This window comes from Gracilibacillus sp. YIM 98692 (assembly GCF_010993965.1).
Classification (GTDB): Bacteria; Bacillota; Bacilli; order Bacillales; family Amphibacillaceae; genus Gracilibacillus.
In genome coordinates this window covers 115,344-171,322 of sequence record NZ_WIXM01000007.1, presented here as the reverse complement: position 1 = coordinate 171,322, position 55,979 = coordinate 115,344, and the positions used below count along the sequence as shown (strand labels likewise).

Sequence of the window (55,979 nt, the reverse complement as noted above, 5' to 3'; positions counted from 1 at the left end):
CTGCACAACTAAACTAAACCATTTTTTCGTTATTTTGATGTCCACTTTCTTGACAGAGATCCATACGCTCCTTTATTTGTGGTAAAAAAGTTTTTTTAGATGGCTGACAGACATGTGTTCCTTTATTCAGCAAAAAGGGATTAGTTTTCACAAGGTTTTGAGTATATAACGTACCTGATGTCCGCAACCTCCTTCAAAATGCTCTTTTCTTAGAAATAAGGTGCTCAGTGTCCGTAATAATAAATCTATCCCCTACAATAGCCTGTTCATAGTGTTTTTGTAATGGTAAAATAGAACTACAAAATAAAAATAAGGAGATTTCTATGAAGTTATTGTTCAAGTTATTTCAGAAAAAGGATAAAGTCCAAAAAAGAAAAGCAAATACTATAACAAAGAAGAAAAATCTTTCTTCTAAAACGAATAACGAGAAGGTAGCGGTTCGAAAAGGGGAAATTGGTGAATATAAGATTAATATTCAGTTAGACCAGCTTCCAAAAGAGTATAAGCACCTCGAAGATATAATGATTAAAAATAACCAAGCAAAAACGGGTTACTCTCAAATAGATCATGTATTAATCTCCCCATATGGAATTTTTGTCATTGAAACAAAAAATTATCAAGGAACCGTTTATGGGGGAAAAGAGAGAAAAATATGGTCTGTTAACGGTAAATTTAATTTGATGAATCCTTTTCAGCAGAATTATGGTCATATACAAGCTTTGAAAAAATTAATGGATGAAGAGTATCATCCTTATTTTATTTCTATGGTGTCTTTTACAAAACGTTGCACATTTAAACTGGATGACACAGAGCTGAGGAAAATAGCATCAGACGAATTAATTGTTTATGACGTTGAATTGTCCGAGTTTATAAATAGAAAAGTGTATATGAATAAGCGTCAATACAAAGAACCATTATTAACAGAGATGGATATTGAGAACGTTTATAACGAAATAAAATCGACAAATATAACAGATCCATCCATCCGGAGGCAACATGTGCAATCATTAAAAGAGAGCAATAGAAAAAGTACTCAGAAAAGATCAGAAAAGAACGACAAGTGTAAAATTTGTCAAAAACCTGTTACTGAAAAAGTGAGGAAGTATTGTCTTTCTAATAAAAAGTTTAAAGGTGAAATCTACTGTTTTGAACATCAGAAAACTGTCGGTAAGTAGTGAAGCATTTGGAATTCATTAAACATTTTCTAATTAGCAAAGTTCGTTAGGCTATATCTAATATCAGTTCAGATTTTTTAATTTGACAAATTAATAGTGAACATTCACATATTTCGAATATAAAAAATGATTTTGCAGACTTAAAACAATATAGTGATATGTTTAAAGCTTTATCTAATACGCATCGTCTTGAAGTGTTTCTTTATTTAGCTAACAACTGCTTCCCAGGAGAAACAAGTACAGATAAAGAAATGCATTCTAGTGTAGGGGAATTAGGAGACAGGCTAGGCATTACTCCATCAACAGTATCCCATCACCTTAAAGAGTTGCGTCACTTTATATGGATTAAGCATCGCGTTTATGGATAAATATGTTAAAAAATGTAGGATAACGATCATCGTTGAAAGAGATGCTTACATGACATTTAATGTCATATTAGCTGTAGTAGGAGTTATATCGGGAAGTATGGTCATGATGTATAATAAACGAAATAAGAAAAATAGATAGAAATTTTTAATCTTTACCTTTAATCATATTCCTAGTGGTTTAACCTGTTTAGATCTCTATCAATAATAAGATTGAAGCCAGTTATTCATAAGTTAGAATAGCTGTTTTTTTGATGCCAATTAAAATAGGTGCTAAAAGCGTCGATTTTAGATATCATAATATGTAACAGAGAAATGGGGGATCACAGGAATGTTTGATGTCATTAATAATACAGATCAATTTATTCTTCTCGCAGCAATTGTTCTTACAGTTAGTGTTTTAGTGACAAAGTTTTCTAACCGACTCGGTGTACCATCACTTATTCTTTTTATCTTGCTTGGTATGTTAATAGGTAGTGATGGGCTTGGGTTTATTTATTTTGATAATGCTAGAATTGCCCATTTAATCGGTATGGTTGCATTAGTGATTATCTTATTTGAAGGTGGTATTCAAACGAAATGGAAAACGATTCGCCCTGTGATCGGTTCTTCTCTTACTTTGGCAACACTCGGGGTCCTTATTACTTCAGGATTAGTGGGAATCGTTGCAAAACAGGTTTTTGATATTTCATGGTTGGAAGCGATGCTTTTAGGTTCAATTGTTGGTTCGACGGATGCTGCTGCAGTTTTTGCAGTCCTAAAAGGAAAAAATATTAAGGATAAATTAGAGTCAACACTGGAGGCTGAGTCTGGTACGAATGACCCGATGGCAGTGTTTTTAACCATATCCTTTATTCAATTACTAACAATCGAAAACTTGTCTATAGCTGGTCTTGTTTTTAACTTTCTATGGCAAATGGGAATTGGTGCTGTATTAGGTTATGCATTTGGACAACTGGCCGTAGCATCCATTAATCGTATCAATTTAGACTCCAGTGGTTTATATCCACTCATTGCACTAGCATTTGCACTGATTACATATAGCTTTTCAGCAATTATTGGGGCAAGTGGGTTATTAGCAGTATATATTGCAGCACTTGTGATTGGTAATGCGGAATTAACATATCGTCATTCGATTCTTCAGTTTAATGAAGGATTTGGTTGGATGGCACAAATTACGATGTTCATTATATTAGGTTTATTTGTTTTCCCGTCTACTCTTTTTACAACATCCATCATATGGAAAGGTTTAGTCGTTTCTGGTGTGTTAATTTTCATCGCAAGGCCAGTAGCGGTGTTCCTTTCCCTGATTTTCTTCCGTTACCAAATAAAAGAAAAAATGTTCCTATCTTGGGCTGGGCTTCGTGGTGCAGTGCCAATCGTTCTTTCTTTATTTCCAGTTTTACTCAATTTAGATAATAGCCAGTTATACTTTAATGTGGTCTTTTTCGTTGTCATCTTATCTGCTTTGGTACAAGGTTCCACGATTACGGTTATAGCCAAATATTTAGGCTTACTAGGTCCAAAAAAAACAAAGCCAGCCCATTCGTTAGAGCTAGTCTCATTAGGAAAATCGAATGTAGAAATGTTGGAATATGAGGTGGTCGAATCAAGCTTCGTTATCGGGAAACAGCTTGTAGACATATCCTTTCCCCAGAAAGCTTTAGTAAGTGCAATCATACGGGATCAGAAAGTGGTAACCCCTACTGGAGACACAAAAATTCATAAGAATGATATACTATATATACTTGTAAATAAAAAAGCCAAAAATGAGCTAAAAGACATGTTAAAATAACTTTTAAGGATTTAATGGAAGAATAGGACAATAGATTTATTTTGAGTGAAAGGGGAAAGAACATCTTGCAAAAAAATATACCTATCGATACAATTGCTGATATTGAAAAAGAACTGCGCTATATAGCAGGAATTATTAAACAACAGGGAAGAGAAATTCTTCATCATTATCCGATCACAGCACCACAATTTATTGCATTACAGTATTTATTAGAGTATGGCGATTTAACATTAGGTGAATTGTCAAATAAAATACATATGGCATTTAGTACGACGACTGATTTAGTGGACCGTATGGAGAAAAATGGTATTGTGGAGCGTGTGAAGGATACGAAAGATCGCCGAGTTGTTCGGATTCATTTGCTCGATAAAGGAAAGCAAATTATTCGTGAAGTGATAGAAAAAAGACAAGAATATTTAGGAGAAGTATTGCAAAATGTTTCTGAAGAAGATATTACAACATTGTCACACCTTCTTCACTTCTTGCATTTTCAAATGAAGGAAAATGCTGATCGGATGAAAAAACAAAAAGAGAAGAGTTAAAGAGGAGATACGTATGGATAAGCCAATTGGTGTTATTGATTCTGGTGTCGGTGGCTTAACTGTTGCTAGTGAGTTGATGCGGCAGCTGCCAAAGGAATCTTTTATTTACGTGGGAGATACAGAACGTTGCCCATACGGCCCTAGGCCTAAGACAGAGGTTATGCAATATACTGGGGAGATGGTTCGTTTTTTGTTGGCAGAAGATATAAAAATGCTTGTAATTGCCTGTAATACAGCAACTGCTTATACGTTAAGAGAGTTGCGGCAAGAACTCGACATACCTGTAGTCGGAGTTATTCAACCGGGGGCACGAGCAGCGATAACCAATACAAGGACTTCTGAGGTCGGAGTGATTGGAACAGAAGGGACCATTACAAGTAAAGCATATACGAAAACACTAAAATTAATAAATGAAGAGATCATTGTTCATGACTTAGCTTGCCCTCGATTTGTCCCTTTAGTGGAAAAAGGAAGGGTAACAGGATCAGAAGCATATGATGCGATTTATGAAACATTAGAGCCATTAAAAAGGATTAGAGAGATGGACACTTTAATTCTTGGTTGTACGCATTATCCAATGATTATGGATTTGATTCAGGAAGTCATGGGATCATCTATCACCATTATTTCTTCAGGGGAAGAAACAGCAAGAGAGGTTAGCACCATATTATCATATAAGAAAAAGCTATATCGTGGTGATAAGCAGCCAAATTATCAATTTTATACGACAGGGGATGCGAATATTTTTAAACAGATTGCCTCCCGTTGGTTAGAGCAAAAGATTAATTCTGTTTATGAAATAACGTTGTAAGAAAAGCATGGGGAGACTTCTCCATGCTTTTTCTAATGATTTTTTCATTATTTGATTGGTCTATTTTATAAAAAGGCTAGTATATATAATAGTACAAACCATCGTAGGAGGTATCGGTTATGAGAATCGATTTTCGTAAATCATACGTTGTGCTATTTTCAGCATTGATTTTGGTCCTTTCTGGCTGCGGGGTGTTCCAAGGGGAACAAACGCTGCAAGAATTAGATGAAGTACCAGAAGAAGCAAATTATATTGATAACCCTGAAGATTTAGAAGAAGGGGAAGAACAGGGTCAAGAATCAGATGAAAGTAATGAAGGGGAGTCAGACGGTGAAGAAACAGAAGAAGGCGAGACAGAAGAAGAATCTTCCACAACATCTGCAAATCGTGTGCTTTATTTGTTAGATGAAAATGGTTTGGTTGTCCCACATGAGGTTAGTTTGCCAACACCTGAATCAAAAGAAGTCGCTAAACAAGTGCTGCAGTATCTAGTGCAGGGCGGTCCTGTGACAGATATGTTACCGAATGGTTTTCAAGCAGTGCTTCCAGCAGGAACAGAAATTCTTTCGCTAAACATTGAAGCAGGTGGCACCTTAGTAGTCGATGTTTCGGAAGAGTTTAAAACGTATCAAGCAGAAAATGAGAAAAAGATTTTGGAAGCGATGACCTATACATTAACACAATTTGAAAATGTTAATCGTGTGAAGTTGTGGATTAATGGACATGAACAAGATGTCATGCCAGTGAACGGTACTCCTATCAATGAAGGTTATTCACGTGCAAATGGCATTAATGTACATCAAAGCGAAGCCGTAGATTTAATGGAAAGTAAAGCAACTACGCTTTACTTTCCAATGCAAAATAATGAGGAAGTGTACTTTGTTCCGGTTACACAACACGTAGAAATGGATGCAGAAAATCCTTATCAATCGGTTGTACAAGCATTGTTGAATGGACCAGCATTTGATCTTCCATTACAACATTTTATGAATACAGGTTCACAATTAGCATCCGCTCCTGTTATGCAAGATGGTGTGCTTTCTATTACATTTAATGAAAATATATTGTCCAATAGTGAAAAAAGTATGATTGCAGATGAAGTAATGCAATCCATTGTGTTAACTCTTACAGAACAAGAAAATATTGAAGCGGTTGAAGTATCCATCGAAAACCATGATCAACTTGTTAATGAAAATGGACAACCATACGCAGAGCCAGTATCTAGAGATATGTTTATCCCAACTGAAAGTATTTAAATTTCCACACCCTATACTTGTGTATGGGGTGTTTTTTCCTTGTTAATAATATAAAAAATGATAATGTATGAAAGTTCAATTATATTGAGAAAATATGTTACGATATATAAGAATGTGAGGAGGAAGATTGATGCGAGAAACAGGGAGAGAAAATAATCAATTAAGACCAATTCAAATGGATACTAATTTTACCAAACATCCGGAAGGCTCGGTATTAATAACAGTAGGTGACACCAAAGTTATATGTAATGCAAGCATAGAAGACCGTGTCCCTCCGTTTATGAGAGGTTCAGGTAAAGGGTGGATTACAGCAGAATATGCGATGTTACCACGTGCGACAGAAACCCGAAATATCAGAGAATCCTCTAAAGGAAAAGTATCTGGAAGAACGATGGAGATTCAACGTTTAATTGGTAGATCTCTACGTGCAGTGGTTGACTTAGATGCCATTGGAGAGAGAACGATTTGGGTGGATTGTGACGTGATTCAAGCTGATGGTGGTACGAGAACAGCATCAATTACGGGTGCTTTTGTTGCTATGGTATTAGCATTAGGAAAGCTTGTGGATCGTGAAGTATTACATAGTATTCCGATAACAGACTACCTTGCAGCCATTTCAGTAGGGGTATTACCAGATGGTACAGAGGTTTTAGACCTTGAATATTCAGAAGACTCAGTTGCGAAAGTGGATATGAATGTTGTGATGACTGGTAAAGGGGAATTTGTGGAACTTCAAGGAACAGGAGAAGAAGCAACTTTTTCTCACAAACAATTATCGAAAATGCTTGAGCTTGCTGAAAGTGGCATGAATGAGATCTTTGCTATTCAAAAAGAAGCCATTAAATCGTATCATGAGAAGATAAATTTGTAGTAAGTGAAGCTGGAGGATATTATGAAATCTTTAATTATTGCAACGAAAAATCAAGGGAAGATGAAAGATTTTAAAAAACTATTTGAGCCTTATCAAGTAGAAGTTAAGTCTTTACTTGATTTAGATCAGCCGATTGGGGAAATTGAAGAAACTGGAACAACTTTCGAAGAAAATGCAGCCATAAAAGCAGAAACCATTTGTGATAAATTTCAAATACCTGTAATAGCTGACGATTCTGGAATTGAAGTAGATGCATTGGACGGCGCGCCAGGAGTATATTCTGCCAGGTATGCTGGAGAACAAAAGGATGATCAAGCCAATTTAGTGAAAGTTCTACATGAACTAAAAGAGGTACCAGAAAAGGAACGAACGGCAAGGTTTGTTTGTGTTTTAGCTATTGCTCAACCGAATAAAGAAACAATCTATAAGCGTGGAGAGTGCGAAGGCTATATAGGTTTTGAAGCAAAAGGCTCATACGGATTCGGTTATGATCCGATTTTTTATCCAGAAGGCTATGACAAAACAATGGCGGAACTATCTCCAATTCAAAAAAATCAAATTAGTCATCGAAAAAAAGCGTTAGATCAAATAGAGAATTGGGTAAAGCAATATTAGAAATATAAAAATCAAGGGGATGAAGGAATGCCTAAAGTACTTATCTTAAGTGATAGTCATGGTTGGGAACAGGAAGTGGAAGATATAAAACAAAGGCATCAAGAAGAAGTAGATGCGATGATTCATTGTGGTGACTCAGAATTAGCATATGACTCAGACATACTAGAAGGCTTCCACACCGTACAAGGGAATATGGACCTGGATAGTCGTTTTCCTGAAGAAATTGATGTGGAAGTAGGAAACTTACACTTTTTTGTGACACATGGCCATCTATTCCAAGTAAAATCCACCTTAATGCCTTTATCTTATCGCGCAGAGGAGCTTGGAGCGAATGTTATCTGTTTTGGTCATTCTCATGTTGCTGGAGTTGAAAAGCAAGGGGATCAGTTATTTATTAACCCTGGCAGTATTCGGTTGCCACGTTCAAGTTATCCGGGTTCTTACGCCATATTGACAGCTACAGATGATTTGAAGGAAGTTTCCTTGCGTTACTTTACGAAGGATGGACAAGCTATTGATAAGCTTTCTTATCTTACATCTTTAGCATTATAGAACAGGAAGGAATTCCTTCCTGTTCTATTTTTACCCTGATTTTCTTTAAGTAAATTTGAGGTACACGGTTGACAAAAATTGATCAAGTTAATATAATAGTAGTTGTCCGCTACAGAACATATCAATTTCTTCCAATTGATTTTTGTTAATCAATCAATATATTTATACATAATCATATGCGGGTGTAGTTTAGTGACGAGCAAAGCAACGTCGAATCAGCTACGTGTTGTCCCGAAGAATACAGCTTCTAAGATTAAGCTAGCAGATACAGGGACAGGAACCACGGCCATAATAATGAAATGATGCGTCAAACTAAATAATATATTTATACATAATCATATGCGGGTGTAGTTTAGTGGTAAAACCTCAGCCTTCCAAGCTGATGTCGAGGGTTCGATTCCCTTCACCCGCTCCATGTCCCAGTAGCTCAGCAGGATAGAGCAACAGCCTTCTAAGCTGTGGGTCGCAGGTTCGAATCCTGCCTGGGACGTTTCTTAGATAATATAGGTTGATTTCATCACCTATCTTAATAAGCTGAAATGTTGGAATATAAACATTTTAGCTTATTTTTTTGGGAGAAAATCACTAATATCATAAATCTGAGCTGTTTTCTCTTTTGTTCCTGGTATCTTAAGGAAGGGGGAGGAGAGGAGTTAATCACTCCTTCCTACTTGTTTTAATCAAAAATACTGTTTACCATCGTGATGTGCTTATAATCACCGTTTTGTTCAAAAAATTCATCAGTAATAACTGCAACTTTCTTTCCATCCACATAAATGACTTCTCGCTCATCATCTTTAACGTGATTTATTCGTGCTTGAGCTTCCTCTGGGGTTTTGATATTAAATATTTCTGATATATTTTGATAAAGCTCTTCAGTATACTGCACAACATTTTGAGCAAAAGGATCATGGTATGTTTGTGTTTCGCCTTCTAACTTATCAAGATCGTGACCGAAGTCGCCATTCATTTTCATTATATCACCTACTTAAATAATTTATTTTTAGCCTGCCCAGCTACTCGATGACCAATACCCTTTCGTATCACATCCGCATCATTCCAAATTCGTTATACCTGAAGATATTCCAACATACAGAAATTACAAGTTGAAAAAGAAACAGAGGGAGCGGGATATTCACAGGCAGGAAAAAGGAAGTATTTTAGAAAGTGCTATAATTAAGGGGCTCCATATTATTGAATTGGTATAAATTAAAATAAAACAGCTACTTTGATTGGGTAGCTGTTCTTTTAAATTCATAAATATTTTTATAAACTAACTTTAATGTTGATATTTCCTGTTTTTTCTATATATTGTCAATTTTCCAAATAGATGAGGCATATTCTTTTATAGTCCGATCACTCGAAAATTTTCCAGAATGTGCAATATTAATTAGGCTTTTAGACAGCCATTCATCTTTGTTACGATATACTTGATCAACACATTGCTGGGTCTCTACATAGTCAGCAAAATCCTTCATGACAAAGTAAGAATCATTTGTTGACAATAAGTGATAATATATATCTTTAAATTCATAATACCCGTATAGACCATCTCTTAATTGATTCATAATTTGAGTAATTCTTTCATCTGTTTGATACTCTTCATATGCTTGATATTCGCCGCTGTGATAATAATGATAGACTTCTTCAGCTCGTAGGCCAAATAAGAAAATATTGGATTCATTTACAAGGTTTTTAATTTCAATATTGGCCCCATCTAATGTTCCAATAGTTAAAGCACCATTCATCATCATTTTCATATTCCCTGTCCCAGATGCTTCTTTACTAGCAGTGGAGATCTGTTCACTAAGGTCTGTTGCTGGAATGATTTTCTCAGCTAAGCTGACATTATAGTTTTCTAAAAAGACAACTTTTAATTTATCATGGATGGTCGGGTCATGATTAATAATCTCTGCCATTGTATTAATTAATTTTATAACTTCCTTTGCAAAGTAGTAGCTAGGTGCAGCTTTAGCACCAAAAATAAATGTCCTTGGAGTAATATCCAATGTTGGATTATCTTTTAGCTCATTATATAAGTACATGATATGAAAAACGTTCAATAATTGACGTTTATATTCATGCAGCCGTTTGATCTGTACATCAAAAATAGATTGCTCATCTACTTTGATACCTGTCATTCGATAAATGACGTTAGCTAATTCCTGTTTGTTTTGCTGTTTTATTTTGCCTATTGATGTGAGTAATGGTTTATCATGAATGTGCCTTAATAAATGGGTCAGCTCCCGAGGGCGATAAATCCATCTATCATTGATCGTTTCAGAAATCACGTCAGATAATCGTGGGTTTACCATTAATAGCCAACGCCGATGCGTTATACCGTTGGTCTTATTTTGAAAACGACCAGGGTATAGTTGGTGAAACTCTTTCATTTCTTGCTGCTTTAAAATTTCGGTATGTAGTTTTGCAACACCATTAACACTAAAACTACCAACAATGGCTAGCCGAGCCATGTGTACTTGATTATCGGCAATAATAGCCATTTTAGGGATCTCTAAACGCAATTCTGGATGATCAAACCATATTCCTTGGCAAAAACGCTCATTGATTTCATTGATGATCATGTATAGTCTTGGCAGCAGATGTTGGATCATGTCAGTTGGCCATTTTTCTAGTGCTTCGCTCATGATGGTATGATTAGTATAAGCAAAGGTTTTGGTTGTTACCATCCAAGCATTATCCCAACTAAATCCTTCTTCGTCCATTAAAATCCGCATCAATTCTGGAATGGCAAGGCTGGGATGCGTATCGTTAATTTGGATGACTACTTTTTCATGCAGTTTTTGTAAATCATTGTTGCCATTGTTTTTAAACTCTCGAATAATTTGTTTAAGACTTGCAGCAACAAGAAAATATTGCTGTTTAATACGTAAATGTTTTCCCTCGTGACTAGAGTCATCAGGATATAAGAAGCCGGATATTTGTTCAATTGTATGTTGATGGTCTATCTCATGATAATAATCTTTAAATTCAAGTGGACTTTCTGCAGAAGTGTGTTCCGCACTCCATAATCTTAGTGTATTTACTATTTGATTTTGATATCCAACTATAGGAATATCATAGGGAACGGCAAGTACTTTATCTGTATTCTCATAATTGAATTCTAAGGAGCCATCATATTTTTTATGCATATGCACAGTGCCGCCAAATATGATCTCAATAGCTTCTTCTGGTTTCCTTCTTTCCCATGGATACTCATTATCAAGCCAGTAATCAGGTAATTCTGTTTGATAGCCATTAATAATTCGTTGCTCAAATAATCCATAACGGTAACGAATACCAAAACCATGACCAGGATAACGCATAGATGCCATGGAGTCTAGGAAGCATGCAGCTAATCTCCCTAATCCGCCATTTCCTAGTCCTGGATCATGTTCTTGTTTATAAATCTCTTCTGGTTCAAGCCCTAACTTCTCCAGTGCTGTATTACAAACATCCAGCATCTGATGGTGAAGTAAGTTGCTTTTTAATAAGCCGCCGATTAAAAATTCCATTGATAAATAATATACTTGCTTTGGTTTTTTGTTTTTGTACAATTTATTAGTTTTTTCCCAATCTTTATCAATCTGATGATTCACTATGGCACTAATTGCAAAATAAATTTCTTGATGACTGGCTTCTGATACCTCTTTTTGGAATTGGGTTTCCGTTTCTTTACGAATATCTTCCATAAACTCCTCTACGGTCCAATTAGTCATGTTTCATTTACTCCTCTCCAGTAAGATTTTCACCATAGCTTTCATCTTTTAAACATGCTTATATTAAGCATGTTGCATTTCCGATGTTAGAAGGGAGGAGTAAAGACTATCATATGCTTTGGCTGAATCTTTCCAGCTGAAATTTGATTTTTTTATGTTCTTGAATAAAGTCGTCCATTTGTTTTTGTCGTTATAGATGGATAGCGAATACCGCAGTACGTTTAACAAATCATGTGCATTATAATTTGTAAAACTAAAGCCATTCCCTGTATCGTTATATTCATCAAATGGTGTAACGGTATCTTTTAAACCTCCTGTTTCTCGTACAACCGGAACAGATTTGTATTGAAGAGCAATAAGTTGTGCTAATCCACATGGTTCAAATAATGATGGCATCAAAAAGAAATCACTTGCAGCATACAGTTGTCTAGCGAGTGCTTCATCGAAACTCAAGTAGGCTGCCATCTTTTCACTATGGCGCTCTGCTGCATGGTAAAAGAAATGTTCAAATTCATAATCACCTGTACCTAACAAAATGAACTGTACATTTTCCTGCAGAAATTCATCTAGAATTGCTTGAATAAGGTGAAGTCCTTTTTGCTCCACAAGTCTAGTAACGATGACATATAATGGTATGTCTTGGTCAATGGTTAGCCCGAATTGCTCTTGTAACTGTAACTTATTTTCCTGTTTCTTTTTTCTCGAATAAGAATAATTGGTGAAAAGATTAGGATCTGTTTTTGGGTTGTAGGCTTCCATATCTAAACCATTTAATATACCAACGAGATCATCGGATCTTTCGGATAGAAAAGGATGTAAACCTTCTCCGTAATATGGTGTTTTGATTTCATCGGCATAAGTGGGACTTACCGTTGTAATTTTATCTGCATGGAAAAGAGCTGCCTTTAGAGAATTTAGAAGTCCATGCCATTCTAAACCAGCTATATGATCCGGTGGAATATTAAATAAATCTTCAAATGCATCTTTTTGCATAATTCCTTGATATTTTAGGTTGTGGATGGTGAAAATAGTCTTCATATCTTGAACAGGTTGATAGATCTTTGCAAGAGCAACTGCTAAACCTGCTTGCCAATCATGTGCATGCAAAATGTCTGGCTTAAAATCAATCAAAAATAATGCTTCTATAACTGCTTGGCTAAAGAAGAGGAAACGTTCCCCATCATCTTCATAGCCATAAATGCCATTTCTTGAGAAATAATAATCATTAGCAACAAAGTAATAAGTCAATCCTTTATAGGATAATTGGTAGAATGTTGCTTGATGAGTACGCCATCCAACTTCAACATCAAGTGTCGTCACTACTTCCATTTGATTTCTCCACGTTTTCGGAATGTCTTGATAGAGAGGGAGACATACTCTGATATCTCCCTTTCCGTTTTTCTTCAGTGCTTGGGGCAATGAACCGACAACATCTGCTAATCCACCTGTTTTGATGAATGGTGAACATTCAGAGGCAACAAATAAAATATTTTTTTTCATTTGTTTGGTCACTCCTTATACTGTTTTTTGCTTAGCAACAATAAATGGCTGCTTTTCTGAACCTTTTAAGAATTGATTTTTGGAAACCGTTACCTCTTTATCAATGATGATATTCTCTACATGAGCATTTTCTTCGATGGTACAATCATCTAAAATAATGGCATTTTTTACTACAGCCCCTTTTTGTACTTTCACACCTCGGAATAATAAGCTGTTTTTCACTGCTCCGTCAATAACACCTCCTGTTGCGATAAATGACTTGGAAACATTGGAAGTTGTGTTATATTTTGCTGGAGCATGATTGCTGATTTTGGTGTAAATTTTTTCTCCAACCGGGAAAAGTTGTTTGTAGTTATTCATTTCTAGTAGTGCTAAACTATTTTTATAATAACTGTCCACAGAATGAATCATAAAGCTATAGCCATTATATTGATAAGATTGAATGTTTAATCTGTGTAGGTTCGCTATAATGCCATCTATGAAAAAATGCTCTTTATAAGTAGCAATACATTTTTCTACTAATTCAGCTAACAATGATTTTTTGATGATATAAATTCCCGAGAAAACATGAGGATTGTTTTTATCACTTGTTATCGCAGTTACAGTTCCGTTTGTTGCTGTGTCAACTTTTAAACAATGCTCATGTTCTGTTGATAAATTATATGTGGTGGTTAGCAGTGTGACATCGGCATTGGTGTCAAGGTGATGTTGGAAAAGCTCTTGGTAATTCATATTCGATATAAATGAAGTACCACTAATTAACACATGATCTGACTTATTTCTTTCGAAGTAATCCCAGTTGTTGCAGAAGTGTTTTAGGTCTCCTTTTGACATATCAGACTGATTGTTTTCTTGAGGGGGCAAAATATAGAGACCGCCATGTCTTTTATTTAATTCCCAATCTACTCCTGAACCGAGATGGTGCATTAAGGAACGATATTTATGTTTTGTAAAAACCGCTATTTCATTGATGTTGGATTTTGTCATGTTAGATAGGGTGAAATCTATCATTCGGTAACGACCAGCAAAAGGAACTGCTGCTGGACAACGTGTTTGTGTCAGTTCGTTTAAAAAATCATGCTCATGCTCTAAATTAATTAATCCCATTAATGATTCCATATAAGATTTGTCTCTCCTTTTTCATTTCTATTATGCGATAATAGGAAGTGTATGATTAAAAGTTAGATGTCATGCGTTTTAACAGTGGTGATTCTTCCATCGGTTGTAGTTTTTCTTTCACATATTCCTCAGACACAACAATTGGTTCTTCGTTAGGACTAGCTACAAGCACTGTATGATCAGGAATGGTGACGTTTTCTTTTACAATAACTCGATCCAGTACTACATTAGAGCCAACTCTAACACCAGGGAACAAGATAGATTGCTTAATTGATGATGCTTTATCAATATGCACATTTTCAAATAAAACAGAATGATCTATTTTTCCAGATACAATACAGCCATTATTTATCAAGGAGTCAGTAGCTTTTCCGTTTTCTGTGATAAGTTGTGGTCCGAAGTTTGAATCGTGAGAGTAAGTCAACCATTCATTATCGCTCATGGAGAGGGGAATGTTTTCTTCAAGTAAATCCATATGCGCTTCCCAGTAACTTCCTATTGTTCCAACATCTTTCCAATAACCTTCAAACTTATAAGCATAAAGATTCATACCATCTGCAAGCATTGCTGGAAGAACATCTTTTCCGAAATCATGATCAGAATCTAAGAGCATGGCGTCTTTTTCTAAGTAACGTTTTAATATAGACCAATTAAAGATATAAATGCCCATGGACGCCAAATTGTTTTTAGCATGTTTAGGTTTTTCCTCAAATTCGTAAATGCGCATGCTTTCGGTAGTGTTCAGTATCCCGAATCGAGAAGTTTCTTTCCACGGTACTTGAATGGCAGAAATGGTTGCATCAGCGTTTGTTTCTTTATGCTGTTGTAAAATTTTTTCGTAATTCATATGATAAATATGGTCGCCGGAGAGAACCATAACATATTTAGGATCGTAGCGTTCTATAAAATTTATATTTTTGGTGATGGCATCAGCTGTTCCTAAATACCAATTACCACCTTCACTATTCATATAAGGAGATAAAACAGTCAATCCATCTTCCATTCGGTCTAAATCCCAAGGTTTACCTATGCCTATATGTTTATGAAGCTCAAAAGGAGAATACTGTGTAAGCACTCCAACAGTGTGCATTCTAGAATTTATGCAATTACTAAGAGTAAAATCAATAATGCGGTATCTCCCTCCAAAAGGGACAGCGGGTTTTGCAAGATTTTTAGTTAATTGTCCTAATCGTTTTCCTACCCCTCCAGCAAGGAGCATTGTGACACATTCTTTTTTCATAGCAGTTCCTCCTTAAATGAATTTACCTATACCCTTTGAAAAATGCATATAGCTAAGGGTGGTACTTTTATTTTTATATGTTGCTTCTGACCATGCCATGTTTCTGAGATTGTTGTTAACTGTCCTTGATTACGCTGGTCAGAACCACCATAATTAGCAGCATCTGAATTAAATATTTCTTGGTATGTTCCAGGATGAGGAACTCCCATTTTAAAATCGTTGTAAACAACAGGTGTGAAATTACAAACAATGAATATTTCTTCATTTGATTTACCGCTTTTTCGTTGAAAAATAAGAATGCTTTGTTCATGATTGTCTGGGTCAATCCATTCAAATCCACTTGGATCGTGATCTAATTTATATAAGGAAGGTTGCTCTAGGTAGAACTTTTGCAGGTCACTTACATAAGTGTGCATAGATGCATGTAATGGGTAGTCAAATAATAGCCAATCAAGCTCGTATTGATCTCTCCATTCTATATATTGGCCAAATTCTCCTCCCATAAATAATAGTTTTTTTCCCGGATGAGTAATCATGTAGCCGTACAATAATCGTAAATTCGCAAATTGCTGCCACTGATCACCTGGCATTTTATCTAATAAAGATTTTTTACCATGAACCACTTCATCATGAGAAAGTGGTAGAACAAAGTTTTCAGTATATGCATACATCATGGAAAAGGTTAGGAGATTATGATGCCATTTTCGATAGACAGGGTCATAAGACATATATTCTAGTACATCATTCATCCATCCCATGTCCCATTTAAAATTAAAGCCGAGACCGCCTAACCAAGTTGGTTTGCTGATTAACGGAGAATCAGAACTATCCTCTGCCATCATGAGGGCGGAAGGAAAGTATTGAAATACCACCTCATTTAACTTTTTAAGAAAGGCAACAGCTTCTAGGTTTTCATAACCGCCTAATCCATTTTTCAACGGTTGTTTCTCAGCTTCTCTATCAAAATTTAAGTTTGTCATACTAGCAACAGCATCTACTCTGAGTCCATCGATATGGTACTCACTCAACCAAAAGATAGCATTGGAAATAAGAAAGCTTTGTACTTCTGGTCGTCCAAAATCGAATGTTAATGTTCCCCAAGAAGGCTTTTCTGCTTTCTCTAGGTCTTCGTATTCAAATAAGGGTTCCCCATCAAACAGGCGTAAACCATGAGCATCTTTGCAAAAATGCCCCGGAACCCAATCCATAATAACGCCAATCTGATGTTGATGACATTGATCGACAAAATATTTAAAATCATTCGGAGTGCCGTATCTACTAGTAGGTGCATAGTATCCCGTGATTTGATATCCCCAAGATCGATCAAGAGGATGTTCTGCCAGTGGCAAAAGCTCAATATGGGTATACCCCAATTCTTTTACATATGGAATAAGCAAATCCGCTAACTCTCTATAAGAGTAGTAACTACCATCTTTCTTCTGCTTCCAAGTCCCAGCGTGTAGCTCATAAATCAAAATAGGAGATTCATGAGGATTAACTTTTTTTTTCTTTGATTCCCAATCCTGGTCTTTCCACATATATATATCATTGGAAGGAGTTAGGGATGCCGTATTTGGTCGAAGTTCCGTTGCAAATGCATAGGGATCCGATTTTAGAATAGGTGTTCCATTACTAGGTGTAATTAGAAACTTATACGGTGTTTCCTCGTCTATCTCTGTAAAGGTACCTGCCCATAAACCAGATGTGCTTATCCGAGTTAAGGGATAATCATATCCAGTCCAATCGTTAAAATCACCTGCTAAAGATACAGCTGTGGCATTCGGTGCCCATACAACAAATTGCCAACCTGTTATATGATGTGATCGGTAAGGGTGGCATCCTAAAAATTGGTAACTAAAGTAATGTGTCCCTTGATGAAAAAGATAGTGATCATAATCAGTGATGAGTGATGTCATGATTACTCCTTTCAAATTAAAGTAATGATAGTTTTGATAAGATATTCATTTTTGAGTAAATAATGGTAGTGCAAAATTTGGTAATCATATAATGACATGTAATTCAAGATGTGTGAGGAAATTCGTGAAGGTAAAATAGATAATTATACATTTTGTATCATGATGAGTGTAAAAAAAGATTTTATGTAAATGCATATTTCCACATTAAAAAGTGATACCTATATAATTATATTCTAGAATTATTTATTTAGTATTGTCAATATAAATTCAGAAAATTTTGAAAAAAATTACAACGTAAATATTTTTTTACATTTGTTTTGAAAAATATAGTTTGTTTTTGGTTTTCAAAGTGAAAGTAATGGATATGAATAGAGAAGGGAAAATAATAAAGCTTCTGTGAAATGAGGATTTGTAAATGGAAAAATTACACGCATGGCTTGATAAACATAATGTCATTACGATTTCGTCCCATAAGGTGGATTTATGTCAAAAAACATCACCTTATGTAAAGGTTGATAAAAAAGTGATTTCTGTCGAATCTATCGAAATAGACTGTGAAGGGTTAGTGCATATTTCGTTAGAGCAAGGTGTCCCGCTAGGGAAAAAAATCGTACTGTGCTGGGGAGATGAATACTTTTTAGTTTATCCTAGAAAGATCGTCCATACTAATTGGTTTGATAATCAATTTGATGCAAGTGATAGTGAATTAGGAAGCTTTTATACAAAAGGAAAAACAGTGTTCTCGGTTTGGGCACCTACTGCTACAGATATGAAACTACGAATAGGTGATCAACTAAAGCAGATGAAAAGACAAAACAATGGGGTTTGGACAGTTAATGCATATGGCGATTGTCTGCATATGACATATCAATTTGTTGTAACGGTAAACGGAAAGGTGCAAGTGACAAACGATCCGTATGCCAAAGCCATGACTGCTAATAGTGAGAAGAGTGTAGTGGTAGATCTTTCAAAAACTAATCCAAATTCTTTTAGAGAGGTAGATTATCCAAAAATAAAAAAACAAGATGCTATTATTTATGAGCTGCATGTAAGAGATGCAACGAAGGCTCGAAACAGTGGTGTTAAGCATCGTGGACAGTTTATAGGATTAACGGAAGTAAATACAACAAATGAATCAGGCTATTCTACCGGTTTATCTTATATAAAAGAACTAGGTTGTACTCATGTACAGTTATTGCCTATTCAAGATTTTGCACGCGTTAATGAAAAAAAACCTGATCAAGATTATAATTGGGGTTATGACCCATTGTTCTTCTTTGTACCTGAAGGAAGCTATGCAACAGATGCAGACCAACCATCACTGCGAATTCGCGAGTGTAAAGAAATGATAAAAGCATTTCATCAACAAGGTATATCGGTCATCTTAGATGTAGTGTTTAACCATGTTTTTTCAATGAAGCAGTCTGCTTTTGAAAAATTAGTTCCTGGATATTACTTCCGATACCAGGATGATGGTCAACCTAGTAATGGAAGCGGGACTGGAAATGATCTTGCAACGGAAAGAAATATGGTGCGAAAATTTATAAATGATGCTATAGATTACTGGTTAAGCGAATACCAAGTCGATGGATTCCGCTTTGATTTAATGGGACTAATGGATATTGAAACGATGAAACAAATTGTTAAACGCTGTGAATCCGAACCGAGACCTATTCTTTTATTAGGTGAGGGATGGAATTTGGATACACCTCTAGCACAAGAAAAAAGAGCGGTTACGGAAGAAGCGAGGCAACTTCCAAGTATTAGTTTTTTTAATGATAAATTCAGAGATTCCCTGAAAGGGATGTTGTTTGATCAATATGATCAAGGATATGTTAATGGGCATGGAAGGTATATAGAGAAATTATCCGCATTATTTTCAGGAGCATGCGATAATAGGTTTTCTCCTAATATATTTCCTTCACCAATGCAATCTATTAATTATGTCGAGTGTCATGATAACCACACTTTGTTTGATCGCCTTCAAGTGACAAATGGAGAAGATAGTATAGATGTAAAAAAGAAGATGCATCAATTAGCAACAGGATTAACGATTTTGAGCCAAGGCATTCCTTTTCTGCATGCTGGGCAAGAATTTTTTCGAACAAAACATGGTGATGAAAATAGTTACCTTTCTGGAGATGCCATCAATCAATTAGATTGGGATCAAAGAGAATTAGAAGATGAGAATATTACATGGATACAACAACTCATCCAATTAAGAAAGTCTTATTCTGTATTTAGGCTTGAATCCCGTAAAGATATTCAAGAAAGGGTACACATGATCTCTACTCCTAATCCATTATTCGGTTGTGTTTTATTAGGAAAAAAAGAAGATATTGTGGTTTTGGCTAACCCAACTAGATCAAGTAAGAAAATTACCATGCCATCACAGGGCTGTTGGGAACAATTGCTCAGTAATCAAATGCACTCAAGCGTGTCTGAGGAATGTTCGACAAACTTAAAAACAACTATAGACCGGTTTGAATTAGCAGTTTGGAAAAAAAATCGTCTGTAAGGGTAAGAGTTGGAAATGTTTATTTCATTTTTACTTGAGTGTTCTTTGAATAATATTTACAATAGATATAATTATAGGTAGGAAAGGCAGGTGATAGGATGGAAGAAGAGCAGGATAAGGTAATCATATTTCCAAAATGGAAACAAGATTTAGAAAAGAAAGCAAAACAATCTATGCAAGATAACCGTTTTCAAGAAGCTTACACTTATTTTAATCAATTAACGGATAATGGCGTTATCTCACACGAAGTGATGACAGGTAAGCTTATTTGCATGATGGAATTAAACTATTATGAAGAAGCTGAAATTCTATGCGAACAGTTAATTGCAAAAGAAGATGAATACCTGTCATCTTATTTACATATATATGCCACATTACTGTTTCAATCAAGTAAATATAAAGAGTTAATGCAGTTAGTGGAGGACACGGAAGAAAAGCAGCAGTTGGTATCACCAATGCACGAACAACTGCAACATATGTATCAATTAAGTCAGGAGTTACAACAACAAGAAGATCAAAAGTCCTACATAGAAGTAATGGATAAGCTGAAGGAAGCGGTTCTGAACAGAAATGATCGTCAACAATGGTATATGATAAAACGTTTACTAGAATTGAATGTGAAAAAAGATATACCTTTATTGAAGGATATGTTAAAAGATTCGGGTATTCATCCAGTTGTTAAAACAGCTATTTTAGAATATTTTATAGAATCTGATCGAAGCGAGAAAGTGATCGTGGAAAAATTTAATCTTACATATGAATTTGTCATACATAATAAGGAAACAGTATTTTCTAGCACTTTTTTTTCAGGTGTATTTAAGTATTTAGAAGATGTTCAACAAAATGATCCCACAAGCTTTCAAATGATTCAGTTTATCCTCCAACGTTTTGCTTATGTTTATGCCCCTTTTTTACCTGAGGAAGAGAATTATGAAGTGTTAGCTTCAGCCTTGTTATATTATGTCAATCAAAGTTTGGGGATGGATCGTTCACATGATAGGGTAGATACTCATATGTTCGAGCATCATGTAAAAATGATAGATACTGCAGAAAAATTATATGGTACACTTCTAGATATTTAATGATAAGTAAAATCAATAAAGTTATCTATTATTTAAGTTGAATGGTTGTTAGAAGCACCATTTCAAAAAAACTAGCTTCCTATGTTATTATTATTGAAAGCCAGCACAATTATGTTATAATGAGATGGTTGCAATTTGCGTTCGGTCTATTATAGTATGGTAAATTGAATGAACGTCAAATATACAGATTTTTTATGTTGGAGGGAATTTAGAATGACTGCAAAATGGGAAAAACAAGAAGGCAATGTCGGTGTCTTAACTGTTGAAGTGGACGCTGATAAATTCAATAATGCATTGGACCAAGCCTTTAAAAAAGTAGTGAAGGATGTACAAGTGCCAGGTTTCCGTAAAGGGAAAATGCCACGAGGTTTATTCGAAAAACGTTTTGGTGTAGAAGCATTATACCAAGATGCAGTAGACATTCTTCTTCCAGGTGAATATACAAATGCAGTTGAAGAAGCTGGTATTGAGCCAGTTGATCAACCTGAAGTAGATATTGAGCAAATCGAAAAAGGGAAGAACCTTATCTTTACTGCAAAAGTAACAGTAAAGCCTGAAGTTACACTTGGTGAATACAAAGGTCTTGAAGTAGAAGAAGCAAGCACAGAAGTAACTGATGAAGATGTAGAAGAAGAGATTAAAAAACAACAAGAGCAACAAGCAGAACTTGTTGTGAAAGAAGAAGGAGAAATTGAAAACGGTGATACAGCTGTTATCGATTTTGAAGGTTTTGTTGATGGAGAAGCCTTTGAAGGCGGAAAAGCAGAAAACCATTCATTAGAGATCGGTTCTGGTTCTTTCATTCCTGGCTTTGAAGAACAACTTGTTGGTAAAAAAGCAGGAGAAGAAACAGAAGTGGAGGTTACTTTCCCTGAAGAATACCACGCAGAGAATTTAGCTGGTAAAGACGCTACATTTAAAGTGAAAATTCATGAAGCTAAAGCTAAAGAAATGCCAGAATTAGATGATGAATTTGCTAAAGATGTAGACGAAGAAGTAGAAACGCTAGACGAGTTAAAAGATAAAACGAAAAAGCGTCTAGAAGAACAAAAGCAAACAGAGGCAGAGAATAACAAGCGTGAAGAACTAGTTCAGCAAGCTTCTGAAAATGCAGATGTTGATATTCCTGAAGCGATGGTGCAATCAGAATTGGATCGCATGCTTCAAGAATTTGAGCAAAGACTTCAAATGCAAGGCATGACACTAGACATGTACTTCCAATTCTCTGGTCAAGATGAAGATGCGTTAAAAGAGCAAATGAAAGAAGATGCTGGTAAACGTGTAAAAACAAACTTGACATTAGAAGCTATTGCAAATGAAGAAAATGTTGAAGTAACAGATGAAGATGTGGAAAAAGAATTAAAATCTATGGCATCTATGTATAATATGGAAGTCGATCAAATTAAGCAAGCAATTGGTGGAAACACTGCTGCTTTACAAGATGATCTTAAATTCAAAAAAGCAATTGATGTCCTTGTAGATAACAGCAAAACGAAATAATGTACTTATGAAAACAAGGTGCGCTACATCGTACCTTGTTTTCTGTACTATTTTACATCACATACATCAACTTATTCAGAAAAAAGGCCAGTATAATGATACATTGATGATCTGTTACATATACATAAAATAATGCGAACTATTTGTAATCGTCATTAATTATTGATAAGCTTATAAAAATAATGACTGCAAATGATTAAAGGCGTTTGTTGAAAAGATTAGAAGTTCTGTAGATATGATATGCTTTTAGTGGAACACTACATGATATAGTAAAATAACATCTCTAACAAGTGTATTACTTTTTTAATTTTTAACAATTTGATATGATGGGCTAAAGAAACAGTTAGTCATGGAGACATATGACGTTGTTATTGGTATTTTTTGAATAAGGGGTGAATTCCATGTATAAATTTAATGAAGAAAAAGGACAACTGAAATGTTCATTTTGTGGAAAAAGTCAAGACCAGGTTCGGAAATTAGTTGCAGGACCAGGTGTTTATATATGTGATGAATGTATTGAGCTATGCACAGAAATTGTAGAGGAAGAGCTTGGTACTGAGGAAGAAGTGGAATATAAAGATATTCCAAAACCGCAAGAGATTTGCGAAATATTGAATGATTATGTGATCGGGCAGGAAAAAGCGAAGAAAAACTTATCTGTTGCTGTATACAATCATTATAAGCGAATTAATGCGCCATCGAAAAAAGACGATGTAGAGTTAGCTAAAAGTAATATTGCCATGATTGGTCCAACAGGTAGTGGTAAAACTCTACTAGCTCAAACATTGGCACGAATCTTGAATGTTCCATTTGCCATTGCAGATGCAACCTCGTTAACAGAAGCAGGATATGTAGGCGAAGATGTGGAAAACATTCTGTTAAAGTTGATTCAAGCAGCGGATTATGACGTAGAAAAAGCGGAAAAAGGTATTATTTATATTGATGAAATCGATAAGGTAGCAAGAAAATCTGAAAATCCTTCCATTACTCGTGATGTTTCAGGTGAAGGGGTACAACAGGCACTGCTGAAAATCTTAGAGGGTACTGTTGCAAGTGTTCCACCTCAAGGTGGTCGTAAGCACCCACATCAAGAATTTATTCAAATTGATACAACGAATATACTATTTATCTGTGGTGGTGCATTTGACGGCATTGAACAGATTGTGAAACGCCGTCTTGGGAAAAAAGTGATAGGCTTTGGCGCTGATGTTGAAAATCAAGAACATGACAAAGCGACATTATTATCTAAAGTTTTACCAGAAGACTTATTACGTTATGGATTAATTCCTGAATTCATTGGTCGTTTACCAGTTATCGGAAGCTTAGAACCTTTAGATGAAGACGCATTAGTTGAAATTCTAACAAAACCTAAAAATGCAATGGTCAAACAATATCATAAATTGTTTGAGATTGATGATGTTGAGCTGGAATTTGAGGAAGAAGCTTTACGTGCAGTTTCAAGAAAAGCAATTGAACGTAAAACAGGTGCACGTGGGTTGCGCTCTATATTGGAAGGTATTATGTTAGATGTGATGTTTGAATTGCCATCACGTGATGATATTCAAAAATGTGTGATTACTCCTGATGCAGTAGACAAAGAAGATGGTCGTCCGAAGCTAATCCATGAAGATGGTTCAGTCATTGATCAAGATAAGCAATCGCCTAAAGAAAGTGCTTAAAGATGATGATCAAAATCCCTTGTTTTTGGAACAAGGGATTTTGTATGTTTACTTCCTGATAGTTAGGTAAAACTAACAGTAGCTGTTATAATATATAAACATTTACAAAAATACAGATTTTCTTTAAACTAATGACATATTCATTCATAACAAGTAATGACGCTAGCATACATAGAATTAGATGTTTGACGGAGGTGCCAAATGACTGACACGAATTTTATACATATTCCATTACTCCCATTAAGAGGTTTAATTGTTTATCCTAAAATGGTTATCCATCTTGATGTTGGGAGAGAGAAATCCATTCAATCATTAGAAAAAGCAATGATGAACGATCAAAAAATATTTTTAGCAGCACAGAAGGAAAGCGCCATAGATGATCCAAAAACAGATGAGATCCATACGATTGGCACTGTTGCAAAAGTAAATCAAATGTTAAAACTTCCAAACGGAACGATGCGTGTCCTAGTAGAAGGTTTACATCGAGCTATGATTCAAGAATACATTAATGAAGAAAAACAATTTTATGTTGAAATAGAGAAATTAGATGAAATTCACAAAAGTAAAGCGGAAGAAGATGCCTTAATGAGGGCACTATTAGAACAATTTGAAAATTATACCAAAATTTCTAAAAAAATAAGCAAAGAAACATTAGCTACGGTAACAGATATAGAAGAACCGAGTCATTTTTCTGATATTGTCGCATCTCATATTACATTAAAAATGTCAGACAAGCAGGAAATTTTAGAAACCATTGAAGTAGCAGATAGGTTGCAAAAATTGCTTGATATCATTTCAAATGAACAGGAAGTATTGCAATTAGAGAAGAAAATTGGCCAGCGTGTCAAAAAATCAATGGAGGACACTCAGAAAGAGTATTATTTAAGAGAACAAATGAAAGCCATCCAAAAAGAATTAGGTGACAAGGACGGAAAAACGGGAGAAGTGGCAGAACTGAAGAAAAAGCTGGAGGGCAAAAAGCTTCCAGAGCGTGTAGAAAAAGCAGTGCAAAAAGAATTAGACCGCTACGAACGTGTCCCGCAGAGCTCTGCGGAAAGCTCTGTGATTCGGAATTACATAGATTGGATTCTGCAGCTTCCTTGGGAGGAAGAAACAGAAGATAATCTTGATATCCATCATGCAGAGAACATTTTAGATGATGACCATTACGGATTAGAAAAAGTGAAGGAAAGAGTATTGGAGTATTTAGCGGTACAACAGCTAACAAATTCCTTAAGAGGTCCAATTTTATGTCTAGTGGGACCGCCTGGAGTAGGGAAAACTTCTTTAGCAAGATCAGTGGCTCGTGCTGTAGATCGAAATTTTGTTCGCATTTCATTAGGCGGGGTTCGGGACGAAGCAGAGATACGAGGACACAGAAGAACTTATGTCGGTGCATTACCAGGAAGAATTATTCAAGGAATGAAAAAAGCAGAAACGACGAATCCAGTCTTTTTATTAGATGAAATTGATAAAATGGCTAGTGATTTTAGAGGAGATCCTTCTTCTGCTATGTTAGAAGTATTGGACCCGGAGCAAAACCATAATTTTAGTGACCATTACCTTGAGTTAACGTATGATTTATCTAATGTTATGTTTATCGCAACAGCCAATAATTTAGCAACCATACCACGACCATTACTTGATAGAATGGAAGTTATATCCATACCTGGATATACTGAATTGGAAAAAATGCATATTGCGAAAGACCATTTGTTACCAAAACAATTAAAAGAAAATGGATTAACAAAAGGTCAACTGCAATTACGAGAAGAGGCATTATTGAAATTAATTCGGGTGTATACTAGAGAAGCAGGAGTGCGTGGTTTAGAAAGACAACTGGCGGCCGTTTGTCGAAAGGCTGCGAAAATTGTGGTATCAAAAGAAAAGCAACGAGTAGTGGTAACCGAGAAACAATTGGAGGTTTTATTAGGTAAACCACAATTTCGATATGGCTTAATGGAAGATGAAAATCAGATTGGAGCAGCAACAGGACTAGCTTATACATCCGCTGGTGGAGATATATTATCGATAGAAGTTAGTTTATCAAAAGGAAAAGGAAAGCTTACCCTTACTGGTAAACTTGGTGATGTGATGAAGGAATCTGCACAAGCTGCGTTTAGTTATATTAGATCACGAGCAGATCAATTAAAAATTGAACCGGATTTTACTGATAAATATGATATTCATATTCATGTCCCAGAAGGAGCTACACCTAAAGATGGACCTTCAGCTGGGATAACGATGGCAACAGCACTCGTGTCCGCATTGACGAATAGACCTGTTAAACGTGAAGTGGGTATGACGGGAGAAATTACGTTGAGAGGTCGTGTCTTACCAATTGGCGGGTTAAAAGAAAAATCCTTAAGCGCCCACCGTGCTGGTATCACAACTGTCATTATACCTGAAGATAATGAAAAAGATTTAGAAGATATTCCAGAAAGTGTTCGGGAGCAACTAACGTTTATTCCGGTAAATCATTTAGATAAAGTGTTGGATTATGCGTTAATGGAGGGCAATTATGAAAGTAACTGATGCAGAAATTATTATAAGTGCCGTATCTGAAAAGCAATATCCCAATGATCGGTTACCTGAAATTGCTTTAGCGGGAAGATCCAATGTTGGTAAATCATCTTTTATTAATAAGTTAATCAATCGAAAAAATTTAGCTAGGACTTCTTCTAAACCAGGGAAAACACAAACATTAAATTTTTATAAAATCAACCAGCAGTTTTATTTCGTCGATGTTCCAGGATATGGCTATGCCAAGGTTTCTAAAAAGGAAAGGGAAAAATGGGGACAAATGATGGAAGAATATTTTTCCTTAAGGGATACGTTGAGAGCAACTGTTTTAGTTGTTGATCTTCGTCATAAACCAACTGAAGATGATGTCATGATGTATGATTTCTTAAAGTATTATGAACTGCCTGTCATCGTTATCGCTACAAAGTTAGATAAGATTCCAAAGAATAAAAAGGGAACTTATATAAAACGAGTCGTTGATACTTTAGAACTAGAGCCTGAAGATACAGTCATTCCATTTTCTGCTGAAACAGGAGTAGGAAAAGAGGATGCTTGGCATCATATTAGGTCCAAGATATCGTAAACCTAAACCGCTCCTTTCTATATAGAGAAAGAAGCGGTTATTTTCGTTTTACCAATAAGTAGATACCTAATCCAATTAACAGAGCAGGCCAAAATTGTTCTATCCAATAAATGATTCTATTTCCCCATTGAAACCATCCAGGCTTTTGGTTTGCAAAAATGGCAAATAATGAAATTCCAACTAATATAAGCCCTGGAAGCAATCCTCCTTTGATTTTAGTATTTCGGAGAAGGAATGCTATTCCAACGATGAGTGGGTACATAGCCCAGTGGTCTATCCAAAAGGAATAGTGATTCAATCCATGAAAATGAATACCTAAACCTAACAGAATAAAGCCAGGAAATATTTGTTTGTATTCCTTGGATGAATAGGCATAAAATAAGAAAGCCAATCCTAATAAGATAAGTAAAGTAGGCCATGAATAAAAGTCAGTAATAATGGGGAGGCGTAATTCTTGTAAAAGAAAATATACTCCAATTCCAATTAAAATATAGGCAAACAATTTATTTCCTTTCAATCATGTCACTCCTCTAGATTATAATGATTATTAATTTATATTGGTTTCTTGCTAAAATGTAAGGAGTATGATAAAGTACGTATGAAAATGAAATTATACTCACTTTGTTATCTTATCATATTTATAATCAAACTGTTCATAAATTCATCACTTATTCATAGAAAATACATGTTATAATAGGTGGTAGATGCTAGGCTTTTGTTTTTTTGGGGGTAGATATTGTGCACATATTAACAGCAGGGATAAACTATCAAACAGCCCCTGTCGAAGTTCGTGAAAAATTAGCTTTCCATGAAGATACTTTGACAGAGGCAATGAACGAATTAAAAGAGAGAAAAAGCATATTAGAAAATGTTATTGTATCGACATGTAATCGGACAGAAATATATGCAGTAGTTGACCAGCTTCATACAGGGAGATATTTTTTAAAGCAATTTTTAGCGGATTGGTTTGATGTTGATAAAGAAGTGTTTGCCCCACACTTGATCATATATGAAAACGAAGCAGCCGTAGAACATTTATTTCGTTTAATATGTGGATTAGAATCCATGATCATGGGTGAGACGCAAATCCTTGGCCAAGTCAAACAAAGCTTTTTACAGGCACAAGAAAATAAGGTTACTGGAACGGTATTTAATGAGTTGTTTAAGCAAGCCATTACAATTGGTAAACGCAGTCAGCGTGAAACAAATATTAATGAAAATGCTGTTTCTGTAAGTTATGCGGCAGTAGAACTAGCTAAGAAAATCTTTACGGAGCTTAAGAGTAAGCATATTGTCATTATTGGTGCTGGCAAGATGGGAGAATTAGCAGCTAAAAACTTATACGGTTCAGGTGCGGAAAAAATAACCGTGGTGAATCGTACAGTGGAAAAGGCAGAAGATCTTGCTGATAAATTTAATGGGGATGCTCGTTCAACAGAGGCTTTAGGTGAACTTTTAATTGATGCTGATATCGTGATTAGTTCAACTGGCGCGAACCAATATATGGTTCAAAAAGATTCTTATCAGTCCATTGAAAAACAGCGAAAAGGCAGACCTTTGTTCTTAGTTGATATTGCAGTACCAAGAGATTTTGATCCAAAGTTAGCTGAACTGGAAGATGTGTTCTTATATGATATAGATGATTTGCAAGATGTAGTTGTTGCCAATTTAGAAGCTAGAAAAGAAGCTGCCCAAACCATAGAGTTATGGATTGAGGAAGAGATTGTAGCATTTAATCATTGGATTCAAACGTTAGGTGTTGTACCTGTTATTACAGCATTACGTGAGCAAGCTTTAACCATTCAACAAGATACGATGAAAAGTATTGAAAGAAAGATGCCTAACTTAACAGAACGTGAACGAAAAGTCTTAAATAAACATACGAAAAGTATTGTGAATCAATTGTTAAAGCAACCGATTCTACAAGCAAAAGAATTAGCAGGTCAACAGGATGCGGAAGAAGCTCTTGGACTCTTTAAAAAGATCTTCGATATAGAGGATGAAATTGAAGGAGATAGTGTGAAAGTTTTTTCTGAAAACAGCAATAAAAAAACAAATCAAGCTAAATATCAGAAGTTGCATCAGGTGTCTACTTCGTAAAAAGGAAGGTATTCCTTTATGTTTGCAGAACGTTTTATTCAAGAAGGCATGTTAATTTTCTATGGACTTAGTGTTATTTTTTATTTTATAGATTTTCTTTACCATAATCAGAAAGCAAACCGTATTGCTTTCTGGTTTCTTTCAATGGTTTGGGTTATTCAAACCATTTTTTTATTAACAGAAATAGTCCTAACATCCTCTTTCCCAGTTCAAACATTTAATGATGGTTTGTATACGTATACTTGGATGGTTATTACCTTTTCATTATCTGTACACTATTTCTTTAAACTTGAGTTTTTTATGTTTTTTATGAGTATATTCGGCTTTATTGTCATGATTCTGCACACGATACGGTCGACACAAATTGTGGATGCAACACAAATACCGAATGTGCTGAATGAAATCTTAGCAGCCCATATTATGTTAGCTCTTCTTTCTTATGGCCTGTTTACGGTTTCTTTTATACTTGCATGTTTGTTCTTTATGCAGTATAAGCTCTTAAAGTCGAAGAAAGGGTATAATTGGCTTCGGCGTTTTCAAGATTTAGAAGGTTTAGAAAAACGTGCCTTTCAGATTATCGTTTTAGCTGTACCGTTACTTATTATCTCTATTATTCTAGGTGTTGTATGGGCGTATATGAGCGGCGCTGAATTTTACTGGGGAGATAGTAAAACAGTTGGCTCTATTTTTGTTTTTCTTATTTATAGCTGGTACTTATTTATGAGAGTACAAGGTAATTATCGTGGGAAAGCTATCTTAAGACTTAATGTATTATCTTTTTTTGTTTTATTGATTAACTTTTTTTTATTTAACACTTTATCGAATTTTCACTTTTAATAGATGTAGAGAGGAGCATGTCGCATGCGTAAAATTGTAATTGGGTCAAGGCGAAGTAACCTTGCTATGACACAGTCAGAATGGGTAATTGAACAACTGAAAAAACATGTTGGAGATCAATATGACTTTGAAATTAAGAAGATCGTGACAAAAGGGGATAAAATATTAGATGTTACACTCTCTAAAGTGGGCGGGAAAGGCCTTTTTGTCAAAGAAATTGAACAAGCAATGTATGATCATGAAATTGACTTTGCTGTTCATAGCATGAAAGATATGCCAGCGGTGATGCCAGAAGGATTAATCATAGGTTCTATACCTGAGCGAGAGGATCATCGAGATGCTTTTATTTCCAATGACCATGTTCCTTTAGAAGATTTAAAACCTGGTTCGGTAGTTGGAACAAGTAGTTTAAGACGAGGTTCCCAAATTTTAGCAGCAAGGCCAGACTTAAAAATTCATTGGATACGCGGTAACATTGAAACGAGATTACGCAAATTAAAAGAAGAGAATTTTGATGCGATTATTTTGGCTACAGCAGGTCTGAAGCGAATGGGCTGGAGTGAAGATATCGTAACAGAATATTTAGAGCCAGAAGTATGTGTTCCTGCTGTAGGGCAAGGGGCTTTAGCAATCGAATGCCGCGAAGATGATACGGAGTTACTAGAGATGCTTCAAAAAATTAATGATGACTATACAACGAAAACGGTAACCGCTGAACGTACTTTCTTACATTTATTAAACGGCGGCTGCCAAGTACCGATTGGCGGTTATGCTTATTTAGATGGTGATGAGATTGTATTAACTGCATTAGTAGCAAGTACAGATGGAAAGACAGTATTGAAAGAAGTCGTAACTGGTAAAGATCCAAAAGAAGTTGGGAAATTTGCAGCGGAGAAGTTAAAAGCGCAAGGTGCTCAGGAGTTAGTGGATGAAGCGATAGAAGAGAATGAACAAGGATGACTTTTCCTTTAACTGGGAAGAGGGTATTGATTACAAGAGATGAGCGAAAAGCAGCACCTCTTATGGATTTGTTAAAACAAACAGGGGCTATTCCCTATCATGTACCTCTTCTTCGGTTTGAGCCTATTCTCTCAAGTAGCTTGGACAATACCATGAGGCAACTAGATCAAACTACAGATTGGCTATTTTTCACTAGTGGGAACGCAGTGGATTTCTTTCAACAGTATATCGAGAGCTTGTCCATTCATCCTTCTTGTAAAATAGCTGCAGTAGGTGAAAAAACAGCCAATAAGCTGATGGAAATAGGGTTGCAAGTTGACTTTCAACCGAGTGTGTTTCAAGGTTCTTCCATGGTGAGTGAATTCTTAGATCGTTATGGCAGTAATCAACGAATCGCTTTGATTTGTGGAAATAGAGCACGTGAAGAGATACCAAATCTATTAACCAAAAAGCAAGTCGATTTTCAAAGGGTCGTCCTTTATCGTACAATAAAGAATATGGAAGGGAAAGAGACATTGCATCGATTATTTGCTGATCAAAATATAGATGCATGCTTTTTCACAAGTCCTTCTATTGTCGATCAATTTGATCATTTGATGGATGCGGCTTTATTACCAGTCGTTAAGCAAAAGCTTATATGTGTAGCGATTGGAAAAACAACTGCCAATCATCTTGAAGCTAACGGATATCAGCGTGTTGTTTATCCAAATCGTTTCACCACAGTAGATATGATTAAAGTATTAGTGGAATATGTTCAATACGAAGAAAGAAAAGGTGAGAATCGATGACTAATCTAGACTTTAGGCGACACCGTAAGCTGCGTCATTCACGTACGATGCGGTCTTTTGTAAGAGAAACTATATTACATAAAGAAGATTTGGTTTACCCATTATTTATTGTGGAAGGGGATCAAATTAAAAATGAAGTACCATCCATGCCAGGGGTATTTCAAATTTCATTAGACTATTTAGATCAAGAAATAGATGAGTTACTGGATTTAGGTATACCATCTGTTTTGCTGTTTGGTGTACCAAAAGAAAAAGATGAAGTAGGATCAGGGGCTTATGATCAAGAAGGGATTGTCCAACAAGCCATCCGCCAAATCAAAGAAAAAACGGATGAATTGCTGGTTATCGCAGATACATGTCTTTGTGAATATACATCACACGGCCACTGCGGCGTGATTCATCAGCAAGATGTAGATAATGATAAGTCACTCCCATTACATGTAAAAACTGCTGTGACTCAAGCACAAGCAGGTGCGGATATTATTGCACCATCTAATATGATGGATGGTTTTGTAGCAGCCATTCGTCAAGGATTAGATGAGGCTGGTTTTACGGATACTCCAATCATGTCCTATGCAGTTAAATATGCTTCAGCTTTTTATGGTCCGTTCCGTGACGCTGCAGACAGCACACCGCAATTTGGCGATAGAAAAACGTATCAAATGGACCCGGCTAATCGCTTAGAAGCATTGAGAGAAGCACAATCAGATATGGACGAAGGAGCTGACTTTTTAATAGTAAAGCCAGCATTATCTTATATGGATATTATTCGGGATGTTAAAAATCAACATCCAGTACCAGTTGTTGCTTATAATGTAAGTGGCGAATATTCGATGATAAAAGCGGCCAGCCTCAATGGTTGGATCGATGAACAAGCTGTTGTATTAGAAAAATTAACAGCAATGAAACGTGCTGGTGCAGATATTATTATTACTTATTTTGCAAAAGATGTAGCAAAATGGTTAAAAGAAGATCATTAATCAGGAAGGTGAGAAATCATGGTAGCAAATCAACAATCAATAGATGCTTATAAAGAAGCAGTCGATTTAATGCCTGGCGGAGTAAACTCCCCTGTTCGTGCTTTTAAATCAGTAGGCCTCGATCCGATTTTTATGGAAAATGGAAAAGGTTCTAAAATAATTGATATTGATGGCAATGAATATATTGATTATGTGTTGAGTTGGGGGCCATTAATACTTGGTCATGCCAATGAACATGTCGTGGAGAAACTAAAGAAAGTAACAGAGAAAGGGACAAGTTTTGGAGCACCAACTAGATTAGAGAACGAGCTAGCAAAGTTAGTGATTGATCGTGTTCCATCTATTGAAATGGTTCGGATGGTTAATTCAGGGACAGAAGCAACGATGAGTGCATTACGATTAGCAAGAGGATATACAGGGAAAAACAAAATTTTAAAATTTGAAGGAAATTATCATGGACATGGTGATTCTTTATTAATTAAAGCTGGATCTGGTGTAGCAACATTAGGATTACCAGATAGCCCTGGAGTTCCGAAAAGTGTAGCAGAACATACAATAACAGTTCCTTACAATGATATGGAAAGTGTGCGTTATGCTTTTGAACAGTTTGGAGATGACATTGCGGCTGTTATTGTAGAACCAGTATCAGGTAATATGGGAGTAGTTCCGCCTCAAGAAGCATTTTTACAGCAACTACGTGAGATTACTACCGATCATGATACTTTGCTCATTTTTGATGAAGTCATGACTGGGTTTCGTGTAGGCTATCATTGTGCGCAAGGACATTTTGATGTGACACCGGATTTAACTTGCCTGGGAAAAGTAATCGGTGGAGGATTGCCTGTTGGAGCATATGGTGGAAAAAGAGAGATTATGGAGAACGTTGCACCAACCGGTGATATTTATCAAGCTGGAACTCTATCCGGTAACCCTTTAGCAATGACTGCAGGTTTAGAGACTTTAAAACAAATGACGAAAGAAGCTTATCAAGAAATTAATGAAAAAGTAGATCGGTTAGTGGAAGGTTATCAAATGGCAGCGGAAAAACATCAAGTTTCCATTCAAATTAACAGAGCTGGTTCAATGGTTGGTATCTTTTTTGCAGATCAGCCAGTCATCAATTATGATTCTGCTAGCAGCTCCAACGTTGAAGCTTTTGCAGCCTACTACCGCAGTATGATTGAAGAAGGTATTTTCCTTCCGCCATCTCAATTTGAAGGATTGTTCTTATCTACTTCTCATACAGATGAAGACATTGAAAAAACTATTCAAGCAGCAGATAAAGCTTTTTCAAAATTGAAGCAATCTTAAAGAAAACTCAGGTTCAGCCAAGCCTTTAGGCGCAGCGCGATAGCCTAGATGCGCTTATCTATATTCCTAAAATTGCCCACTACGCCGTGATAACTTCCTTGCTGATAATTTATACATTCCTATACGGTAAGAAAAACTTGCTAAGGTCTAAAGCACCTTAGCAAGTTTTTTTATTCATAAATAACCAGCTTTGTACATATATTTTTATGGAAATGCTAGTACGTTTGAGCAAGGAGGAAGGAGGAAGTATTTTGCAATCACCATTTCATTTTGATGTAAACGAAGAGATTGCATTTCATCATGATCAAAAAATCAAAGAAATGCTAGGGATAGGTTTAGAGCCGGTTATGTCTGTTGAGGAATTAGATGATACGCTTTCCATTCGAGGGGTTATGGAATTAAAAGGGGAGTATGTAAAAGATGAGGATTTACAAGATAGATTAGGAGAAAATGATAATAGAAATCTCACCTATGTGGAAAGAGTAGATTCCGTCTCAGAGAGTGTCTGTGAGTTTTTTCATAAACTCTTAGTGGATATTACGATTCCGATGGATAGGGTAGCATCACCGAAGGATGTCTCGGTAGAAGTAGATTATTTTGATTATCAGTTACCATCTGACCAAGAAATGAAGATCGAAGCTACATTAGCTATTTATGGGCTTACAGAAGAACATGATGACGAGTCGTTGGAAGCTTTTACAAATGATAGAGAAGGAAGGCTTGAGGATGGAGAATTTGAATTTGTAGTAGAGGAACAAACTGAGGGTGATCCAAAGCAACAACAAGAAAACGAGGAGAATATTTTATCGGTTTCGGAAAATAGAGAAAGTGAAGAAGAGGAAGAGAAATGGAGTGAAGAGGTGTATGAGGAACAAACTGGTGAGAGTATATCAGATGGAAGAATAATGGATGAAGCAGGTGATGATATGGACTATTCGGATGAACAAAACCAAGAGGAATTAGAACTTGCAAAACAAGAAGGAGCAGAGCAAGATTTCCAAGATGAAATTACAAGAGAGGAAGAATATCTGAGTAACGATCCGGAAACACCAATTGTAGAAGAAGATGACGAACTGGAAGAAGAACCAGTAGAAGAAGTGATACAATTAAAAAGCAGATCCGAAGCCTCAGAAGAGGACTCCTCATATTTATTAAATATATTTACGGATGAAGAAGAATCTGCTTATAGCAGGCTAAAGCTATACATTGTTCAACCAAGTGATCATATGAATGAAATTGCTGAAAAGTACGGCGTTTCGGCTAGGCAGATTATGCGAACGAATCGTTTAGATGATGAAGACATTACACCTGGACAATTAATCTATATTCCTATCTCGATAGAAGAATAAAACATGACAATCCCTTGCATTAGCAACAAGGGATTTTTTCTTTAACATAACAACTGCGTTAGCATATAGGTTTTATTGTTGGCGTATATGTGAAATAGACGGTGTTGGATCAAGTTTTTCATTAAGTATCTTTTCGTATTCTTTGTGTTTTTACTACACAATAGAACCAAACTGCGCAATACTGTAGGGTGAGAGTTTAAATGACGCTTCGGAAATATACTTCGCTTTCCGCGGGCAACGCTTCAGCTTCCTCGGTGCAAGGGAGCAAAGGTGTTATTTCAAGTAGCCCCCTGGCTGAGGTGCTGCCCCCGGAAAGCGAGTGTTTTTCCGCAGCCGATTACGCACTCATCGAGACAAGCGGAGGAAAACTTCCCCAAAGTTACTGCACAGTTTATGGATATTGCGCAATTAGAAAAATAACAATCTTTTAGAAAACAGCGTTTCTTAATTGTAATAATGTATAAGCCAAGTGTTTTATATGAATAAAGAACTGATGGAGGGGTGTATATGGATTGGAAACAACTAGCAAAAGCTTATGAGATTGAACCGATAGAAATATATCAAGTGACAAATAGAGTATATAAAATTCAAACAAGATCACAAAATTATGCATTAAAGCATTCTCATTTGACCAAGGAATCGATTGGACGATGGCTAGCATTATACCAATATATCCAACAGCAACAAATATATGGCTTTGTACCAGTCTATTTAACCAATCAACAAATGCCATTTTATGCTGAGGATGAAAACATCTATTATTTGATGCCCTGGGTGGAAAACCATGCATTAGATAGACCTTCACATGAGTATGCATCCCTTTTTCACAGCTTAGGCAAATTACATGCTGCCACCATTCATAAACACGACCTTTCATCCATTAAAAACAGTCAAGAATCCTATCAAGAATATTACCGAAATCAAACCCAAATATTTCGTGAACAACTATTGCAGTATGTTCGTTATTTTGAGGCGAAAAGGTTTATGTCTCCATTTGAACTACAAGTGTGCATGACGTATCGTGATATAGATTTTCTTTTGTATCAGTTAGATCATTGGCAGGAGATTCACTTTGAAACATTAGGTGAAACTGCTGACATGAACTATAGCCTATGTCACGGTAATCTTAAGCTTACACACTTTGTTTCCACTTATGATCAAACCTATTTATTGAATTGGGAATATGCTCACTTTGCCCCTGCTATACATGATTTAGTTCTTTATTTCTCTCATATAGGATCCTTCCACGATATAGATTTACCTAAGGTCACGGAAGCGTTTGATGTTTATGGTAGATACCTTCCTATCTCTGATTTTGAGAAAAGTCTATTGGTTATGGAGCTATTATCTCCAGATTCATGGCTTCAATGTATACACTCTTATATGGATGTAGAGGTAACAACTCCTCAAATAGATAGTGTTATAATGTTAGAAAGAGAATATCGTAAATTAATGTTTCATTACCAATTACAAGAGCATATAGCGAGCACATTAACAAGAAAAAATGAAGAGGCAAATTAAATCCATTCCAGTTGAAAAGCAATTAAAATGCCGATTAGAATACCCAGTAATAACACATCAAAGCTAGTGGGAAAAAAGATTGTACGGATTCCTTGGAAGACAACAATCGGCAGAATACACCTTTCACAAATAAGAATCCATTCTCTAGCCCATGGTGGTAACCGATATCGATAATAACGTGACAATAGATCCACCTCTTTCTAAGACATAAACATCTATCATAGTACATTTTATGCGACAATTATTTATTTGTGTATTTATGAATAAATATGTTTAATTTTGGATCACTCGGGAATAACAATACAAGTAATACATGGTTCATCATGTAGGGAGTTAGACGCTTATATCATGATTTGTTATACTGATACTGTTGTAAGAATTACATAGATTTGTAAAAAAAATTGACGTTTAGCTACCGTATCATTTCTAGTTGATTACACAAACTACTATAGTTTGGATCTAAATAATAAATACAATAGGGAAGGAAGGATCGACTTTGTCTATGAATACGCCAAGAATTGTCGTCCTAGGTGCAGGGTATGCTGGTATGATGACAACCAAACGTTTAACTCAGCAATTTGCGCCTGGAGAAGTGGAAATTACGCTTGTAAACAAACATAACTATCATTATCAAACAACTTGGTTACATGAAGTGGCTGCTGGAACGATTGACGTCAATCGTTCACGTATTATGATAGAAGATGTGATTGACACGAAACGCGTTCATTTTGTACAAGATACGGTTGTGAAAATTAACAAAGATGAAAAGAAAGTCCAACTGGAAAATGGAGAGTTAGATTATGATTTTTTAGTTATCGGATTAGGATTCGAAAAAGCAACATTTGGTATTCCTGGTATGCAGGAGAATGCATTTTCTATTCAAAGTGTAGATACAAGCCGCATGATTCGTGATCATATTGAATATCAATTTGCTCGTTATAAATACGAGGAAGATGCTTCAGATGATTTACTAACGATTATTGTCGGCGGAGCAGGTTTTACAGGTATTGAGTTTGTAGGCGAGCTTGCTGAGCGTGTTCCAGTATTATGTAAGAAATATGATATACCGCGTCATAAAGTGAAAATTATTAACGTGGAAGCAATGGATACGGTACTTCCAGGTTTCGATGAAGAGCTAGTCGATTATGCGAAACGCTCCCTAACTGCTCGAGGAGTTCAATTTAAATTAGGTACTATGATTAAAGAAGTAAAAGAAGATGCTGTTATTCTTGGTGATGAAAAAGAGGAGATTAAAGCAGCTACCATTGTATGGACTGGTGGCGTCCAAGCGAACAGTATTGTTGGAGAGTCAGGTTTTGAATTAACAAAAGGCAAAGTAAATGTAGAACCAACTCTAAAAGCCCCAGGGCATGACGACGTGTTTATTCTTGGTGATTGTGCCTGGGTGATGAACAAAGAAACAGGTCGTCCTTATCCGCCAACAGCCCAAATTGCAATGCAAGAGGCAGACACATGTGCTCATAATATTAGAACGATGATGTATGGTGGTACTTTAGAGGAGTTTCAATTTGATGATAAAGGTACGGTGGCCTCATTAGGCGGTAAAGAAGCTATGGGTAAAATATTTGATGGCTATAAATTATATGGTGTCCAAGCGAAAGCGATGAAAAATGTGATTGATGATCGTTATTTATTCTTATTAGGCGGACCAAAACTTGTATTGAAAAAAGGGAAATTCCGACCTTTCTAAAAAAGTAAGAGAGGGATATGTGTGAGTTAAAGGAGGAATCAAGGATGAAAAATACGTTGCTTTATACACTTTTGACAGCAGTGGCTACCATTGCCTATATACTTATATCAAGAAAAGTTGAAGATACTCGAGATTTCCGATAATATGAAGAGCAGGTGCTTGTTACCAAGTATCTGCTTTTTTTATGTGAACTAAATACCTTATGTATAATTGGGAAACTATGGTCGATAATGACAGAAAGGGGGATCCTATGTTTACGGTTAACGGGCTAATTTATAAGAATATTTTACATATTGATAAGTTAGAAATACCTGATCACAAAATTATTTGCCTTTTCGGAGAGAGTGGTAGCGGAAAATCCACTTTATTAAAAATGTTTAATCAAATGTTATCGCCAGATGATGGTGAAATTACGTATAAGAGTCAACCGATTCAAGAATTCCCTTCAGTTGAGCTAAGACGAGAAGTGGTCATGCTCGGTCAAGACCCAATCGTTTTTGATGAAACAGTACGAGAAAATCTCCAAAAAGGCTTGGAATTCGCAGAAAGAGAATTAGAAGATGACCAAACGTTAATAAAAATGTTAGGAAAATTGAAATTAGATAAATCTTTAGACGAGGATGCCAGTAAACTTTCCGGTGGAGAAAAACAGCGAATTGCATTAGCAAGGGTTTTACTAATGAAAGCTGAAGTCTATTTAATGGATGAACCTACTTCTGCTTTAGATGAGAATACAGAGCATTTAGTAATGGATGTGTTTACAGAGTTTATTCGAACCCACCAGAAAACAGCTGTTATGGTGACCCACTCCAAGGAAGTAGCGGAGAAATATGCGGATCAAGTCGTATATATGAGCGATATATTAAATAGACGAGGTGCTGTGACATGAACGAAATGCTAGATATTACTTTTTGGCAATTATCTACAGCATATATATTTATTCTCATTTTATTAGCGATTGTTAAGTGGTGGAAAATTTCGAGAGAAAAGGAAATTTTAATTGCAACTTTTCGTATGACCATCCAACTAGTGTTAGTTGGATATGTGTTAACTTTCATATTTGAAAATGAAAATATGCTTTATTCCCTGATTGTATTAGTTATTATGCAAACTTTTGCGATATTTAATATTTTTAAGCGCACAAAGCATTCGATGAGTAACCATTTAAAAAAAATCATTGCGATTGCGATGGTGACGGGAACATTATTTTCTTTCCTTTACTTTGATTTTATCGTCGCACAATTTTCCCCGTGGTATGACCCTAGATACTTCATACCGATTGCAGGAATGCTAATTGGTAATTCAATGACCGGTATTACTTTAGGTGTAAGCAGTTTAGTGGAAGGGTTTCAGGCTCGCAGAAAGGAAGTGGAGGCGGCATTAATGTTAGGTGCTACTCCGAACAAAGCATCACAAGGCATTGTTAATCATGCCTTTGATTCAGCTATCCTACCAACCATAAACAGTATGGTTGGTATGGGAATTGTCTTTTTACCTGGTATGATGACAGGGGTTATTCTTTCTGGAGCAAGTCCAATGGATGCCATTAAATATCAAATTGCTATAATGCTAGGCATTACGGGAAGTGTTTCTTTAACCGTGATTATATTTTTATATTTTGGTTATAAAACTTTTTTTAATAAATATGCGCAGCTGCATGTATAATTATTCTTGACGAATTTGATCCATTTTGTATAAAATAACTTATAATGAACAACTAACGTTAAAATGCAATGAAGAGGAAGAGTACAACATACTATTCAAAAGAGAGGGAAGCTCTTAGGCTGGAAAGCTTCCTTGAATAAAAGGTGTTAGAAGGTAGCCTCCGAGCAGCTTTATTGAAATGGATAGTAGATAAAGTCGGTAACAAGCCGTTATCTTGTATGAAGTGTATAAGTATCTTACTTATAAATAAAGGTGGTACCGCGGAAAAAAATCCTTTTCGTCCTTTTTAGAAGGAGAAAAGGATTTTTTTATGTTCTTAGCCGTTTACTTAACGATAAAAAGGAGGAATGTTTCATGTCAGAGAAGCATGAAGTGAATTTACCACCCAAATATGATCCGACTGCAGTAGAGAAGGGTCGCTATCAAAAATGGGTAGATGGAAAATATTTTGAGGCAGCAAGGGATACGGAAAAAGATCCTTTTACCATTGTGATTCCGCCGCCAAATGTAACAGGTAAGTTGCATATTGGGCATGCGTGGGATACGACACTGCAAGACATTATTACGAGAATTAAAAGAATGCAAGGGTATGATGTACTGTATTTACCGGGTATGGATCATGCTGGTATTGCTACCCAATCCAAAGTAGAAGCAAAACTAAGAGAAGAAAACATTAGCCGTTATGACTTAGGGAGAGAAAAGTTTTTAGAAAAAGCTTGGGACTGGAAAGAAGAATATGCAGGTTTTATTCGCGAACAATGGGCGAAATTAGGTTTAGGCTTGGATTATTCTCGTGAACGTTTTACCTTAGATGAAGGTCTCTCTGATGCAGTTAGAGAAGTGTTCGTGAAGCTCTATGAAAAGAAGCTTATTTACCGCGGCGAATATATTATTAACTGGGACCCAGCAACGAAAACCGCATTATCTGATATTGAAGTAATTTACAAAGATGTACAGGGACATTTTTATCATATGAGATATCCACTCGCAGATGGCTCTGGCCATATCGAAGTGGCGACAACACGTCCTGAAACAATGTTAGGGGATACGGCAGTCGCTGTACACCCAGAGGATGAACGTTATAAACATTTAATTGGTAAAAAAGTAAAGTTACCGATTATTGGACGTGAAATCGAAATTGTAGCAGATGATTATGTGGATATGGAATTCGGTTCAGGTGCGGTGAAGATTACCCCTGCCCATGACCCGAATGACTTTGAAATTGGGGATAGACATCAACTTAAGCGTGTGCTTGTCATGAATGAAGATGGCACAATGAATGAAAATGCTGGAAAATATAAAGGTTTAGACCGATTCGAATGTCGTAAACAAATCGTCAAAGACCTTCAAGAAGATGGTATTTTATTTGATATTGAAGAGCATATGCATTCTGTAGGGCACTCTGAACGAAGCGGTGCGGTTGTAGAACCATATCTTTCTACACAGTGGTTTGTTGATATGCAGCCATTAGCGGATGAAGCAGTAAAAATGCAACAGCAATCTGACGAAGAAAAAGTTCATTTTGTACCTGATCGATTCGAAAAAACGTACCTTCACTGGATGGAAAACATTCGCGATTGGTGTATTTCCCGTCAATTGTGGTGGGGACACCGCATTCCGGCATGGTATCATAAAGAAACAGGTGAAATGTATGTTGGAAAAGAAGCACCGAAGGATATGGAAAATTGGGAACAAGATGAAGATGTATTAGATACATGGTTTTCGTCTGCGTTATGGCCATTTTCTACTTTAAATTGGCCAAATGAAGAGGATAAAGATTTTAAGCACTTCTTCCCAACTAACGTACTTGTGACAGGGTATGACATTATCTTTTTCTGGGTAGCTCGAATGATTTTCCAATCTAAAGAATTTAACGACGAGCGTCCATTTAAAGACGTGTTAATTCATGGTCTTGTACGTGATGCGGAAGGAAGAAAAATGAGTAAATCTCTTGGAAATGGTGTAGACCCAATGGAAGTAATCGATAAATATGGCGCAGACTCATTACGTTACTTCTTAGCAACCGGATCTAGTCCTGGTCAGGACCTGCGATTCCAATGGGAAAAGGTTGAATCCACTTGGAATTTTGTAAATAAAATTTGGAATGCATCTCGTTTTGCTTTGATGAACATGGATGGGTTTAAATACGAGGAAATCGACTTAACTGGGGAAAAATCTGTTGCAGACCAATGGATTTTAACTCGTTTAAATGAAACGATTGAACAAGTTACTAGAAATGTGGATAAATATGAGTTTGGTGAAGCGGGGCGTCATTTGTATAACTTTATCTGGGATGATTTCTGTGATTGGTATATTGAAATGGCGAAGCTCCCACTTTACGGAGAAGATGAGAAAGCGAAATTAACCACACGCTCGATTTTGGCTTATGTACTAGATCATACGATGCGTATGCTGCATCCATTTATGCCTTTTGTGACTGAAGAAATATGGCAGCAATTACCACATGAAGGGGAGTCCATCGTACGTGCAGCCTGGCCAGAAGTAAAAGATGACCTAAGTAATAAGGAAGCATCTGAAACGATGAAGCGTCTTGTTGCGATTATTCGCTCTGTTCGTAATATCCGTGCTGAGGTGGACACTCCGATTTCCAAAGAAATACCAATCTATATTCAGGCAAAAGATGCAGAAGTGGTGCAACAATTAGAACAAAACCGTATTTATTTGGATCGTTTCTGTAATCCTAGCGAGTTAACGATTGATACGGATGTTACAGCACCGGAAAAGGCAATGTCTGCTGTTGTAACAGGAGCCGATATATACTTGCCTTTAGAAGGTTTAATTGATATTGACAAAGAATTAAAACGACTAGAAGCAGAGTTAGAAAAGTTAGACAAAGAAGTCGAGAGAGTCGATAAGAAATTATCCAATGAAGGATTTGTCAATAAGGCTCCTGCCCATGTAGTGGATGCAGAAAAAGAAAAACAAAAAGATTATATCGAGAAACGAGCAAGCGTCAAAGCAAGAATCGAAGAATTACAAAACTAAGCAAAAGCACACCTCTGATTAGGTGTGCTTCTTTGTTGTTAAGTCATGGATGATATAATCGATAATATGATCAGCTACATTAACACCTGTATGGCGGTAAATTGTACCGATATGAGCGTTTGTGTTGACTTCACAAATAATTGGTTGATTATTTGGTCCAAATAACAGATCAACACCTGCATAAGTTGCTTGTACTGCACTTGTCGCATTTAATGCCAGCTCTTTTTCTGCTTCTGTAGGAATATACTCTTCGACTGCACTTCCCTGATGGACATTAGCTCGAAAGTCATTGACAGAGTATCTCTTTAAGGCAGCTACTACTCTGTGACCAACAACAAATATCCGAATATCTCTTCCATAACTAGATTCCACATATTCCTGAAATAGAAAGGGCCGATTTTCCATTTGTTGAATGATGGCTGTACAATCCTTTTGATCATGCACCAGGTGAACTTGTTCACCAAATGAACCGTATCCTTCTTTAATGACAAGCGGAAAACCTAATTTTTTTGCAATAGATAAGAAGTGCTCCATTCGATGTGTTTCTACTTTTGTAAAAACTTTGGGAGCTAATATTGTCTTCGGAATCGGCAAACGTTCTTTAGCTAACTGCTGATACATATACACTTTATTGTCACATAAGTCAATCGCTTCAGCATTGTTATATAATGGAATACCAAGCATTTCTAGCTGTCTTGCAAGTGCTATATCTTTATCATTAAAAATGACAAAATCCGGCAGCTTGCTATCTACGGAACTATCAAGTTGTATCCCTTGATCACTAACCATACTAGTACAAGTATCGTTAGTCATGAGAGACATTCCGACTTTCCTTTTAAGGCTTGCCTCTTGAATGGCTTTTGGGAATTGTAAAAAACGTGTTGAACTTAAATGACCATTATGTATAACCCATCCTTGCATTTTTATCTCTCCCATCCATATCTCATAACTGCTATAATACATGTAATAGTTCATATTTTAAAATAAGAAGGTGTTTTACATATGTTCCAAAATTTTAATGAAGCAACAACATTTTTGGATAGCCGCAAAAAACTAGGGATAAAGCCGGGGTTAGAAAGATTAGATTATCTTTTAGAAGCTTGCCGGCATCCTGAGAAAGCAATAAATACAATCCATATTGCAGGTACAAACGGAAAAGGTTCCACTTTAAAATACATTGAAAAAGTTTTAGTAAAAGGTGGATACAGAGTGGGGGCTTTTATGTCACCAGGCCTGCCTACCATTTTGGATCATATTTACATAAACGAACAATCGATGACAGAAGAGGACTTTGTCTCTATTCTTAATGAAATAATACCTATTATAAATGAAATGGATCAAATGGATATGGCACCATCGGAATACGAAATTTTAATGATAATCTCATTGCTTTATTTCCAGGGAAATGTTGATATAGCATTAATTGAAGCAGCCATGGGCGGGAAAGAAGATATTACAAATAGAGTCTCACCAACGGTTTCGGTGATTACAACGGTTGATTATGATCACATGCAATTTTTAGGAAATTCTTTGGCTTCGATCGCAGCACATAAAGCAGGTATTATTAAAGATCAGATCCCTGTTGTGATAGGAAATTTAAAAAAGGAAGCATTAGAGGTAGTTTTGCAAGAAGCTGAGCGCAAACATGCACCGACTTATCAATATCAGAAGGATTTTAAGATCCGAACTGATCAAATTTCCCATGATAAGCAATCCTTTCTTTGGTATGCAGAGGGTGAAGAAATACCTTTAATGATTAAGATGATCGGCAGTCATCAAATGGAAAATGCGGCTAATGCGATGATGGTGATCAACCTTTTGCAAGAAAAAGGGATAGAGTTATCTAATGATGCTATTCATGTTGGATTTGAGCAAACTAAATTGTCTAATAGGTTGGAGTTAATATCCGAAAATCCAAAAATTTATGTAGATGGAGCTCATAATCAGGCAAGCATGGATCAATTAGCTAAACTAATGAAAGTACATTTCGGGGATAGATCTATACATGTGTTATTTAGTGGTTTTCGTGATAAGGCCATTTCAGAAATGATTCACATCCTCCATGGTGTTACGGACTCTGTAGTGGTGACAAGTTTTGATCACCCTCGTTCTTTATCTAGCAAAGATGTGGATTATCTTGACGTTGATTATATTCCGGATCCTTACCAGGCATGGTATTATTTAAAAGAATTTGTTAGAACAGAAGACGTTGTCATGATAACAGGATCATTGCATTTTGTTGAAAAAATGAAAATGTATCTTAAGACCTAGATAATATGTATAATAGGGAAAGAGGGAGGGTTCGATTTGATTCAAAAAGCTAACTATTTTCATGATCAAAAAGGTTTTACATTAGTTGAGGTATTGGTATCTGTTACGATATTATCCATGATTACTGTTTCCTTTTTTGCTGTCTTTGCATTTGTGTCTAAGACCAATTTAAAATCCGAGCATTCTATAGAGGCACAATATATTGGACAAGATCAAATCGAATCTATCTATCAATATAGTCAAACGATGACTTACGAAGAAATGTGGAGTGAATTAGAAAAGCAAGGCTTTATATTAGTTGAACAACAAGAAAACGCCCGCATTTATCAAATACAAAAAGACTCATACAGGATTCAAGTAACGTTTTCCGATTCTATTATCGATAGTAAAATAAAGAAGATCTTACTAAAAGTATTTAGGATAGGCCAAAGCGAACATCTAGTAAGCCAATTAGAGACAGCTTATAAATGGAGATGAATCAGATGTTTCGAAATCAAAAAGGAGTTACATTAATAGAGCTGTTAGCTGTTATAGGATTGCTATCCGTTATTATGATGCTAGTTGGCTCTATTTATCTTTTCACCCAAAAACAGTTTCTGACACAGACAGCTAAAATAGAGCAGCAATCGAATGTAAGAGGTGCTTTAACGGAATTGACGAAAGATATTCGTTCTGTAAAACAAGAATCTATTAAGTATGAGGAAGCTGTCTTACATGTTGGACCAAATCAATATTATTGGGAAAAGGACAGTTTAATAAAAAATGAAGCGGTAATAGCAGATAGTATTACTAACTTTCAAGTAGTGTTTGATGCTGAGCAGATTGAAATCTCGATATCAAGTAAAACGAGTGAGTTTGCCCAAGAAGAGACCATTTCCACAGTAGTCATGTTTCGAAGGTAGGCGTTTAAAGTGAGGTATTTAACCTTTTGTCGAAAAGAAGAAGGTATTAGTTTGACCATTACTTTAATGGTATTACTTATAGTTTCGATTTTATCCATATCATTACTAACGGTCTCAACTGGACATTTTCACTTAAATACTGTTGATAGAAGTTATCATGCTAGTTATTATATTGCAGAATCTGGGATAACGACTGCCTCTGATCAATTGGAAAAAGCCGTGATTAATGTATATGACGGATCCAGTAATGAAGCAGATTTTTTTCAAAAAATAGAGGGAGAGATTATTTCGATTAAAGAACTAGTAGAAAATCAATCTTTTTCTGAACATTTTGGTGAAAATCCCGAACTCCAATTAAAGATTGAAGCCCAAACAAATCAAAATCCTAGGGAATATTTAATTACTTCTACTGGTGTCATAGGAGATCAAAAGCGACATATTTCTAAGCAAATAACGCTACGATGGAAAACTTCTGATATGATTGACATACCAGACAATTTATCATCTTATGTCGGAAGTGGCTCTGTTGGTTGTCAATCTACACAAATCATCATAGAAAAGAATAGCTCGATTACAGGGGATTTTGGAACCAGTTGTACGAATGAGGGAACGATAGAAATAACGGACAATGCTCAATTTTCAAATAGTACCATCTATGTGCCTGAAGGGGCTGAAGAAACAGTTATCAATAGTGATCAATATAATGGCGAATTGCCGCCTGTAGAAACAGTGACAAATCTAATTGACAATGGTTCCATTGATCAGATATTTGCCTCTTTCCCGTCAACTCCTGAATATGATACGCCAGAAGATGAAACAGTTGACGGTAATAATGTGTTAGAAGATGGTAAGTTAACAATCGATAAAAAAAGTACGGATGGTTACACTTTAGAAGTGGATCAAGATATGTCACTTGAAGAAATATCTATTTCAGGTAACCGAACCTTAAATGTAGATACTGGCGGTGAAGATAGAGAATTAACCGTTGGTTCATTGGATATTAATAATGGGCAAATTAATGTGGTAGGATCAGGATCTTTAAGCCTATATGTGGATAAAGAATTGTCCATGAATGGAAATGGGTCCATCAATGATGGTGGAGATCCAAAGCAATTAAATTTATATTTATCTGGTAACAATAGAGAATTCACGATAATTGGTTCTCAAAAAGTGACGGGGACAATTTTTGCAGAGGATGCGGATATTATGAGTACAGGCAGTGGAGGATTTAATGGCGTAATCATAACTGGTGGAAGTTATATAGAAATGAGCGGAAGCAGTGATAATGAAGCATTTATTTTAGCACCGTTTGCAGATTTTGTAGGAGACAGTAGTACGACCATTAGAGGAACGGTAATAGCAAAGACATTACGGTTATCTGGGGCATCTGATATTATTTATCACCCCTTTGATTTATTTAAATATGATTTACCATTTCATATAGGAGAAAGCTCTACTGACGGACTGATAGAAGAAGAGCGGCCTGTAGAAAATTAGATCAAGAGAAGGTGTTTGAGTATGGCCATTCGTTTTAAAAAGATAAAGCTAGGTGAATTGTTAAAATCTGCTGATATTATAACCGAAGAGCAAATTTTACAAGCCCTTGAACAAAAACAAGAGGGGCAAAAGCTAGGGGATGCTCTTTTGGCGCAAGGTTATATTACCGAGAAACAATTAACAGATGTATTGGAGCAACAACTTGGTATACAAAGTGTCACACTATACCATTATCCTGTTGATCCAAATGCAGCACGTCAAATTTCAATGGAATTTGCCAAGGAACATATTTTAATTCCAATAGCACAAAAAGATAATGACCTTACCGTAGCCATGAGCGACCCGATGGATTATTTTGCGATAGATGATTTGGAAATGGCCACAGGTTTTCAAGTGCAACCGGTGATTGCTTCCAAGGAAGAGATTTTACAATCTATTAATAAATATTATGATCATGACATGGTGGGATCTGGAGTCGAGGTGGAAGATGATGCCCCAGCCGTTCGTATTCTAGATCAAATTTTACAAACAGGTGTTGCGCTGAGAGCAAGTGATATTCACTTAGAACCACAAGAATCTCATATTCATGTTCGATATCGAGTGGATGGTTTGCTTAGAACGGAAAAGACATTAAAAAAACAAGTCCAAAGTGCATTAATTGCTCGAACAAAAATTCTTTCAGGCTTAGACATAACGGAGTCTAGGTTACCACAAGATGGGAGAGTTCGAATTGACGTAGATGGTCGACCAATCGATTTACGTGTCTCTACTTTGCCTACGCTTTTTGGAGAGAAGATTGTCCTTAGAATTTTAGATTTAAGTACAGCATTTAAACATTTATCAGAGCTGCATTTATCCAGCCATCACAAAAAATTATTCGAGAAAGTAATCCAGCAGCCTTCTGGTATTATTTTAATTACAGGACCTACTGGCTCTGGAAAAACGACCACTTTATATGGAGCGATAAATCAAATTAATCATGATTCCGTTAATGTGGTAACAGTAGAAGACCCTGTAGAATATCAGATAGAAGGTATTAATCAAGTACAAGTCAACAATTCGATTGGCCTTACTTTTGCAAAAGGACTTCGATCTATTTTACGACAAGACCCTAACGTTATTATGGTAGGGGAAATTCGTGATACAGAAACAGCTGAAATTGCCATTCGCTCTGCTTTAACAGGTCACTTAGTATTAAGCACTTTACATACGAATAGTGCTATTGATGCGATTCCACGCCTTTTTGATATGGAAGTAGAGCCATATTTAATAGTATCTTCTCTAACGGCAGTAATGGCACAACGTTTAGTAAAAATGGTTTGTCCCGATTGTAGAGAACCGAGAGCTGTGACAGAAATGGAAAGACATATTTTTGTAAAAAGGAATCATGAGGTTCCAACCGTCTATGAAGGAAAAGGATGCTCGGCATGTAAAGGAATTGGTTATCGAGGAAGAATGGCGATTCATGAGTTATTTGTGATTGATGATACAGTAAGAAATATGATGATGAATCAAAAAGGGATTACGGAAATCAAAACTTACGCCAAACAAAATGGAATGACATTTCTCATAGATGATGGGTTAGATAAAATAAAACAAGGATTGACAACATTAGAAGAAGTGCTTCGTGTTGTGGCGGAAACAGATGAAGTATTGTAGTTGTAGATGAATTGAGGGATTGTATGGCTTTTTATCATTATCGAGGTAAAAACTTGCAAGGGAAAATGAAAAAAGGAAAGCTGGAAGGAAGCTCAAAAGATGAAGTAATGGAGATATTAAAGTCTCGAAATATAACAGTATTGGAATTAAAAAAGCTTAACTCTATATGGCATAAGGAAATATATATAAAAAGCCCAATTTCAAGTAAAGATTTTGTTTTATTGCTTCGAGAGTTTTCTACTCTTATTGAGGCAGGAATTCCCATTATTGATGCTGTTCATATTTTAATCCAACAAACAACTAGTAAACCGTTGTCAAAAGTGTTAAATTCAATAAAGGAATTATTAAGCGAGGGAGTTAGTCTGTCTGAAGCTTTTAATAAATATCCAAAATTTTTCCCTCTACTTTTAGTTCAAATGACACGTGTAGGCGAAGTCAGCGGCAATCTTGATGTCATATTAGATCAAATGGCGACATATTATGAAAAACAATACGAGTTAAAACAAAAGGTAAAAACAGCTTTAGCTTATCCTCTATTAGTGAGTCTATTTTCCATTGTCGTCAGCTTCATCTTACTTGTTTTTATCGTTCCCGTTTTTGAAGATCTATTCCGATCATATGATCAAGAATTACCGCTTTATACAAAAATGGTATTACAGGCTAGTGAAATTGGTAAAAAATTGATCTGGTTTCTTCCTGTTATGATATTCATAGTCATTGGCTTTCTCATTTTCTTAGATCAAAATAGTAAACTAGCTTATCGGTTTGATTATCTTACTTTAAAAATTCCCATTATCGGTCCATTTTTAACGAAAATCCATTTGACAAGAATGTCCCAAACATTGGGCTCCTTATTACATCATGCTGTCCCGATTTTGCAAGCTATACAAACGACCGAAAATGTGGTGCAAAATCGTGTCATCAAAAAGATATTGCATGAAAGCTATCAAGCTGTTGAAAAAGGTGAGTCCATGACAACGGTGATGAGGCAAACTAGCTTCATCCCACCACTTATAATGGAAATGATTGCTGTCGGGGAAAGGACAAGATCATTGGATCAAATGCTTTATAAGCTTTCTACTTTCTATGAGAAAGAAATTGATGATGTGGCAAATAAATTAAAAGCATTGTTAGAACCATTTTTGATTTTATTTTTAGCAGGAATAGTTGGTGTTATCATGCTTGCTGTTGTGATTCCCATGTTTCAAATGTTTGAATTTATGTAACAAAAGCATTTACATTTATGGTTAATTTGGTAAAATAGTAGGAGGAATTTGTGCAAACATATAGAAATCTGACCAAAATAGAGAGATATAATAGGAGTTTAGTAGTGTATAAGGTAAGGTGAGTAGGACGAAATTCACAATATTATTTATTACAATGAGGAGAGGTATCAAATGTTAAAGCGGTTGAGAAGTGAAAAAGGTTTTACCTTAGTAGAAGTCTTAGCTGTTGTCGTGATTTTAGGTATTATTGTTGCCATTGCAGTACCAGCAATTGGAAATGTTGTCAGTCAAGCAGAAGAAGGCGCATCAGAAGCAGAAGCAGAATTAATTGAAAATGCTGCTAAACAAGCTTATATTGCAGCACAGTCAGATAAAGATAATCATGAATGGGTGTTTGCAGACGATGGTTCCATAGATTTCACGGTAGATGATTTGATAGAATATAATTACTTAGATGTAGATGAAAACCCTGGTGGAACCATTATGCATGAGCAAGGTAGCAATTTCACCTACACCCCTGCCAGCGAATAACGAGAATGATAGAAGATCCCTTTCATCAGGGATCTTTTCTTCTTAAAGGAGAATAGTTAATGGAAGCAATCATAGGGATAGTGATATTTATATATGGATTAATATTAGGCTCTTTTTTTAATGTAGTAGGAATACGAGTTCCTCAAAGAAAATTTCTTTCTTCCAAACGCTCCCAGTGCCCGCAATGTCACCATGTGTTATCATGGTATGAACTAATTCCAGTGATCTCTTATATGATACAAAATGGCAAATGCAGGAGCTGTCATACGTTCATTCCTGTGATTTATCCCGTAGTCGAGTTCGTGACAGCAATTTTATTTTTAATTAGTTACATATGGTTCGGATTTACCTTTGATTTATTGGTTGCGATCCTACTCATTAGTTTAACGATCATCATTTTTATTACTGATTTTCGATATATGCTTATACCGAATACTGTTTTACTAGTGTTTCTGCTGCTTTTTGTGATAGTTCGATTGATCGAACCATTAGAGCCATGGTGGATGAGTATTTTGGGAGCTTTGGTTGGTTTTGGCTTGATAGCGATGATTATTTGGATGAGTAGGGGTGGTATGGGAGCAGGAGATATGAAGCTATTTGCTTTACTTGGTTTGTTACTAGGGTTTCCAGAAATTTTACTTACCATGTTTATGGCTTCGTTATATGGATTAATGTTTACGCTTTGTCTTTTCCCATGGTATCGAATGAGCAAGCAACAACCAATCCCATTTGGACCTGCTATTATGCTAGCAGCAAACACTATTTATTTGTTCGGAGAAGATTGGATCCATTGGTATATTAGTTTGTTTTAATAGATTGGAGAGTAGGTTTGCTGATGTTGTTACGGAAAAAGAAGCATGTACATATTATTTGGTTTGATAACTACTTTAAATATATGGTGTCTCGAGGGCCGAATCTTGCTCAAATTATAGACACCGGTGTTGTTCCTTTAGATGATAAGGCAATTGAAGACGGGAAAATGGTAAATCAAGGATCTGTCCACCATAAATTGAAGAAGGTGAGCAGGCGGAAAAAATGGGGACGAGCAAAAGTGTCTTTTTCCGTACCCAATGCTTTTGTGACGATAAGAAAGCATTCGTTTCCAAGAGTATTAAGTGCAAAAGAGGTAAAGCAGCATATTCAAATAGATGATGAAATGTTACGTCTGCCATTTAAGAACCCTTTATTAGATGTGGCGTTTTCTAAGGATGAAGATGAGAAAAAGGAATGGTTAGTATATGCCTATCCATCCCATATTTTACATGACTATATGGAAATCTTAAAAAATGTAAAACTGAAACCAAGAATAGCGGATATTTCCTCTCTAGCTGTTATGCGAACCTATCAGCACTTTCAAGCAGAAGTAGAACAACAAAATTTATTAATCATACAGTGGAATCAAGAATCACTCTTTCTATCCGTCTTTGAAAACAGTCAGTTAATTTTTTCTCGGCATGTAAAGTCACCAGTGGACAGTCGTCAATCTTGGAGATGGGATATAGAAAAAGAAACACTAGATTGGGATTTATCAGATGAGGAGCAACAGCGTATCATTAACCAACATTTTCTAACTATTGAGCGCTTCATTGATTTTTATCTTTACTCTGTAAAAGATGGCAAAGAAGGGATTGAAAAAATGATTGTAACAGGGGATGTTCCATTTATTGATAAGATAGCAAACCAGATGAAAAGTCATCTGGATATGTCGATACATGCATTAGGTGAATCAATTTCGCCCCCATATAAGGATAAACACACAGATTTACTAGGCTTAGTTCTTAGAGGAGATTCGACATAATGCAAATCAATTTTATTGAAATTAAACCATTTCGATTAACCCCCTATATCATCACTTTATTTACTTTTTTGGCGTTCGTAATCATAATTATATGGATCGCCTTTCCATATGTGCAAGGAATGCAGCATAAGGATAAGCTACAACAATCAATTCAAGAGGAACGAGAAGCGATGGAGAACATCAAGGAGTTACAAGAGGCTGTGGAACAGGTGAACGAGTTTAATCGAATGGTTCGGCTTATAGAATCTAGTCATTTTGACAGTGTAATGCTCCTGGAACGTATGAATGAAATATTATTACCGGATCATGTCATTGGAAACTATCATTTTTCTGTGGATGGTAAATTGAATTTATACCTTTATACAGAAAGCATGTCAGCCGTTTCTCGCTTATATAATCAATTCTTAGGTGAGGAATATGTGCAAGAAGTTTATATCGATAACATTACCAAAAATGAAGCAGATAGCTATCAAGTTACTTTACGTTTAGATATTGATGTGCAAGCCGGTATAGAGGGGAGCTAGTCATGATAGTAAGTATATTAAAAAACTCTTATACGAGATGGGGGATACTTATTGTTATTGGTACGATTGTAATCTGTTTTCTCGCTCAAATGATGATGATTAAGCCACTAGAGCAAGACCTCCAAGAATTAGAAAGAGAAAAGCAGCAATTGACCGAATACACTAATCCATCTGATCACTTATCTGATTTAATGGAAGAAACAACTGTATGGGCGAAGATACCAGGGGACCAAAAATTGAATAACATGATGGATGAGTTCCAGTTATTACAGAATCAGTATCAGGTTTCAATCGAAAATATTACAGTCGAAGATGAAGGGCTTGAGCATCAAGAGTATAATGCTATTCAAATTATTAGATTCAATATAGAGGGTACCGCTTCAAATTATCAAGAATTTCAACAATTCTTGGCAAGTTTAGATGTAAGTGAGAGAATCCTTCATTTATCGGAAATAGATTTTGAAAGTGATCCTAATCAAGCAAGCATTTCCTTCTCTATTCAGTTTGATGCTTATTTTGCCCCTGCTTATGCTAGACCAATTGACTACATAAGAAAGCAGTAACACAGAAATAGCACGTGCATAAATAGTGTCATTTTAGTATTATTTGTCAAAATCTTTTTTGATTTATTTGACAAAAGTCCTCTTACATCTCATCCAACCTATGATAGCTTGATAGAAAAGGTTGGAAAAGAGGGATTTACTTGAAGAACAAAAAAGGTATCTCTATTAGAATAAATAAAAGAAAAGTAAGTGAAACTCCGATTAATCAAGAAAAGGATGAAATTTCAACTTATAAAAGACCATCAGTAGAAGAGTATACTGATGATAGTCATTATTTTGCACATCATCCCACTGTTGAATATTCCAAGAATAATAAACGACAGCGATTTCAACGGTATAAACCTTTTCTTGTTTCAGCAATGACAGCTATCGTGATAGGATCACTGCTGGGTTTTTTTATGATTCAAATTTTTGTGGATTTAGACAATGAAGAAATGACTTTTAATCAAGATTTACAAGTAAGTAGTACAAAAGAAGAGGCAAATGCAGTGGAGGAAGAGGATGATCGAAAAAGCACTGGTCAGGATGATTTTAAAGGCTCGACTCTCACAGGATATGTGGTTCAAGCAGGTATCTTTACGTCGAAAGCAGCAGCAGAAACAACGCAGTCTCAATTAGATGCTCATTCACTTTCATCTATGATATGGGAGAAAGAAGATAAGTATCATATATTCGTAGGGGTTCATTCAACAAGTGAAGCATCTAAAGCATTTGCTAATAATTATAAAAAAGAAGAGATAGAATTATATGGTGGCAAACCTTGGGCGATAGAAATTCCAGAAACCTCTTTACCAAGTGAGGAACAACAGTGGTTACAAGAGTTTGATCAGTTATTAGAGACCGCTATCTCGGACGTTTCATCTGTTAAAGATTTTGAAAAATGGTTAGAACAAAAGCCTGAATCTGTTGGGGAAGAGTTAAAGCCGCTAACAGATAGTGTAGCTGAACTTATCACATTGAAAGATCAACAGTCTTTATCAGTAGGTCTATTAAATGTTTGGCATGAATACGCAAAATCGATGCAAAACTTGTAATTATTCATTTTTTCGTTTTAATATAAAAGGAAATGTGCATTAATTATGTAGAAAAGGTATCCTGTATTAGTTGAAAAAGACAAAAAAGGCAATTTGTACTAATACCCATTTCTTTGTAAAATGTAGAGGATCAAACTTGGAAAAATTCCTGGTTTGAAATGAAGAAAAGGAGTTGATACAAATTGTCTAATGATATGATCACGATGAAGGAGGTACCGAAGCAGGATAGGCCGCGAGAACGGCTCTTAGAATTTGGGCCTAACCATTTGTCTAATCAGGAGCTTTTAGCTATTTTATTAGGTACTGGTACTCGGGAAGAAAATGTACATCAATTAGCTGAAAGGGTATTGAGACATTTTGAAGGGCTTTACTCGTTGAAAGAAGT

General features: G+C 35.9%; 49 protein-coding genes, 2 tRNA genes and 1 other annotated feature (1 of these 52 only partly in view). Of the genes, 42 read left to right on the top strand and 9 right to left on the bottom strand.

The window, feature by feature from the left end; translation table 11 throughout:
• The first annotated feature begins 323 nt into the window (after positions 1 to 323).
• The 11 genes from GHD00_RS09605 to GHD00_RS09555 all read left to right on the top strand — a co-directional run bounded on the left by GHD00_RS09605 (position 324) and on the right by GHD00_RS09555 (position 8,472).
• On the top strand, positions 324 to 1,175 hold the full coding sequence (locus GHD00_RS09605) for a nuclease-related domain-containing protein (RefSeq protein WP_163537944.1): 852 nt from the start codon (positions 324 to 326) through the stop codon (positions 1,173 to 1,175).
• Between the two features lie 158 nt (positions 1,176 to 1,333).
• A complete protein-coding gene (locus GHD00_RS21435) occupies positions 1,334 to 1,543 on the top strand; it encodes a helix-turn-helix domain-containing protein (RefSeq protein WP_163537943.1) in 210 nt (69 codons plus the stop codon).
• 328 nt (positions 1,544 to 1,871) lie between these two features.
• Positions 1,872 to 3,335, top strand: coding sequence for a potassium/proton antiporter (locus GHD00_RS09595; RefSeq protein ID WP_163537942.1), 1,464 nt, complete (start codon positions 1,872 to 1,874; stop codon positions 3,333 to 3,335).
• Positions 3,336 to 3,400: 65 nt separating this feature from the next.
• The gene (locus GHD00_RS09590) at positions 3,401 to 3,877 is read left to right on the top strand and encodes a MarR family winged helix-turn-helix transcriptional regulator (protein WP_163537941.1); all 477 of its coding nucleotides are present in this window, start codon (positions 3,401 to 3,403) and stop codon (positions 3,875 to 3,877) included.
• Positions 3,878 to 3,890: 13 nt separating this feature from the next.
• Positions 3,891 to 4,688, top strand: coding sequence for a glutamate racemase (gene racE, locus GHD00_RS09585; RefSeq protein WP_163537940.1), 798 nt, complete (start codon positions 3,891 to 3,893; stop codon positions 4,686 to 4,688).
• A gap of 119 nt (positions 4,689 to 4,807) precedes the next feature.
• Positions 4,808 to 5,944, top strand: coding sequence for a GerMN domain-containing protein (locus GHD00_RS09580; RefSeq protein WP_163537939.1), 1,137 nt, complete (start codon positions 4,808 to 4,810; stop codon positions 5,942 to 5,944).
• 130 nt (positions 5,945 to 6,074) lie between these two features.
• A complete protein-coding gene (rph, locus tag GHD00_RS09575; protein ID WP_163537938.1) occupies positions 6,075 to 6,815 on the top strand; it encodes a ribonuclease PH in 741 nt (246 codons plus the stop codon).
• Between the two features lie 21 nt (positions 6,816 to 6,836).
• Positions 6,837 to 7,430 carry an XTP/dITP diphosphatase gene (locus GHD00_RS09570; RefSeq protein WP_163537937.1) on the top strand — a complete coding sequence of 198 codons (594 nt, stop codon included), beginning with the start codon at positions 6,837 to 6,839 and terminating at the stop codon, positions 7,428 to 7,430.
• 27 nt (positions 7,431 to 7,457) lie between these two features.
• The gene (locus tag GHD00_RS09565) at positions 7,458 to 7,982 is read left to right on the top strand and encodes a metallophosphoesterase family protein (protein ID WP_163537936.1); all 525 of its coding nucleotides are present in this window, start codon (positions 7,458 to 7,460) and stop codon (positions 7,980 to 7,982) included.
• Between the two features lie 341 nt (positions 7,983 to 8,323).
• Positions 8,324 to 8,397 (top strand) — tRNA-Gly (locus tag GHD00_RS09560).
• A 1-nt stretch (position 8,398) separates the two neighbouring features.
• Positions 8,399 to 8,472, top strand: a tRNA-Arg gene (locus GHD00_RS09555).
• 186 nt (positions 8,473 to 8,658) lie between these two features.
• Here GHD00_RS09555 and GHD00_RS09550 read toward each other — a convergent pair.
• From GHD00_RS09550 to glgB, 6 genes are all read right to left on the bottom strand, one after another.
• Positions 8,659 to 8,958 (bottom strand): hypothetical protein, encoded by a 300-nt coding sequence (locus GHD00_RS09550; protein WP_163537935.1) that lies wholly within the window; start codon positions 8,956 to 8,958, stop codon positions 8,659 to 8,661.
• Positions 8,959 to 9,286: 328 nt separating this feature from the next.
• Entirely contained in the window at positions 9,287 to 11,701 is a 2,415-nt protein-coding gene (locus GHD00_RS09545) for a glycogen/starch/alpha-glucan phosphorylase (RefSeq protein ID WP_163537934.1), read from the bottom strand.
• Between the two features lie 63 nt (positions 11,702 to 11,764).
• Complete coding sequence (gene glgA / locus GHD00_RS09540) at positions 11,765 to 13,201, bottom strand: glycogen synthase GlgA (protein ID WP_163537933.1); 1,437 nt, start codon at positions 13,199 to 13,201, stop codon at positions 11,765 to 11,767.
• 15 nt (positions 13,202 to 13,216) lie between these two features.
• Positions 13,217 to 14,320, bottom strand: coding sequence for a glucose-1-phosphate adenylyltransferase subunit GlgD (glgD, locus tag GHD00_RS09535; protein ID WP_163537932.1), 1,104 nt, complete (start codon positions 14,318 to 14,320; stop codon positions 13,217 to 13,219).
• Between the two features lie 55 nt (positions 14,321 to 14,375).
• The gene (locus GHD00_RS09530) at positions 14,376 to 15,560 is read right to left on the bottom strand and encodes a glucose-1-phosphate adenylyltransferase (protein WP_163537931.1); all 1,185 of its coding nucleotides are present in this window, start codon (positions 15,558 to 15,560) and stop codon (positions 14,376 to 14,378) included.
• Between the two features lie 26 nt (positions 15,561 to 15,586).
• Positions 15,587 to 17,476: a 1,4-alpha-glucan branching protein GlgB gene (glgB, locus tag GHD00_RS09525; protein ID WP_163537930.1), complete on the bottom strand. Its 1,890-nt coding sequence runs from the start codon at positions 17,474 to 17,476 to the stop codon at positions 15,587 to 15,589.
• 415 nt (positions 17,477 to 17,891) lie between these two features.
• Here glgB and pulA point away from each other — a divergent pair, with 415 nt between their 5' ends.
• The 6 genes from pulA (at position 17,892) to yihA (ending at position 27,361) form a co-directional block, all read left to right on the top strand.
• Positions 17,892 to 19,994: a type I pullulanase gene (gene pulA, locus GHD00_RS09520; RefSeq protein ID WP_163537929.1), complete on the top strand. Its 2,103-nt coding sequence runs from the start codon at positions 17,892 to 17,894 to the stop codon at positions 19,992 to 19,994.
• Between the two features lie 98 nt (positions 19,995 to 20,092).
• A complete protein-coding gene (locus GHD00_RS09515; protein WP_163537928.1) occupies positions 20,093 to 21,076 on the top strand; it encodes a hypothetical protein in 984 nt (327 codons plus the stop codon).
• Positions 21,077 to 21,289: 213 nt separating this feature from the next.
• A complete protein-coding gene (gene tig / locus GHD00_RS09510; RefSeq protein ID WP_163537927.1) occupies positions 21,290 to 22,576 on the top strand; it encodes a trigger factor in 1,287 nt (428 codons plus the stop codon).
• Positions 22,577 to 22,977: 401 nt separating this feature from the next.
• Positions 22,978 to 24,255, top strand: a complete 1,278-nt coding sequence (gene clpX / locus GHD00_RS09505) for an ATP-dependent protease ATP-binding subunit ClpX (RefSeq protein WP_163537926.1) — start codon at positions 22,978 to 22,980, stop codon at positions 24,253 to 24,255.
• A gap of 201 nt (positions 24,256 to 24,456) precedes the next feature.
• Positions 24,457 to 26,790, top strand: coding sequence for an endopeptidase La (gene lon, locus GHD00_RS09500; protein WP_163537925.1), 2,334 nt, complete (start codon positions 24,457 to 24,459; stop codon positions 26,788 to 26,790).
• Entirely contained in the window at positions 26,777 to 27,361 is a 585-nt protein-coding gene (gene yihA, locus GHD00_RS09495) for a ribosome biogenesis GTP-binding protein YihA/YsxC (protein ID WP_163537924.1), read from the top strand. The genes lon and yihA overlap by 14 nt, the downstream gene beginning before the upstream one ends.
• A 37-nt stretch (positions 27,362 to 27,398) precedes the next feature.
• Here yihA and GHD00_RS09490 read toward each other — a convergent pair whose 3' ends face one another.
• On the bottom strand, positions 27,399 to 27,878 hold the full coding sequence (locus tag GHD00_RS09490; protein ID WP_163537923.1) for a LiaI-LiaF-like domain-containing protein: 480 nt from the start codon (positions 27,876 to 27,878) through the stop codon (positions 27,399 to 27,401).
• A 221-nt stretch (positions 27,879 to 28,099) separates the two neighbouring features.
• On the opposite strand from GHD00_RS09490, the gene hemA reads away from it, so the two are divergent.
• The 8 genes from hemA to GHD00_RS09450 all read left to right on the top strand — a co-directional run bounded on the left by hemA (position 28,100) and on the right by GHD00_RS09450 (position 37,207).
• Entirely contained in the window at positions 28,100 to 29,461 is a 1,362-nt protein-coding gene (gene hemA / locus GHD00_RS09485) for a glutamyl-tRNA reductase (RefSeq protein WP_163537922.1), read from the top strand.
• Between the two features lie 18 nt (positions 29,462 to 29,479).
• On the top strand, positions 29,480 to 30,298 hold the full coding sequence (locus GHD00_RS09480) for a cytochrome C assembly family protein (protein WP_163537921.1): 819 nt from the start codon (positions 29,480 to 29,482) through the stop codon (positions 30,296 to 30,298).
• Positions 30,299 to 30,322: 24 nt separating this feature from the next.
• Entirely contained in the window at positions 30,323 to 31,258 is a 936-nt protein-coding gene (gene hemC, locus GHD00_RS09475; RefSeq protein ID WP_163537920.1) for a hydroxymethylbilane synthase, read from the top strand.
• 26 nt (positions 31,259 to 31,284) lie between these two features.
• Positions 31,285 to 32,046, top strand: coding sequence for a uroporphyrinogen-III synthase (locus GHD00_RS09470; protein ID WP_163537919.1), 762 nt, complete (start codon positions 31,285 to 31,287; stop codon positions 32,044 to 32,046).
• Positions 32,043 to 33,026 carry a porphobilinogen synthase gene (gene hemB, locus GHD00_RS09465; RefSeq protein ID WP_163537918.1) on the top strand — a complete coding sequence of 328 codons (984 nt, stop codon included), beginning with the start codon at positions 32,043 to 32,045 and terminating at the stop codon, positions 33,024 to 33,026. The genes GHD00_RS09470 and hemB overlap by 4 nt, the downstream gene beginning before the upstream one ends.
• Positions 33,027 to 33,044: 18 nt before the next feature.
• Positions 33,045 to 34,337 carry a glutamate-1-semialdehyde 2,1-aminomutase gene (gene hemL / locus GHD00_RS09460; RefSeq protein ID WP_163537917.1) on the top strand — a complete coding sequence of 431 codons (1,293 nt, stop codon included), beginning with the start codon at positions 33,045 to 33,047 and terminating at the stop codon, positions 34,335 to 34,337.
• A gap of 251 nt (positions 34,338 to 34,588) precedes the next feature.
• Positions 34,589 to 35,686 (top strand): stage VI sporulation protein D, encoded by a 1,098-nt coding sequence (spoVID, locus tag GHD00_RS09455; RefSeq protein WP_163537916.1) that lies wholly within the window; start codon positions 34,589 to 34,591, stop codon positions 35,684 to 35,686.
• 507 nt (positions 35,687 to 36,193) lie between these two features.
• The gene (locus GHD00_RS09450; protein WP_163537915.1) at positions 36,194 to 37,207 is read left to right on the top strand and encodes a phosphotransferase; all 1,014 of its coding nucleotides are present in this window, start codon (positions 36,194 to 36,196) and stop codon (positions 37,205 to 37,207) included.
• Here GHD00_RS09450 and GHD00_RS09445 read toward each other — a convergent pair.
• A complete protein-coding gene (locus GHD00_RS09445) occupies positions 37,204 to 37,392 on the bottom strand; it encodes a hypothetical protein (protein WP_163537914.1) in 189 nt (62 codons plus the stop codon). The genes GHD00_RS09450 and GHD00_RS09445 overlap by 4 nt on opposite strands.
• Before the next feature lie 317 nt (positions 37,393 to 37,709).
• Between GHD00_RS09445 and GHD00_RS09440 the strand changes: the two genes are divergently transcribed.
• The 4 genes from GHD00_RS09440 (at position 37,710) to GHD00_RS09425 (ending at position 43,589) form a co-directional block, all read left to right on the top strand.
• Positions 37,710 to 38,918 carry an NAD(P)/FAD-dependent oxidoreductase gene (locus GHD00_RS09440; RefSeq protein ID WP_163537949.1) on the top strand — a complete coding sequence of 403 codons (1,209 nt, stop codon included), beginning with the start codon at positions 37,710 to 37,712 and terminating at the stop codon, positions 38,916 to 38,918.
• A 250-nt stretch (positions 38,919 to 39,168) separates the two neighbouring features.
• Positions 39,169 to 39,807, top strand: coding sequence for an ABC transporter ATP-binding protein (locus tag GHD00_RS09435; protein WP_163537913.1), 639 nt, complete (start codon positions 39,169 to 39,171; stop codon positions 39,805 to 39,807).
• The gene (locus GHD00_RS09430; protein ID WP_163537912.1) at positions 39,804 to 40,583 is read left to right on the top strand and encodes an ABC transporter permease; all 780 of its coding nucleotides are present in this window, start codon (positions 39,804 to 39,806) and stop codon (positions 40,581 to 40,583) included. The genes GHD00_RS09435 and GHD00_RS09430 overlap by 4 nt, the downstream gene beginning before the upstream one ends.
• Positions 40,584 to 40,642: 59 nt before the next feature.
• Positions 40,643 to 40,871, top strand: a binding site (T-box leader).
• Positions 40,872 to 40,937: 66 nt separating this feature from the next.
• Positions 40,938 to 43,589: a valine--tRNA ligase gene (locus GHD00_RS09425; RefSeq protein ID WP_163537911.1), complete on the top strand. Its 2,652-nt coding sequence runs from the start codon at positions 40,938 to 40,940 to the stop codon at positions 43,587 to 43,589.
• An 18-nt stretch (positions 43,590 to 43,607) separates the two neighbouring features.
• Here the strand turns inward: GHD00_RS09425 and GHD00_RS09420 are convergent, their stop codons facing one another.
• The gene (locus GHD00_RS09420) at positions 43,608 to 44,510 is read right to left on the bottom strand and encodes an ATP-grasp domain-containing protein (RefSeq protein ID WP_163537910.1); all 903 of its coding nucleotides are present in this window, start codon (positions 44,508 to 44,510) and stop codon (positions 43,608 to 43,610) included.
• An 81-nt stretch (positions 44,511 to 44,591) separates the two neighbouring features.
• Between GHD00_RS09420 and GHD00_RS09415 the strand changes: the two genes are divergently transcribed.
• From GHD00_RS09415 to radC, 13 genes are all read left to right on the top strand, one after another.
• Positions 44,592 to 45,860: a bifunctional folylpolyglutamate synthase/dihydrofolate synthase gene (locus GHD00_RS09415; RefSeq protein ID WP_163537909.1), complete on the top strand. Its 1,269-nt coding sequence runs from the start codon at positions 44,592 to 44,594 to the stop codon at positions 45,858 to 45,860.
• Positions 45,861 to 45,896: 36 nt separating this feature from the next.
• Positions 45,897 to 46,337 carry a type IV pilus modification PilV family protein gene (locus tag GHD00_RS09410; RefSeq protein ID WP_163537908.1) on the top strand — a complete coding sequence of 147 codons (441 nt, stop codon included), beginning with the start codon at positions 45,897 to 45,899 and terminating at the stop codon, positions 46,335 to 46,337.
• Positions 46,338 to 46,342: 5 nt separating this feature from the next.
• Complete coding sequence (locus GHD00_RS09405) at positions 46,343 to 46,762, top strand: PilW family protein (protein ID WP_163537907.1); 420 nt, start codon at positions 46,343 to 46,345, stop codon at positions 46,760 to 46,762.
• A 51-nt stretch (positions 46,763 to 46,813) separates the two neighbouring features.
• The gene (locus GHD00_RS09400) at positions 46,814 to 48,259 is read left to right on the top strand and encodes a DUF7305 domain-containing protein (protein WP_205600735.1); all 1,446 of its coding nucleotides are present in this window, start codon (positions 46,814 to 46,816) and stop codon (positions 48,257 to 48,259) included.
• 21 nt (positions 48,260 to 48,280) lie between these two features.
• Entirely contained in the window at positions 48,281 to 49,918 is a 1,638-nt protein-coding gene (locus GHD00_RS09395; protein ID WP_163537905.1) for a GspE/PulE family protein, read from the top strand.
• A gap of 23 nt (positions 49,919 to 49,941) precedes the next feature.
• Positions 49,942 to 51,144 carry a type II secretion system F family protein gene (locus GHD00_RS09390; protein ID WP_163537904.1) on the top strand — a complete coding sequence of 401 codons (1,203 nt, stop codon included), beginning with the start codon at positions 49,942 to 49,944 and terminating at the stop codon, positions 51,142 to 51,144.
• Positions 51,145 to 51,315: 171 nt separating this feature from the next.
• Complete coding sequence (locus GHD00_RS09385; protein ID WP_163537903.1) at positions 51,316 to 51,675, top strand: type II secretion system protein; 360 nt, start codon at positions 51,316 to 51,318, stop codon at positions 51,673 to 51,675.
• 59 nt (positions 51,676 to 51,734) lie between these two features.
• Positions 51,735 to 52,487, top strand: coding sequence for a prepilin peptidase (locus GHD00_RS09380; protein WP_163537902.1), 753 nt, complete (start codon positions 51,735 to 51,737; stop codon positions 52,485 to 52,487).
• A 23-nt stretch (positions 52,488 to 52,510) separates the two neighbouring features.
• Positions 52,511 to 53,473 (top strand): type IV pilus biogenesis protein PilM, encoded by a 963-nt coding sequence (gene pilM / locus GHD00_RS09375; RefSeq protein WP_163537901.1) that lies wholly within the window; start codon positions 52,511 to 52,513, stop codon positions 53,471 to 53,473.
• Entirely contained in the window at positions 53,473 to 53,997 is a 525-nt protein-coding gene (locus GHD00_RS09370) for a hypothetical protein (protein ID WP_163537900.1), read from the top strand. The genes pilM and GHD00_RS09370 overlap by 1 nt, the downstream gene beginning before the upstream one ends.
• Positions 53,998 to 53,999: 2 nt before the next feature.
• The gene (gene pilO, locus GHD00_RS09365) at positions 54,000 to 54,560 is read left to right on the top strand and encodes a type 4a pilus biogenesis protein PilO (protein ID WP_163537899.1); all 561 of its coding nucleotides are present in this window, start codon (positions 54,000 to 54,002) and stop codon (positions 54,558 to 54,560) included.
• Positions 54,561 to 54,700: 140 nt separating this feature from the next.
• Entirely contained in the window at positions 54,701 to 55,594 is an 894-nt protein-coding gene (locus GHD00_RS09360) for an SPOR domain-containing protein (RefSeq protein WP_163537898.1), read from the top strand.
• Positions 55,595 to 55,788: 194 nt separating this feature from the next.
• Positions 55,789 to 55,979, top strand: the start of a protein-coding gene (radC, locus tag GHD00_RS09355; RefSeq protein ID WP_163537948.1) for a RadC family protein. The gene runs 487 nt beyond the window's last position; the window shows 191 of its 678 coding nt (coding positions 1–191); its start codon is at positions 55,789 to 55,791; its stop codon lies off the right edge, out of view.

Excerpts from the sequence above, each read along its gene's own strand:
- lon (WP_163537925.1), top strand. The coding sequence starts at position 24,457 with ATGACTGACACGAATTTTATACATATTCCATTACTCCCATTAAGAGGT.
- GHD00_RS09425 (WP_163537911.1), top strand. The coding sequence starts at position 40,938 with ATGTCAGAGAAGCATGAAGTGAATTTACCACCCAAATATGATCCGACT.
- GHD00_RS09440 (WP_163537949.1), top strand. The coding sequence starts at position 37,710 with ATGAATACGCCAAGAATTGTCGTCCTAGGTGCAGGGTATGCTGGTATG.
- rph (WP_163537938.1), top strand. The coding sequence starts at position 6,075 with ATGCGAGAAACAGGGAGAGAAAATAATCAATTAAGACCAATTCAAATG.
- GHD00_RS09435 (WP_163537913.1), top strand. The coding sequence starts at position 39,169 with ATGTTTACGGTTAACGGGCTAATTTATAAGAATATTTTACATATTGAT.
- GHD00_RS09450 (WP_163537915.1), top strand. The coding sequence starts at position 36,194 with ATGGATTGGAAACAACTAGCAAAAGCTTATGAGATTGAACCGATAGAA.
- glgB (WP_163537930.1), bottom strand. The coding sequence starts at position 17,476 with ATGACATCACTCATCACTGATTATGATCACTATCTTTTTCATCAAGGG.
- tig (WP_163537927.1), top strand. The coding sequence starts at position 21,290 with ATGACTGCAAAATGGGAAAAACAAGAAGGCAATGTCGGTGTCTTAACT.
- GHD00_RS09580 (WP_163537939.1), top strand. The coding sequence starts at position 4,808 with ATGAGAATCGATTTTCGTAAATCATACGTTGTGCTATTTTCAGCATTG.
- GHD00_RS09405 (WP_163537907.1), top strand. The coding sequence starts at position 46,343 with ATGTTTCGAAATCAAAAAGGAGTTACATTAATAGAGCTGTTAGCTGTT.
- GHD00_RS09595 (WP_163537942.1), top strand. The coding sequence starts at position 1,872 with ATGTTTGATGTCATTAATAATACAGATCAATTTATTCTTCTCGCAGCA.
- GHD00_RS09390 (WP_163537904.1), top strand. The coding sequence starts at position 49,942 with ATGGCTTTTTATCATTATCGAGGTAAAAACTTGCAAGGGAAAATGAAA.
- GHD00_RS09565 (WP_163537936.1), top strand. The coding sequence starts at position 7,458 with ATGCCTAAAGTACTTATCTTAAGTGATAGTCATGGTTGGGAACAGGAA.
- pulA (WP_163537929.1), top strand. The coding sequence starts at position 17,892 with ATGGAAAAATTACACGCATGGCTTGATAAACATAATGTCATTACGATT.
- pilM (WP_163537901.1), top strand. The coding sequence starts at position 52,511 with ATGTTGTTACGGAAAAAGAAGCATGTACATATTATTTGGTTTGATAAC.
- GHD00_RS09370 (WP_163537900.1), top strand. The coding sequence starts at position 53,473 with ATGCAAATCAATTTTATTGAAATTAAACCATTTCGATTAACCCCCTAT.
- hemC (WP_163537920.1), top strand. The coding sequence starts at position 30,323 with ATGCGTAAAATTGTAATTGGGTCAAGGCGAAGTAACCTTGCTATGACA.
- GHD00_RS09430 (WP_163537912.1), top strand. The coding sequence starts at position 39,804 with ATGAACGAAATGCTAGATATTACTTTTTGGCAATTATCTACAGCATAT.
- clpX (WP_163537926.1), top strand. The coding sequence starts at position 22,978 with ATGTATAAATTTAATGAAGAAAAAGGACAACTGAAATGTTCATTTTGT.
- hemL (WP_163537917.1), top strand. The coding sequence starts at position 33,045 with ATGGTAGCAAATCAACAATCAATAGATGCTTATAAAGAAGCAGTCGAT.
- racE (WP_163537940.1), top strand. The coding sequence starts at position 3,891 with ATGGATAAGCCAATTGGTGTTATTGATTCTGGTGTCGGTGGCTTAACT.
- yihA (WP_163537924.1), top strand. The coding sequence starts at position 26,777 with ATGAAAGTAACTGATGCAGAAATTATTATAAGTGCCGTATCTGAAAAG.
- GHD00_RS09515 (WP_163537928.1), top strand. The coding sequence starts at position 20,093 with ATGGAAGAAGAGCAGGATAAGGTAATCATATTTCCAAAATGGAAACAA.
- GHD00_RS09420 (WP_163537910.1), bottom strand. The coding sequence starts at position 44,510 with ATGCAAGGATGGGTTATACATAATGGTCATTTAAGTTCAACACGTTTT.
- GHD00_RS09550 (WP_163537935.1), bottom strand. The coding sequence starts at position 8,958 with ATGAAAATGAATGGCGACTTCGGTCACGATCTTGATAAGTTAGAAGGC.
- glgA (WP_163537933.1), bottom strand. The coding sequence starts at position 13,201 with ATGAAAAAAAATATTTTATTTGTTGCCTCTGAATGTTCACCATTCATC.
- GHD00_RS09480 (WP_163537921.1), top strand. The coding sequence starts at position 29,480 with ATGTTTGCAGAACGTTTTATTCAAGAAGGCATGTTAATTTTCTATGGA.
- GHD00_RS09570 (WP_163537937.1), top strand. The coding sequence starts at position 6,837 with ATGAAATCTTTAATTATTGCAACGAAAAATCAAGGGAAGATGAAAGAT.
- GHD00_RS09605 (WP_163537944.1), top strand. The coding sequence starts at position 324 with ATGAAGTTATTGTTCAAGTTATTTCAGAAAAAGGATAAAGTCCAAAAA.
- pilO (WP_163537899.1), top strand. The coding sequence starts at position 54,000 with ATGATAGTAAGTATATTAAAAAACTCTTATACGAGATGGGGGATACTT.
- GHD00_RS09395 (WP_163537905.1), top strand. The coding sequence starts at position 48,281 with ATGGCCATTCGTTTTAAAAAGATAAAGCTAGGTGAATTGTTAAAATCT.
- GHD00_RS21435 (WP_163537943.1), top strand. The coding sequence starts at position 1,334 with ATGTTTAAAGCTTTATCTAATACGCATCGTCTTGAAGTGTTTCTTTAT.
- hemB (WP_163537918.1), top strand. The coding sequence starts at position 32,043 with ATGACTAATCTAGACTTTAGGCGACACCGTAAGCTGCGTCATTCACGT.
- GHD00_RS09530 (WP_163537931.1), bottom strand. The coding sequence starts at position 15,560 with ATGAAAAAAGAATGTGTCACAATGCTCCTTGCTGGAGGGGTAGGAAAA.
- GHD00_RS09380 (WP_163537902.1), top strand. The coding sequence starts at position 51,735 with ATGGAAGCAATCATAGGGATAGTGATATTTATATATGGATTAATATTA.
- glgD (WP_163537932.1), bottom strand. The coding sequence starts at position 14,320 with ATGGAATCATTAATGGGATTAATTAATTTAGAGCATGAGCATGATTTT.
- GHD00_RS09415 (WP_163537909.1), top strand. The coding sequence starts at position 44,592 with ATGTTCCAAAATTTTAATGAAGCAACAACATTTTTGGATAGCCGCAAA.
- GHD00_RS09385 (WP_163537903.1), top strand. The coding sequence starts at position 51,316 with ATGTTAAAGCGGTTGAGAAGTGAAAAAGGTTTTACCTTAGTAGAAGTC.
- GHD00_RS09545 (WP_163537934.1), bottom strand. The coding sequence starts at position 11,701 with ATGACTAATTGGACCGTAGAGGAGTTTATGGAAGATATTCGTAAAGAA.